42 protein-coding genes, 5 pseudogenes and 1 riboswitch (1 of these 48 running past the window's edge) are annotated in these 57,671 nt (G+C 45.6%); of the genes and pseudogenes, 30 read left to right on the forward strand and 17 right to left on the reverse strand.

Translation table 11 applies throughout. The annotated features are described in order from the left end of the window. From QUB06_RS04425 to QUB06_RS04485, 14 genes and pseudogenes are all read left to right on the forward strand, one after another. A pseudogene (locus QUB06_RS04425) lies at window positions 1-307 on the forward strand (ABC transporter permease subunit); the annotation flags it as partial. A gap of 294 nt (window positions 308-601) precedes the next feature. Continuing rightward, window positions 602-1,423: pseudogene (locus QUB06_RS34650) on the forward strand (leucine-rich repeat protein); the annotation flags it as partial. 501 nt (window positions 1,424-1,924) lie between these two features. Beyond that, window positions 1,925-2,494: pseudogene (locus QUB06_RS34655) on the forward strand (DUF6745 domain-containing protein); the annotation flags it as partial. 572 nt (window positions 2,495-3,066) lie between these two features. Then, complete coding sequence (locus QUB06_RS04435) at window positions 3,067-4,020, forward strand: ABC transporter ATP-binding protein (protein ID WP_333434271.1); 954 nt, start codon at window positions 3,067-3,069, stop codon at window positions 4,018-4,020. Window positions 4,021-4,098: 78 nt separating this feature from the next. Next, window positions 4,099-5,796, forward strand: a complete 1,698-nt coding sequence (locus tag QUB06_RS04440) for a hypothetical protein (protein WP_333434272.1) — start codon at window positions 4,099-4,101, stop codon at window positions 5,794-5,796. Window positions 5,797-5,853: 57 nt separating this feature from the next. Beyond that, window positions 5,854-6,039 (forward strand): hypothetical protein, encoded by a 186-nt coding sequence (locus tag QUB06_RS04445; protein ID WP_333434273.1) that lies wholly within the window; start codon window positions 5,854-5,856, stop codon window positions 6,037-6,039. A gap of 77 nt (window positions 6,040-6,116) precedes the next feature. Further along, window positions 6,117-7,787: a hypothetical protein gene (locus tag QUB06_RS04450; protein WP_333434274.1), complete on the forward strand. Its 1,671-nt coding sequence runs from the start codon at window positions 6,117-6,119 to the stop codon at window positions 7,785-7,787. 575 nt (window positions 7,788-8,362) lie between these two features. Continuing rightward, window positions 8,363-10,525, forward strand: a complete 2,163-nt coding sequence (locus tag QUB06_RS04455; protein WP_333434275.1) for a DUF4394 domain-containing protein — start codon at window positions 8,363-8,365, stop codon at window positions 10,523-10,525. 189 nt (window positions 10,526-10,714) lie between these two features. Further along, window positions 10,715-10,999: a hypothetical protein gene (locus QUB06_RS04460; RefSeq protein WP_333434276.1), complete on the forward strand. Its 285-nt coding sequence runs from the start codon at window positions 10,715-10,717 to the stop codon at window positions 10,997-10,999. 30 nt (window positions 11,000-11,029) lie between these two features. Then, entirely contained in the window at window positions 11,030-11,722 is a 693-nt protein-coding gene (locus QUB06_RS04465) for a hypothetical protein (RefSeq protein WP_333434277.1), read from the forward strand. A gap of 405 nt (window positions 11,723-12,127) precedes the next feature. Further along, a complete protein-coding gene (locus QUB06_RS04470) occupies window positions 12,128-12,529 on the forward strand; it encodes a hypothetical protein (RefSeq protein WP_333434278.1) in 402 nt (133 codons plus the stop codon). Window positions 12,530-13,173: 644 nt separating this feature from the next. Next, complete coding sequence (gene ltrA / locus QUB06_RS04475; RefSeq protein ID WP_333434279.1) at window positions 13,174-15,003, forward strand: group II intron reverse transcriptase/maturase; 1,830 nt, start codon at window positions 13,174-13,176, stop codon at window positions 15,001-15,003. A 21-nt stretch (window positions 15,004-15,024) separates the two neighbouring features. Further along, window positions 15,025-17,913, forward strand: coding sequence for a ribonucleoside-triphosphate reductase, adenosylcobalamin-dependent (gene nrdJ, locus QUB06_RS04480; protein WP_333434280.1), 2,889 nt, complete (start codon window positions 15,025-15,027; stop codon window positions 17,911-17,913). 164 nt (window positions 17,914-18,077) lie between these two features. After that, on the forward strand, window positions 18,078-19,577 hold the full coding sequence (locus QUB06_RS04485; protein ID WP_333434281.1) for a hypothetical protein: 1,500 nt from the start codon (window positions 18,078-18,080) through the stop codon (window positions 19,575-19,577). 224 nt (window positions 19,578-19,801) lie between these two features. Here QUB06_RS04485 and QUB06_RS04490 read toward each other — a convergent pair whose 3' ends face one another. Next, on the reverse strand, window positions 19,802-21,088 hold the full coding sequence (locus tag QUB06_RS04490) for a Glu/Leu/Phe/Val dehydrogenase (protein WP_333434282.1): 1,287 nt from the start codon (window positions 21,086-21,088) through the stop codon (window positions 19,802-19,804). A gap of 426 nt (window positions 21,089-21,514) precedes the next feature. On the opposite strand from QUB06_RS04490, the gene QUB06_RS04495 reads away from it, so the two are divergent. After that, the gene (locus QUB06_RS04495) at window positions 21,515-22,126 is read left to right on the forward strand and encodes a DUF4126 domain-containing protein (RefSeq protein WP_333434283.1); all 612 of its coding nucleotides are present in this window, start codon (window positions 21,515-21,517) and stop codon (window positions 22,124-22,126) included. Between the two features lie 218 nt (window positions 22,127-22,344). Here the strand turns inward: QUB06_RS04495 and hemH are convergent, their stop codons facing one another. Then, window positions 22,345-23,508: a ferrochelatase gene (gene hemH / locus QUB06_RS04500; RefSeq protein WP_333434284.1), complete on the reverse strand. Its 1,164-nt coding sequence runs from the start codon at window positions 23,506-23,508 to the stop codon at window positions 22,345-22,347. 254 nt (window positions 23,509-23,762) lie between these two features. Here hemH and QUB06_RS04505 point away from each other — a divergent pair, with 254 nt between their 5' ends. Continuing rightward, window positions 23,763-24,098, forward strand: a complete 336-nt coding sequence (locus tag QUB06_RS04505) for a methyltransferase domain-containing protein (protein ID WP_333434285.1) — start codon at window positions 23,763-23,765, stop codon at window positions 24,096-24,098. A gap of 184 nt (window positions 24,099-24,282) precedes the next feature. Here the strand turns inward: QUB06_RS04505 and QUB06_RS04510 are convergent, their stop codons facing one another. Then, window positions 24,283-25,404 (reverse strand): hypothetical protein, encoded by a 1,122-nt coding sequence (locus tag QUB06_RS04510; RefSeq protein ID WP_333288855.1) that lies wholly within the window; start codon window positions 25,402-25,404, stop codon window positions 24,283-24,285. A gap of 694 nt (window positions 25,405-26,098) precedes the next feature. On the opposite strand from QUB06_RS04510, the gene QUB06_RS04515 reads away from it, so the two are divergent. From QUB06_RS04515 to QUB06_RS04525, 3 genes are all read left to right on the forward strand, one after another. Next, entirely contained in the window at window positions 26,099-26,518 is a 420-nt protein-coding gene (locus QUB06_RS04515) for a cupin domain-containing protein (protein WP_333075032.1), read from the forward strand. 144 nt (window positions 26,519-26,662) lie between these two features. Next, entirely contained in the window at window positions 26,663-26,992 is a 330-nt protein-coding gene (locus QUB06_RS04520) for a HesB/IscA family protein (protein ID WP_006630924.1), read from the forward strand. Between the two features lie 8 nt (window positions 26,993-27,000). Further along, a complete protein-coding gene (locus tag QUB06_RS04525) occupies window positions 27,001-27,573 on the forward strand; it encodes a Uma2 family endonuclease (RefSeq protein WP_333288921.1) in 573 nt (190 codons plus the stop codon). A gap of 136 nt (window positions 27,574-27,709) precedes the next feature. On the opposite strand, the gene QUB06_RS04530 is transcribed toward QUB06_RS04525, so the two are convergent. From QUB06_RS04530 to atzF, 6 genes are all read right to left on the reverse strand, one after another. Continuing rightward, window positions 27,710-28,708 carry a glycosyltransferase gene (locus QUB06_RS04530; RefSeq protein ID WP_333434286.1) on the reverse strand — a complete coding sequence of 333 codons (999 nt, stop codon included), beginning with the start codon at window positions 28,706-28,708 and terminating at the stop codon, window positions 27,710-27,712. 105 nt (window positions 28,709-28,813) lie between these two features. Further along, window positions 28,814-30,028: a response regulator gene (locus QUB06_RS04535; protein ID WP_333434287.1), complete on the reverse strand. Its 1,215-nt coding sequence runs from the start codon at window positions 30,026-30,028 to the stop codon at window positions 28,814-28,816. 216 nt (window positions 30,029-30,244) lie between these two features. After that, entirely contained in the window at window positions 30,245-30,475 is a 231-nt protein-coding gene (gene yidD, locus QUB06_RS04540) for a membrane protein insertion efficiency factor YidD (RefSeq protein ID WP_333434288.1), read from the reverse strand. Window positions 30,476-30,624: 149 nt separating this feature from the next. Beyond that, window positions 30,625-31,569, reverse strand: a complete 945-nt coding sequence (gene truB, locus QUB06_RS04545; protein ID WP_333434289.1) for a tRNA pseudouridine(55) synthase TruB — start codon at window positions 31,567-31,569, stop codon at window positions 30,625-30,627. Between the two features lie 265 nt (window positions 31,570-31,834). Beyond that, entirely contained in the window at window positions 31,835-32,605 is a 771-nt protein-coding gene (locus tag QUB06_RS04550; RefSeq protein WP_333434290.1) for a calcium-binding protein, read from the reverse strand. 40 nt (window positions 32,606-32,645) lie between these two features. Then, the gene (gene atzF / locus QUB06_RS04555) at window positions 32,646-34,460 is read right to left on the reverse strand and encodes an allophanate hydrolase (protein ID WP_333434291.1); all 1,815 of its coding nucleotides are present in this window, start codon (window positions 34,458-34,460) and stop codon (window positions 32,646-32,648) included. A 444-nt stretch (window positions 34,461-34,904) separates the two neighbouring features. Further along, a riboswitch (guanidine-I (ykkC/yxkD leader) is annotated at window positions 34,905-35,056 on the forward strand. A gap of 144 nt (window positions 35,057-35,200) precedes the next feature. Here atzF and QUB06_RS04560 point away from each other — a divergent pair. The 7 genes and pseudogenes from QUB06_RS04560 to QUB06_RS34660 form a co-directional block, all read left to right on the forward strand. After that, on the forward strand, window positions 35,201-36,268 hold the full coding sequence (locus tag QUB06_RS04560) for an ABC transporter substrate-binding protein (protein ID WP_333434292.1): 1,068 nt from the start codon (window positions 35,201-35,203) through the stop codon (window positions 36,266-36,268). 106 nt (window positions 36,269-36,374) lie between these two features. Next, on the forward strand, window positions 36,375-37,226 hold the full coding sequence (locus tag QUB06_RS04565; protein WP_333434293.1) for an ABC transporter permease: 852 nt from the start codon (window positions 36,375-36,377) through the stop codon (window positions 37,224-37,226). Between the two features lie 59 nt (window positions 37,227-37,285). Then, window positions 37,286-38,062, forward strand: coding sequence for an ABC transporter ATP-binding protein (locus QUB06_RS04570; RefSeq protein ID WP_333041363.1), 777 nt, complete (start codon window positions 37,286-37,288; stop codon window positions 38,060-38,062). Between the two features lie 441 nt (window positions 38,063-38,503). Continuing rightward, complete coding sequence (locus QUB06_RS04575) at window positions 38,504-39,235, forward strand: urea amidolyase associated protein UAAP1 (RefSeq protein WP_333434294.1); 732 nt, start codon at window positions 38,504-38,506, stop codon at window positions 39,233-39,235. 193 nt (window positions 39,236-39,428) lie between these two features. Beyond that, window positions 39,429-40,070: an urea amidolyase associated protein UAAP2 gene (locus QUB06_RS04580; protein WP_332952432.1), complete on the forward strand. Its 642-nt coding sequence runs from the start codon at window positions 39,429-39,431 to the stop codon at window positions 40,068-40,070. A 200-nt stretch (window positions 40,071-40,270) separates the two neighbouring features. Continuing rightward, window positions 40,271-43,888, forward strand: a complete 3,618-nt coding sequence (uca, locus tag QUB06_RS04585; RefSeq protein WP_333434295.1) for an urea carboxylase — start codon at window positions 40,271-40,273, stop codon at window positions 43,886-43,888. 251 nt (window positions 43,889-44,139) lie between these two features. Then, window positions 44,140-44,226: pseudogene (locus QUB06_RS34660) on the forward strand (WG repeat-containing protein); the annotation flags it as partial. Window positions 44,227-44,399: 173 nt separating this feature from the next. Here the strand turns inward: QUB06_RS34660 and QUB06_RS04590 are convergent. Beyond that, window positions 44,400-45,188 (reverse strand): class II glutamine amidotransferase, encoded by a 789-nt coding sequence (locus QUB06_RS04590; protein ID WP_333434296.1) that lies wholly within the window; start codon window positions 45,186-45,188, stop codon window positions 44,400-44,402. 134 nt (window positions 45,189-45,322) lie between these two features. Here QUB06_RS04590 and QUB06_RS04595 point away from each other — a divergent pair, with 134 nt between their 5' ends. The 3 genes and pseudogenes from QUB06_RS04595 to QUB06_RS04605 all read left to right on the forward strand — a co-directional run bounded on the left by QUB06_RS04595 (window position 45,323) and on the right by QUB06_RS04605 (window position 51,506). Continuing rightward, window positions 45,323-48,082: an ATP-binding protein gene (locus QUB06_RS04595; RefSeq protein ID WP_333434297.1), complete on the forward strand. Its 2,760-nt coding sequence runs from the start codon at window positions 45,323-45,325 to the stop codon at window positions 48,080-48,082. Between the two features lie 101 nt (window positions 48,083-48,183). Next, a complete protein-coding gene (locus tag QUB06_RS04600) occupies window positions 48,184-49,503 on the forward strand; it encodes a response regulator (protein WP_333434298.1) in 1,320 nt (439 codons plus the stop codon). An 83-nt stretch (window positions 49,504-49,586) separates the two neighbouring features. Then, window positions 49,587-51,506, forward strand: a pseudogene (locus tag QUB06_RS04605) (iron uptake porin). Window positions 51,507-52,378: 872 nt separating this feature from the next. On the opposite strand, the gene QUB06_RS04610 reads toward QUB06_RS04605, so the two are convergent. From QUB06_RS04610 to QUB06_RS04625, 4 genes are all read right to left on the reverse strand, one after another. Beyond that, window positions 52,379-53,269 (reverse strand): thermonuclease family protein, encoded by an 891-nt coding sequence (locus QUB06_RS04610; RefSeq protein WP_333434299.1) that lies wholly within the window; start codon window positions 53,267-53,269, stop codon window positions 52,379-52,381. A 96-nt stretch (window positions 53,270-53,365) separates the two neighbouring features. Beyond that, a complete protein-coding gene (locus QUB06_RS04615; RefSeq protein ID WP_333434300.1) occupies window positions 53,366-53,944 on the reverse strand; it encodes an ACP phosphodiesterase in 579 nt (192 codons plus the stop codon). Between the two features lie 3 nt (window positions 53,945-53,947). Next, complete coding sequence (locus tag QUB06_RS04620) at window positions 53,948-54,283, reverse strand: XisI protein (RefSeq protein ID WP_333434302.1); 336 nt, start codon at window positions 54,281-54,283, stop codon at window positions 53,948-53,950. After that, window positions 54,271-54,687 (reverse strand): element excision factor XisH family protein, encoded by a 417-nt coding sequence (locus tag QUB06_RS04625; protein WP_333434303.1) that lies wholly within the window; start codon window positions 54,685-54,687, stop codon window positions 54,271-54,273. Before QUB06_RS04625 ends, QUB06_RS04620 begins: the two co-directional genes overlap by 13 nt. A 91-nt stretch (window positions 54,688-54,778) precedes the next feature. Here QUB06_RS04625 and QUB06_RS04630 point away from each other — a divergent pair, with 91 nt between their 5' ends. Next, window positions 54,779-55,066, forward strand: coding sequence for a hypothetical protein (locus QUB06_RS04630; RefSeq protein WP_333434304.1), 288 nt, complete (start codon window positions 54,779-54,781; stop codon window positions 55,064-55,066). Between the two features lie 137 nt (window positions 55,067-55,203). Here QUB06_RS04630 and QUB06_RS04635 read toward each other — a convergent pair whose 3' ends face one another. The 3 genes from QUB06_RS04635 to acs all read right to left on the reverse strand — a co-directional run. Continuing rightward, window positions 55,204-56,064 (reverse strand): restriction endonuclease, encoded by an 861-nt coding sequence (locus QUB06_RS04635; protein ID WP_333288883.1) that lies wholly within the window; start codon window positions 56,062-56,064, stop codon window positions 55,204-55,206. A 119-nt stretch (window positions 56,065-56,183) separates the two neighbouring features. After that, window positions 56,184-56,762 (reverse strand): Uma2 family endonuclease, encoded by a 579-nt coding sequence (locus QUB06_RS04640; protein WP_333434305.1) that lies wholly within the window; start codon window positions 56,760-56,762, stop codon window positions 56,184-56,186. 134 nt (window positions 56,763-56,896) lie between these two features. Further along, on the reverse strand, window positions 56,897-57,671 hold the final stretch of the coding sequence (acs, locus tag QUB06_RS04645; protein WP_333434306.1) for an acetate--CoA ligase. The gene runs 1,196 nt beyond the window's last position; the window shows 775 of its 1,971 coding nt (coding positions 1,197-1,971); its start codon lies beyond the right edge, outside the window; the stop codon is at window positions 56,897-56,899.

The raw sequence follows: 57,671 nt of genomic DNA on the forward strand, positions 1-57,671 counted from the left end.
GGGCTCGCCGGGAAGCCGGACGATCGAGTAATTTACATTCATGCTTTGCGGAATGCTGTTAATCCGTTGATTACGCTATTGGGTTTTGAGGCAAGCTAGTTTGTTGAGCGGTGCGTTTATTGCGGAATTTTTATTTAATTGGCCGGGTTTGGGAAAGCTTACTTTGGAAGCGGTGAACAATCAAGATTTGTATTTAGTAATGGCCAGTTTGATGATGGGTGCAACCATGTTGATTGTGGGGAATTTGTTGGCGGATTTGCTGCTGAAAGCTGTCGCTCCTCGGATTAAGCTGGAAGATTTGAAATAGAAGACTTAATTCAGTAATATGAGGTACGCAAGGGCGATTTGTAATAGTCAATAGTCAACAGTCAACAGTCAACAGTATTCCCATTACCCATCCCCTATGCCCCATGCCCCCTGACCAATCTCGGAGTGTTTTATGTCAGAAAAACAACCAAACGATCTAATGAGTTTTAGCCGCTTTGCCGACTGGTGCAGGCATATTGACAGTCTTTCAGAAGAGGCAAGGCACACAGTTAAAGTGTTGTTAAAAAAAGCTGGCACTGATGACCCTGAAGCAGCGGAGCAGATACTTTCAAGCATGACAGAACTCGATCTCAACAGAAATCGAATTACCGACATCAGCTTCCTCGGCTCGCTCACCAATCTGACCACACTGGATCTCAGCTACAATCAAATTAGCGACATCAGCTCTCTCGGTTCGCTCACCAATCTGAGCACACTGTCTCTCCGCGGCAATCAAATTACCGACATCAGCTCCCTCGGCTCGCTCACCAATCTGAGCACACTGGATTTCGGCGACAATAAAATTACCGACTTCAGCTTTCTCGGCTCGCTCACCAATCTGACCACACTGAATCTCTACAACAATCAAATTACCGACATCAGCTTCCTCGGCTCGCTCACCAATCTGACCACACTCGATCTCTGGCGCAACCAAATTACCGACATCAGCTTCCTCGGCTCGCTCACCAATCTGACAACACTTTCTCTCGAAAACAATAAAATTACCGACATCAGCTTCCTCGGCTCGCTCACCAATCTGACAACACTGGATCTGTGCAGCAATAAAATTACCGACATCAGCTTCCTCGGCTTGCTCACCAATCTAACCACACTCAATCTCGACAGCAATGGAATTACCGACATCAGCTTTCTCGGCTCGCTCACCAATCTAACCGCACTGCATCTCAACTACAATCAAATTACCGACATCAGCGCCTTGCGATCGCTCACGAATCTGACAACACTGCATCTCTACCACAATCAAATTACCGACATCAGCGCCTTGCGATCGCTCACCAATCTGACAACACTGCATCTCAAGTACAATCAAATTACCGACATCAGCGCCTTGCGTGAGCTCACGAATCTGACAACACTGGATCTCGGCGGCAATCAAATTACCGCTCTGTGCGTGTTAGGCCTCCTCGCACAAAAACATCTTACTCTCTCGACTACGCCAATTGATGCTCAAAAAGCCACAGAAGCAGTCAAAGTTGCCTATGCCGCTATTGGCTTAGAAGAACCCTCCGTTATTGTTTGCAGCAGTCCCCGCGATGCTTTTCTCCAACTCTTCAACTTGCCCAAAGGCGACCATTCACCAAACTGGTCAAAGGAAGAGCATTGGGATAGATTGGGGAAAAAGCTAGAGTGGAAATGGATGTCCCCATCGATTGTGAGAGAATTTACAAATCCGGCGGTGTGGGAGTATGAGCTCCGTAGCATGACGATCGAGTCCGAAGCAGACAGCACACTGAGTTCGCTAATGTACGAAGTTGTTGAGGAATATGCTCGCTCGGAACGAACGATGGGGAATTTTTTTCCCGCTCATTTGTTAGACCTGAAATTCCCTGAAACCCCCACGACTTTGTTTAAAGAAATCTATTTGACTCAATGGTATATCTCTTCATTAGGCATCAATATTTCCCAAAAGGCACAAGAAATACATCAGTGCCAAAAGCAGCTTTTCGAGCATTGCGGTTGGATATTTCCCTTTGAAAAAAATTGCGCGGTGTGCGATCGCCCCCGCCACCTGCGCTTTGACAGTCAAAACCGCCTGCACGCGGAAGGAGAACCTGCGATCGAGTTTGCGGACGGATGGAATTTTTACTATTATCACGGCGTCGAATTGCCTGAAGAATACGGCGAAGTCCACCCAAATCAATGGCAATCGCAATGGCTCTTAACAGAAGACAATGCCGAGCTGAGGCGAGTGTTAATTGAAGGAATTGGTTACGATCGCATTTGTCAAGAGTTGTCAGCAAAACAAATAGATAGTTGGCAGGAATATGCACTATTACAAATAGATGAAGCCGATGATGTCGAGCCGATTTGTTTGTTAAAAATGACTTGTCCAAGTACGGGATTCATTCACGCTTTGAGAGTGCCGCCTTACCTGATATCAGCTAGGGAGGCAATTCGCTGGGTAAATTGGGATATCGATCCAGAGGAATTTTCCGTGCAGACTTGATATAGCAGAAGGAAGAAGGAAGAGGGAAGAAGGAAGAAGGAAGAGTTAATATTAGCAAGGATTTCAGCGATCGAGAATGTCCTTGTTTTAATTTCAGAAACGAGATGACAATTCCTGGAAGAACGAGCTAGGCTAGCTGTAGGCATCTATTTCAATCGGGACTTACGCACTGGCGATCGGAAACGGTTTTTTTTTGGGAATACTTAGTTATAGCACCCAAAAGCGACAAAAACCCGGTTTCTTTGGTGTTGATGCGGAATATCCTTTCCGGTAGATTAGCGATTTGTCGTCGAGTGGGGGCAGGTTTATGAGATTGTCGGTTTTCGGCAATTATTGTCGGTGAACCTGCCCCTACAAGACATGGCGTTTGTAATAACGGATCGGATCTATCTGAGATATTGCAGCATTCTCCATTAGCTGTAGGGGCGGGTTCGCCAGTAGGCTTAAACGTTTGCAGACAGGTTAAATAAACCCGCCCTCCCCCACGAATAATCCCCTCAAATCAATCGGACTCGATATAACTCCTATTATTCCCAGAAATGCACCGATAAAATTTCATTCACCCTCCAAACATGGCAAAACAACTAGCAATAGAAACTCGCGGACTCACGAAACAATTCGATCGCCATATAGCCGTCAATGACATCGATTTGCAAGTAGCAGCAGGCGAAGTATGCGGACTGATCGGCCCCAACGGTGCCGGCAAAACTACTTTGCTGCGAATGCTGGCGGCGGCTGAGGAACCGACTATAGGGGAAATTTACATCAACGGGGATAGGTTATTGCGCGATCGATCGCACCCAATTCTCAAACAGCGCATCGGCTTTCTTCCCGACGACTTTCCCCTCTACGACGACTTGACTGTTTGGGATTATTTAGACTATTTTGCCCGACTCTACAACCTCCAGCAACCGCGCCGCCGAGAGCGAATCAACTCCGTGTTAGAACTCGTGCAACTAACCAACAAGCGCAACAGCTTAATTTCCACCCTGTCGCGGGGGATGAAACAGCGCCTGAGTTTGGGGAGAACTATTATCCACGAACCGCTGTTGCTGTTGTTAGACGAACCCGTTTCTGGCTTAGATCCGATCGCCCGAATGCAGTTCCGCGAAATTATCAAAGTTTTGCAAGAAGCCGGCATGACCGTAGTCATATCATCTCACGTTCTCAGCGACTTAGCCGAACTTTGTACCTGGGTCGGCATCATGGAACTCGGATATCTGGTCGAAAGCGCACCTTTACAAGAACTTTACAAACGCCTCAGCCGCCAGCAAATTTTCATGTCGGTTTTAGGAAATCAATTAGAAGCGCTAACATCGGCCTTAAAAAACTTTCCTTGGGTGGAAAATTGGGCAATAATCGCGGAAACTCAACAGGTGTGCGTTGATTTTTCAGGAAGCCCGGAAGATGCCGCAAATTTATTACGGGAACTCGTCGCCGCCAACATTCCCCTAACCGAATTCCACTGCACTCAAGAAGACTTAGAAACCATTTTCCTCAAAATGGGACACCAGCAAGCATCCTAAGAAAGCTTTTTCCCCCGTTACCAAGATGAACCGTGAGTTATAACTAACTCATCACCCATTCCTCATAACCAATAACCAATGACACTCAACTTACTAGACAAAATAGGCAACTGGAATCCCCAGTTATTTCGAGAAATCAAAGGCCGCTTGAAGATTGGCAATATGGCGATCGCATCTGCCCTTTCCCTCTGCGGTCAACTGCTGCTGTTCATGTATTTCAGCGGCCAGATACCTGTTGCTCCTCCTGATGGGAAGTACATTAACCAAATCAGTCACAAATTTTGCACTTTCCAGGTTAATGTCAATGCCTATTCCTATCGGACAATCTGCGTCAGAGATGCCTTGGGCAACTTTGCCATTAACTGGCCGAAGTGGTGGCTAGAGATATTCACTTGGCTGAGCATATTGAGCGTGTTAGCTCTGTTAGTAGCAGGGACTTATATGCTGGTCAGCGACTTAGACAAGGAGGAACGCCGCGGGACACTCAACTTTATTCGCCTCAGTCCCCAGTCTGCCAAAACAATTTTTCTGGGCAAAATTCTTGGCGTACCAATTTTACTTTATTTAGCAACAATTCTGACAGTACCCCTGCATCTGTACGCTGGATTAGCTGCTCAAATACCCCTGAATGAAATTTTATGTTTCTACATAGCGGTTGCAGCTAGCTGTGCTTTGTTTTACAGCAGTGCGATGCTATTTGGATTGACAACCAGTTGGTTGGGAGGATTTCAACCTTGGTTGGCTAGCGCTACGGTTTTTGTTGTGTTTGGGATGTCTGCGATCCAGTTATCGCGAACTGCTTGGGATTTGCTAACATTTTTGTCTCCCATTCCTATCCTGAGATATCTGATTTTTGGAGTTGGTGTTAATAACAATCATGCTTTCCATTGGTTAGCTGCAGACTTAGACAAGTTGCAATGGTTTTACTCGCCAGTGGGTACAAATATTGCGAGTTTTCTTGCTTTGTCTCTCTTGGTTTGTGGTACAGCAACCTACTGGTTGTGGCAGGGATGGCAGCGCCGCTTTCCCAATCCCAGTGCTACAGTTTTGAGCAAGCGGCAAAGTTATTTGGTAGTTATCTGCTGTCAGGTAATAATTTTAGGGTTTGCACTCCAATCAAACCCCATAGCAGGCTGTAATATCAGCGCTTTACTTATCTTTAATTTGCTGATCTTCTTAGCTTTAATTGCAGCTTTAACATCTGAGAGACAATCTTTGTACGATTGGGCGAGGTATCGGAAACAAATCGTTCCCAGCAATCAGAAGTTGTGGCGACGCTACCCACTACTCGATTTAATTTGGAGCGATAAAAGTCCGGCTGTAGTTGCGATCGCGATCAATTTCCTCAGCTCAGTAATAATTTTAACACCTTGGGCGCTGTTGGAAAAACCTGAGATAAACGGGTTTTGTGGTGTAATTGGCTGTCTGAATCTCATCCTAATTTACGCAGGGATCGCCCAAATATTCCTATTTACAAAAACCCGAAATCATGAAATTTGGGCCGTCGGGGCAGTCGGCAGCGCTATCTTGTTGCCACCTCTGATTTTATCTATGCTCTTATCTATGCCCTTGCTCACCCTAGTAGAAGCTCCTATTTTCTGGCTGTCTTCAGTATTTGGCGTTGGGTTTTCGTCGTCTCTGACAGCCGTGTCAGGAAATACGATTTTGCTATCCATACTCAGTCAGTGGACTGTCTTGGTGTTGTTGAATCTCAAATTGCGATCGCAACTGAGACTCGCAGGGGAATCAGCTTCTAAAGCACTGCTGAAAGCTTGAAAAAGCAGGGGAAGAAAAAGGGGAAGGAATCATTCGGAATTAAAAAACTTTCCTTGGGTGGAAAATTGGGCAATAATCCCGGAAACTCAACAGGTGTGCGTTGATTTTTCAGGAAGCCCGGAAGATGCCGCAAATTTATTACGCGAACTCGTCGCGGCGAAGATTCCCCTAACCGAATTCCACTGCACTCAAGAAGACTTAGAAACCATCTTCCTCAAGATGGGACACCAGCAAGCATCCTAAAGTGCTAGTTTCCTGTTTACCAGAATAAACAGTGAGTTATAACTGAGTCGTCACCCATTCCTAATCACCAATAACCAATGACACTCCACTTACTAGACAAAATAGGCAACTGGAATCCCCAGTTATTTCGAGAAATCAAAGGTCGCTTGAATACTGGCAATATGGCGATCGTCTCTGCCCTTTCCCTAAGCGCTCAACTGCTGCTATTCATGTATTACAGCGCCCAGATTCCCGTTCCCCCTGCTAATGGGGAGTACACTTACCCCATCTATAACAGATTTTGCATTTTCAAAAATGCCAGTTCCTATGAGAAACAGTGCGTCAGAGATGCCTTGGGCAACTTTGCCATTGACTGGTCGATGTGGTGGCTAGAGATATTCATTTGGCTGAGCATATTGAGCGTGTTAGCTTTATTAGTAGCAGGGACTTATATGCTGGTCAGTGACTTAGACAAGGAAGAACGCCGCGGGACGCTCAACTTTATTCGCCTCAGTCCCCAGTCAGCCAAAACAATTTTTCTGGGCAAAATTCTTGGCGTACCAATTTTACTTTATTTAGCAACAATTCTGGCCGTACCCCTGCACCTGTACGCTGGATTAGCTGCTCAAATACCCCTGAATGAAATTTTATGTTTCTACACAGCGGTTGCAGCTAGCTGTGCTTTGTTTTACAGCAGTGCCATGCTATTTGGATTGACAACCAGTTGGTTGGGAGGATTTCAACCTTGGTTGGCTAGCGCTACGGTTTTTGTTGTGTTTGGGATTTCTGGGCTCCCGCTCACGCGAGCTGCTGGGGATGTGTTACATTTTTTGTCTCCCCTTGCTATCCTGAGATATCAGCTTTTTCTAGTTGATAAAACTGATTTCGATTCGTTAGTTGAAAACTTAGACAAGTTGCAATGGTTTTACTCGCCAGTGGGTACAAATATTGCGAGTGGCCTTGCTTTGTCTCTCTTGGTTTGTGCTACAGGAACCTACTGGATGTGGCAGGGATGGCAGCGCCGCTTTCCAAATCCCAGTGCTACAGTTTTGAGCAAGCGGCAAAGTTATTTGGTAGTTATCTGCTGTCAGGTAATATTTTTAGGGTTTGCACTCCAATCAGACCCCCCTGGAGGCAACGGTAATCTCATCTGTTTACTTATCTTGAATTTGGTGATGTTCTTAGCTTTAATTGCAGCTTTAACATCTGACAGACAATCATTGTACGATTGGGCGAGGTATCGGCAACAAATCCTTCCCAGCAATCAGAAGCTGTGGCGACGCTACCCACTACTCGATTTAATTTGGAGCGATAAAAGTCCGGCTGTAGTTGCGATCGCGATCAATTTCCTCAGCTCAGTAATAATTTTAACACCTTGGGGGCTGGTGGAAAAAAATGAGATAAACGGATTTTGGGGTGTAATTTGCTGCCTGAATCTCATCCTAATTTACGCAGCCATCACCCAACTATTCCTATTTACAAAAACCAGAAATCAGGAAATGTGGGCCGTCGGGACAGTCGGCAGCGCTATCTTGTTGCCGCCTGTGATTTTATCTATGCTTTTACTCACCCCAGAAAAAGCTCCTATTTTGTGGTTGTCTTCAACATTCTTTGGTGGCTTTGTGTCGTCGTCTTTCGCCGCGTCAGGAAATACCATTTTGCTATCCATACTCAGTCAGTGGACTGTCTTGGTGTTGTTGAACCTCAAATTGCGATCGCAACTGAGACTCGCAGGGCAATCAGCTTCTAAAGCACTGCTGAAAGCTTGAAAAAGCTGGGGAAGGGATTAAACGTGAAACTCCGATTCAGGCAGGGATTTAAACCCCTGCCTGAAAGCTTAAGTCGTCTGAGAACGAATGTTTAACTAACTTATTATGCCAATTCCGCATTTATAATCCACTTTATATTGAGCGATGGTGGTCGCCGCCACACACACAAAGCCCACCTTCGCAGGCTTTAAGATTAAAGTTTAAAAATAATTTCTGACTGGACAGATCCAAAATTATAGAGGCAGCGTATATTACTAATGAATGCAGTACAAAATTTCATGGGTTCGCACCGCTAACAATTTCAGCTTGCCTGTTTGCAGTTGAGCTGCGATCGCTCTTGGCTACACACCCAACTATAAAATACGGCTAAGCGATCGGTATTTAGGAGTGGGTTTATTTGAATCGGGGGGCGGGTTTATATATCATTTTAGCTGCGTGTAATACTTTTATGCCAACCCACCCCTACAGCCGAAAATAAGAAAAACTATCCTAAAAGTGCGAATTTGTGATATTTTGACTGAGAATACCACCGCCGTTAGGCAACAGAAGTATTAAATTTAGAGGGTAATTAGAACATGGCAGAAATTAGAGACACCGCCCAAGCAAACTTGCTAGCAGGAACTCCAGAAGATGACCTGATTTTTGGTTTGATGGGCAATGACACCATTGCCGGAAATTCAGGTAATGACAGCATTTATGGCGGGAAACAAAGCGATTTAATTGAGGGCAATTTAGGTCAAGATTCGCTCTTTGGAGATTTAGAGAACGATACTATTAACGGCGGAGAAGGTAACGATTTTTTAGTGGGCGGAAAAGGCAGCGATTCCATATCGGGAAACTCCGGCAATGATGTTTTGTCGGGCGATCGAGATACTGATGTCCTGATAGGCGGAGACGGGGCAGACCTATTTGTTTTGAGGCGCTACGCGGAGGCTGATCCTTCCCGTACCAGCGGCGGTGTTAGTTTGGCAAATGCCGACCTGATCGCCGATTTTGTACCAGGTACAGATTTAATCGGTTTGGGGGAAGGTATCAGTTTTAGCGACTTGAATATTCTGGAAGCTGGAAACAATACTGTTATTCAAGACAGGGTAACAGGAGAATTTCTCGCTACTCTCCAAGGGGTGAGACAAAGTGCGATTAACCAGGCAAGTTTTACTAATAATATTGGCAGCGTTGTTCCCAATCCCCCGCCTCCAGCGCGGACAACGGCTTATGCTTTAACTCCTGCTAATCGGATTGTCGGTTTTAGTCTTTCCAATCCGGGAAGTGTCATCACAGATTTGCCCGTGACTGGATTGCAAGCGGGAGAAAGTTTGCTGGGAATTGATTATCGGCCGGCTAACGGTGTGCTATACGGTGTGGGTTCTAGCAATCGCTTGTATACTGTCAATCCGATGACTGGGGAAGCAAGTCCAGTCGGTAACGGGCAGTTTGCTGTTCCCCTAACTCCGGGGGCTGCGGGTTTTGATTTCAATCCGACAGTCGATCGAATTCGGTTTGTCAATCAAGCCGATCAAAACGCCCGCCTCAACCCGGATAACGGGGCACTTGTGGATTTTGACACGCTGGCGGGGGGAATTCAACTCGACGGGAATTTGGCTTATGTTGCGGGCGATCGCAATTTTGGGTCAAATCCAGCGGCTGCTGGGGCTGCGTATGTGAATAACTTTGCCGGGGGAACTTCGACAACGCTGTTTGTAATTGACAGCGATTTGGATGTTTTGGTGCGACAAGATCCGCCGAATAATGGAGGGTTGAATACGATCGGATCTTTGGGAGTTGATGCTACTAGCGTTCTCGGCTTTGATATCAGGAGTATTGGCGGCCGCGAGGTGGCAGTGGCGGCGCTGGAAGTCGGTGGCATTTCCGGCTTGTACAATATCAATTTAAGTAGCGGTCAAGCTTCCTTTGTCGGTCAAATTGCCGACGGGAGACAGATTAACGGTTTGGCTTTGCCTTTGCCTACAGCTTACGCTTTAACTGTTAGAAATGGCGCTGAAACAATTGTCGGTTTTAACGAGGCGGCACCGCGGGCGATTCTCAGCGACGTTGCAGTTACAGGGTTGCAGCCGGGAGAAAGTTTGCTGGGAATTGATTTTCGCCCCGCTAACGGTGTGCTATACGGTGTGGGTTCTAGCAATCGCTTGTACGCGATTAATCCAGTTACTGGGCAAGCAAGTGCAGTCGGTAGCGGCCAGTTTGCTGTTCCCCTAACTCCGGGGGCTGCGGGTTTTGATTTCAATCCGACAGTCGATCGAATTCGCTTTGTCAATCAAGCCGGTCAAAACGCCCGCCTCAACCCGGATACGGGGGCACTTGTCGATTTTGACACGCTGACGGGGGGAGTTCAACTCGACGGGAATTTGGCTTATGCTGCGGGCGATCGCAATTTTGGCAATCCGGGCGCGGGTGTGGGGGCTGCGTATGTGAATAACTTTGCAGGGGCAACTTCGACAACGCTGTTTGTAATTGACACCAATTTAGACATTTTGGTGCGCCAAGATCCGCCGAATAATGGGGTGTTGAATACGATCGGATCTTTGGGAATTGATGCAGGTAACGTTCTCGGCTTTGATATCAGGAGTGTTGGCGGTAACGAGACGGCTTTGGCTGCGATCGAGGTTGGCGGAGTTTCCAGCTTGTACAATATCAATTTGACGACCGGTCAAGCTTCGATCGTCGGTCAAATTGGTGACGGCAGGGGATTTAAAGGTTTGGCGCTAACTTTGATTTAGATTGTCGAGTCCGAGCGACGATCGAGTCCGGTTGAGCAGTTATAATTATCCCAGTGCAATTGCAGTGCGAGCTAGAAGTTCGCACTGCAATTCCCCATTCCCCATTCCCAATTCCCCATTCCCAATTCCCGATTCCCGATTCCCGATTCCCAATTTGAGTTAATCTATTATTTTGACGAAAAAGATAAAATGTTATCCCAAGTTTTTTACTTGCTGCGTTCTCGTGCTGACGGCAAATATATCAGCGCTTGTCCCAATCCAGATTCGGCGGTGAGTTACCTGCTGATGTTCCGCGAAGACTATGACGCTTTGAGTTATCTCAACGCTCACGCTGCTGAGGTTGCCGATCGATTCGGCGTAGAATCGATTTCTGGTTCTTCTGTCAAAAAGCTGCTCGAACGTTGGGGATTTAACGGTGTGGGGGTTGTTCAAGACCCCCTGTTGCCAAATATTGAGTTTTTAACAACTCATTAAAGTTATTTTCCTTAAAATTGAACTCGAATCATGAATCTAAAAAAAAGGTTGCCACACTCTCCCTTGGCGATCGCCGGTTATTGCCTAATTATTGCGATCGGCATCATGTTTTGGGGCGGGCCGATTTCTGTAGCTGGATCAGTTGCAGAATTGAGAATTGGCGAAGGGTCTAGGTCTGAGTTAGCCCTTCGTGAAGGTCATCGAATCACGATCGTGTCCGGACATTCTTTTTCATGCGATTGGAAAGATGCCTCCAATAACATCAATCGATGTAGAACGAACCTGAAAGGTCGATCGCTTGAGATTGAATTTAAGGAAGGATGGGTGGAAGTAGTACCGCAGTGTAATATTAGATACAGCGGACAATCGTTTCAATGCGGCGGTTTTTATGACATGCGCCACAAACCCAATCAAGCCGATCTCTGGGTAGAAAATTCTCTGGGCTTAACAGACTTCGATCGAATTTGGCTTTTTTTAACCAATCCATTAGCCAATCTCTTCGGAAATATTACCGAACTTGATTGGGATAATATAGAACCTATTTTGAGTTGGGTAGTAGCCATTCTAATTGCAGCGGCACTCGGTTTGCACTTTATGCAAACACCCAGGGTTGGGTCGAGATTTGCAGGTTTCATTCTAATCGTGCCGATATCAATATTAATCAGACCGATCGTTTGGTGGTTTATAGGATTAGTCTTGATACTAACCGGACACGTTGATTGATAAAGTAATAATAAGTAATAGACATCTCCCATAATTATTGTGGAACAGGCCGTCCAGCCTGTTCTTCACAGCCTTTTTGGAAGATGTCTAATAAGTGATAAGTGATAAGTGATTAACTCTCGAATTATAATTTCCATTTTCAAGCGCGGAAGCAAAGAGAGTAGTCATGCGATAAAGCCGTTTCCCGAATTCTCGGATGAGATTCAAAATAGCGTTATCGATCGCCTCGCCTTAAACGGAACTTACACCGTGTAATGGCTGTAGCGATCGCCCGATCGACCTTCCCGAGTCCGAAGCCCCATATTTAGTGCAAATTGTCAAATTTATCAAGCTTTCACCCTAAATCTGAATCCTGTTGTATATTCATAGTCTGTTGATATATTCCGACACGTCAGTACACAACCTATGGTTCGAGAATTAGAGCGATCGAGTGCCAGCGAGAAACGCAACCTGTCCGATTTCCCCGAAACAGCACCCGCAGCCAATCCAGTATTTTTTAGGACGTACAGCCGCCGTACCGAGACGGGAAGGGAGACTTGGGCCCAAGTGTGCGATCGAACAGTCAAGGGGCTGCAAAAGCTGGGAAACCTCACCCCCGAAGAAACACAACTGCTGCACCAGATGCAAAACCAGCTCAAAACCCTCGCTTCAGGCCGCTGGCTGTGGGTAGGTGGCAGCAAATGGATCGAGCAACCAGAGAATTTTTCCGGCGCATATAATTGCTCCTCAACAAATATTCTCGACTGGCGTTCCTTTGGTTTGTTAATGGATTTGGCAATGATGGGCTGCGTGCGATTCGTTGGCTAGAAACCAAACCTCGCAAGGGTTTGGGGGATTAGCCGCCAGGTAAGTCTACCAATAACGGTAAGAACCTTGACAACTTGATAGTCATGTTGGTGACATCGAAATAGATAATGCCAGTACAGCAAAAACCATACAAATATCTAATGGTAAATCTGGAAAGCATATAAATATCTGATGAAGTCCAGCCCCCTAAGTGCAAGGGTGAAAGCACTTTCCCCACGGTAGCGACTAGCCATCAATCCGTGAAGCGGGAATGAACGGTGGTAAGAAGTAAGTCCAGACTTCGACTCCAACTAGCAAGAGAGTATGGTTAGCGAAAGCGAATCTACGTCTGAATCATCGTGATCATATAAAACAGCCTAGTGGACTAACAGGCTGTGCCAAAAGGCAAGGATAGAGTGACCCCAATAGCAACCGTTGCGGTCTGCACCACTCGTAATCCCGGTGAACAGTAGAAACCTAAACTCTCAACCAATGACTATCAGGAACGAAGTAACCACATAGTTTCTCTCAGGAGGTCGATGCCTGAGTAGGTGCTAACCGGATGAGCTATGTGGCGAGATAGAGTCAGAAGCTAATGCCTGCGGTAATGCGTAGGATATGCTGACGGACTCACGGAAAACAGATATATGTAGGTACAAGTAGCAATGAAAACGACTAAAACGAGTTTTAAGACTACGGCGGTATGGAACAACATCAACTGGAAGAAAATTCAGAGGATGGTGTTCAAGTTGCAAAAGCGCATACATAAAGCTGCTCAACGTGGGGATGTCAAAGCAATGCGACGACTTCAGAAAACCTTGATGAAGTCCTGGTACGCTAAGCTTCTAGCAACGCGACAAATAACCCAAGACAACCGAGGCAAGAAGACAGCGGGAATAGACGGAGTAAAATCCCTCAATTACGCTCAACGTTTGGAACTAGCAAAAAATCTAAAGATTACCGGGAAGGTCAAACCAACCCGAAGAATCTGGATTCCTAAGCCAGGGACAGATGAAAAGCGACCCCTAGGAATTCCCACAATAACAGATAGGGCTTTACAGGCATTAGCCAAACTAGCCTTAGAACCACAATGGGAAGCCTACTTTGAGCCAAATAGTTATGGGTTTAGACCAGGGCGGGCAACACATGATGCCATCGAAGCCATCTACTTAGCTATCCATTGCAAAGCTAAGTATGTCTTAGATGCAGATATCTCTAAATGCTTTGACAACATTGACCATCAAAAACTGCTGAGCAAAGTAAACACCTATCCCTCCATGAAACAGTTAATCCGTAGCTGGCTAAAAGCTGGATATATGGATGGGCAGAATATATTCCCAACAGAAGCAGGTACACCACAAGGGGGAGTTATCTCTCCGCTACTGGCAAACATTGCTTTACACGGAATGGAAGAGGCTATTAAGGAATATGCGAACACCCTACCTACTCGTAGGAACCACGGGAAAAAGCAAAACCGGAATGCCCTCAGTTTGATTCGCTATGCAGACGAATTCGTGCTTATTCACGAAGACATCAATGTTGTATTAGGGGCCAAAGCCGTCATTGAAGGTTTCTTAAAAGACATCGGCTTGGAACTAAAACCAAGCAAGACTATAATTTGTCACACCTTTGAAGAACATGAAGGGAAACAACCCGGATTTGATTTCCTAGGTTTCAACATACGACAATTTCCAGTCAACGATGGGATGAGCGCTAAAGCACCCAAATCAGGAAAAATCCTGGGATTCCAAACAATCATCCAACCCAGCAAAAAAACGGTACAACGTCACTATAAGGCTATATCTGACATCATCGATTCCCATAAATCCGCACCACAAAAAGTGCTAATTCAGAAACTCAACCCCCTCATTCAAGGATGGGCTAACTATTACTCATCTGCTTGCTCAACAGATGCTTTCAGAGATTTGAATCATCTGATTTATACCAAGCTAACATCGTGGGCGAGATACAGGCATCCTAATAAGGGTGCTGAATGGGTAGTTGAAAAATACTGGACAAAAGTAGGTGGGGATAACTGGGTGTTTGGTTATATCAACCCAGACACAGATGAAAGATATATCTTGTCAAAGCATACATGGACTAAGATTGTTCGCCATATCAAGGTTAAAGGCGATGCTTCACCATTCAACGGTGATTTCGTCTACTGGGGTTCAAGAACTGGGAAGAGTAAAGAAATTCCCTCTTTACTCGCCAAAACCTTGCATAAGCAGAAAGGAAAATGCGCCCAATGCGATCTAACTTTTACAACGGAAGATCAAATTGAGCTTGACCACATTCTACCAATCAGCTTGGGCGGGAAAAAGAAGTTCGAGAACATTCAAGCATTGCATAGACATTGCCATGACCAAAAGACAGCCAGAGATGGCAGTCTGAGCAGTTCCTATAACAAAGGTATGTTTTCTGAGGAGCCGGATGAGGTGAAAGTCTCATGTCCGGTTCTGGAGACGAGTAGCACTCGCGAGGGTGTTGCTTAGTTTAATGGCACTGGAGCAGTCTTGGAACCACAATATATCAACCAACTGCCGCCGATCCGCAACCGTTTAAGCCTAACCATGCAAGGCGAAATCGGCTCTACACCCGCCCTGTCGCGCCGTCAAGAAACTGAAGTAAAAATAGACGAAAAAACCGCAACTATTTATGTCGGAGATTCTCGCCAAGGTTGGGTAAACTCCTATCAAACTTTGCTGGAATTATCCACAGATGAAAGATTTGCAGGAGAAGTTCAAGTTTTTATCGATTTGAGCGATGTTCGCCCCGTGGGAGAACCTTTAAAAGGTTTTGGCGGAGTAGCAAATCCGGTGAAATTGCCCGACCTTTATCAGCGCTGCGCCGCTATTTTGAATAAAGCTTTAGGGCGGCAGTTAAATTCAGTTGAATGCTGCGTGTTGATTGATGAAGCGGCGGTCACGATCGTCGCCGGCAACATTAGAAGATCGGCCGGAATGCGTCAGTTTTATGCTGATGACGAACTGGGGGCAAATGCTAAAAACAATTTGTGGCAACAAGATGAAAGCGGCAACTGGAGAATAGATCCAGAACGCGATGCCCTTCGGATGGCCAACCATACGCGAGTTTTCCATACCAAACCTACACTAGAAGAATGTATTGATGCTGTCCGCAAACAGTATTACAGCGGCGAAGGTGCGATTCAATGGGCAGGGGAAGCTGTAGCTCGCTCTAACGTTGATTTACTTTCAACACCGAGTCTTAGAAGTGAGTTTTTGAAAGCTTACGACGAAGGAAAAGCTAAAGAGTGGTTGCAGGAACGCCATCCTAATATGACTGCTGGCGAGTTAGAGCATCGGTTAGTCCGCGTGGGCTTAAACCCGTGTGGTGAAATCATCGGCTCTAATTTTCATTGTGTCAGTGGCGACACTCTGCTAATTACTAGAGATGGACTGCATAAAATAAAGGACGTTGTTGGAACTGAAATCGAAATTTGGAATGGTAAAAGATGGAGCTGCGTCACACCATTTAAGACAGCGAGTGATACTTGTGGCGGGCGACGCAAACTTTATCGTGTAAAGTTTGGTGATGGTACTTATTTGGATGCCACAGAATATCATCGCTTTTTTGTCAAGGATCGCTTTGGTAAAGTTTACAGAGAAGTTCAAACCAAAGACTTGATGGATACAAGTCGATATAGCATTCATACTGAACCTTTTACAATTCAGTATGAAGATGGCTTGAATATCGATTCAAGTTATGCTTACACTTTGGGGGTGGCTGTAGGAGATGGAACTACAGACACAAATGACAATGCGAAAGTTCGACTTTACGAACACAAAATGGCATTATCAGTAGCAGGAAATAAGTCTCCTGAAAGAAGCTATGACTATTTACCTGCTTTTACCGATGTAACTAACTTGAGCTTTTCTGGAGAGTTGCTGAAAAGTTTGAAAGTTAACCCAGAAGCACTAAATGTAATTGCGAGCTGGAATCGGCAAGCAATTTTACATTTTATTGCTGGATTAGCCGATACTGATGGCTCGAATACCCACAGTAATGGTATCAGAATTTATATTTCTGACCGATCTCGCGCTTTTAGAGTTCAGTTACTTTTGACCAAATGTGGTATTCGTTCGTCGCTAAATCTTTGCGCTCATCAAGGGTCAATTACTAATTACGGTGTCCGAAGTCGAGATTTGTACTACTTGCAAATTACTGAATGTGGTGAAATTCCTTGTCAGCGGTTAGATGTGAGCAAAGGGACGAATGCTAAACACAAAGGTAAATGGCAAGTGGTCAGAAGTGTCGAAGAATTACCAGGATTGCACGATACTTACTGCTTCAACGAACCAGAGTTTCATAAGGGAGTTTTCGGCAATACCCTAGCTGGAAACTGTAATTTGGCGGAGGTTCACCTCAATCAAATTGACCCTTACAACTTCAAAGAACAGGAGGAAGCTTTCAGGGCGGCGGCTCTATCTGTCGCGGTACTTCTCAATCACAAATTTATTGAACCCCGCTATCAATACAGCCGCGAACTAGACCCGATTGTCGGCGTATCTTTCACGGGATTGTTCGATTTCTTCGTTCATGCTTTTGGCGTTGAGTGGCTTCGCTGGTGGGTGGAAGGCCGCCCGCAAACTCCGCAAGGAATCGCTTTTAAACAGCGGGAAGAAGAGTATTTGAGTGGTTGGCGCGAGATTGTGAATCGGGTAGTATGGGATTATTGCGATCGCCATTCCTTAAAACGCCCAAATCGCTGCACAACGGTTCAACCGTCGGGTACTAAATCTCTGCTGACAGGTGCTTCGCCGGGGTGGCATCCGCCGAAAGCCCAGCGTTTCATTCGCCGAATCACTTTCGGCAAAAACGACCCCGTAGCCCTCGCCTGCATCGACTACGGATACAACGTGATTCCGTCTCAATCTGACAAAGATGAAAACGGCAATTTGCTGAACAATCCCTTCGATGAACGCTGTACAGAATGGCTGGTAGAAATACCTGTTGCGGTAAGTTGGGCTGACTTGCCCGGTGCTGATGAAATTGACATTAACAAATTCTCAGCGGCGGCACAAATGGACTTTTATATGCAGGTGCAAAAGTTCTATGTCAGACATAACACTTCGGCTACGATTGAACTGCGCGAAAATGAAGTGGAAAGTTTGGGAACTCGGATTTATGAAGCGATTCGCGATGATGAAGGCTACATTTCCGCAGCGCTTTTGGCTCGGTTTGATGCTCTTGAAACTTTCCCGCGTCTACCCTTTGAACCGGTGAGCAAGGAAACTTACACCAAGATGGTGGAAGAGACTTTAGCGCGTCGCCAAATAGATGTTTTTCATGCGGCACTAAGTCGCTATGACTTAGGTGAAATGATGGATTCGGGGCCGGCGGGCTGCGATTCCGATAAGTGTTTGATGCCAGAGACTAAATAGATTTAGCGCTCGGCTTAATTATGAGAAATCCCCAAAGCCTGGGGATTTCTTTTTTTGAGTTGTACAAAAATGCTAAATAAAAACTGCGCTCTCTATTGACATTAGCTGGCGAACTTGCGAATATTATCTATAGAAATACGTCGCAGCAAATATAGAACAAAAACATGAATGTAGACGAAGATATCCTGCAATTACCCCATATCGGTTTAAAGAACAGAGCTATACTTCCCGAACTCTCAGGAATATATTATGTTATAGACGAAAATTATATAATTTGGTACATAGGAAAAGCAAAGAATCTACGTACCCGCTGGGCAGGTGACAGCCACCACAGACTCGATCAACTACAAAAGCAACGAAAAAAGCTGTTTACCATCTATTACGAGTTAGTGCCTGAATCGCTACTTGATGCTACAGAACAGGAGCGTATTGAGCAGCACAGCCCGCAGTTGAATGGAACTACAGTCAAGGTTAAGAAATTACGTCCAACAGAAACACTTTTACGGGAAACGCTAGCTAACCTTGCCCCTTACAGTTTTATATTAGGTGTAGAATCAGCCCGAAAACAAGACCTGAAGTTCATAGAAGATTCTCTGTATTGGCGAGATAATGTGAGAGTTAAGAAGGCTATTTTGCCTTTGACTGTGATACATATTTGCATAAATGTAAGCGAATTATCGACCGGGACAAGCGGGAACTCAGCGATACGTTTCATCAGAAATATTTTTAGGAAACGCAGTAATTATTCAAAAAACTGGGAGTCGGCTTCTAAATACAAAAACAGGGCTGAATATTCAGTCAAAGTATTATTAGTTAATGGCTTCGTTATAGAAGTATGTGGAATATGGCAAGAAGCATTAAAATACATTCAAGACTATGAGTTAACTCAACTGGCTAATGTAGATATGAGGGCTGTGGATGAAGATTCTTTAGTTATTATAAAAAATAAGTGTTTACTTAACGGCGAAGCAGGGGTATTTTTAGCTCCTGACAACCGAGATTATCCATATCATGAGTTTTGCCGCAAGGCAATAGAACGAATATATCCTTATAAACAAGATTTGGTTAAACTACTATTTAATGAAGAAATCGCTCTAGTAAGTAAGCCGCAAGTATTGCCAACAGATACCAGAACCCTACGCGATAGTAAGACGGGTCTTCTTGTCCGGCTAGCTAACCTTGCTGATAAGAAAGGATATATGACTGCATTGTTAACGGAACGCGGTCTTGACTTAAATCTTTATCGGGTTAACAAGTATTTAGAGTCCCTACCAAAAGATGATAATTACATAGACAACATCGGAGATACAAGAATGACTGTCTTTATCCAGCCATTTCTTTGGAATCTCCCAGAAGTTTATTTGGCAGCGACAGTAGATAGAGTGTTTTGGTTACTGCTAGAAACTTACCTGTCGGATTTTACTAAAGTAAACCTAAACGCAGAAGAAAGATATACAAGCAAAGCCTATGTATCGCCTCGAAGATTTATAGTACCTGCGACACTGACTGTCACCTTAAATGGGAAATGGAAAGCAGGCATCCCATTTGGTTCTAAAGATGATATGTCATATAAAGCAGTTGTAGATATTATCACAAGTCGCTTACAGGCAAGCGGAATACCTAAGCTAAAGTTCTCGTTCACATTAGATAGTATACGCAGCTAGTTACTCACAAATCAATAGTAATATCATTTATCTCTATTTGAAATCTCTATTTGAAAATATCTTTCCGCTTTTGCAGCAGCAAAGTTACGGTTAAATAAACTGCTGCGTGCAGGCCTAAAATTCCCCAATTCAAAGCTAAGTTTTACCAAGTAGGTTCGTAGACTGCACTCTTCTCGAATAAGTGCGGTAAGATTGTGCGATCGGGCAATCTTACCGCACTTTCCTCAACCGTTCACATAATAATCCCGCGTTCCCTTCGCATTCATCGCTTCTCCGAGTCGATTTAACCCGTACACGTAAGCCGCAGTTCTCATGGAAACTGACAATTCCTGAGATTTTTTCCAAATTGCCTCAGTTTCTTCGACCATTTTATGCTTCAACCGCTGGTTGACTTCCTCCAGCGTCCAATAAAGCCCGCTGCGATTTTGCACCCACTCAAAATAACTAACCGTTACGCCTCCCGCATTGACTAAAATATCAGGGATTACTTGAATTCCCCTCGCTTCTAAAACCACATCAGCAGCAGAATCAATCGGGCCGTTAGCTACTTCAAAAATAAACTTAGCCTTAATATCATTAACATTGGCTTCAGTTATTTGATTCTCCAAAGCTGCTGGAACCAGCACGTCTACATCTAAGGCTAAAAGTTGCTCATTTGTCAATATTTCGTGTTCGATAATATTGCAAACCGAATCTTCGCAGTAAACAGCTTTGATACCTTTGTTAGAGTCTTTAAAGCTTCTAATACTGGGGATATCCAGCCCTTGTTTAGCATAAATTCCCCCTTGGGAATCGCTGACAGCAACAACTTTGTAACCTGCTTCCCACAGAAGTTCTGCTATTTCTGCACCCGCATTACCAAAACCTTGTACTGCTACAGTTGTATCTTGAGGATTTAGATCGAATTTGGGTAGAATAGTTTGTACTACAAAAAACGCACCCATTGCTGTGGCCGTATCTCTGCCCAAACTGCCGCCGATTGTCACTGGTTTACCAGTCACAACCGCTGGAGAAAGCTGCCGCTTAATAATATTGTACTGATCCATCATCCAACCCATAATCATGGGGTTGGTGTAGACATCTGGCGCGGGAATATCGACATCGGGGCCGATGAAATCTGCGATCGCATCGACATAGCCCCGGCTCAACCGTTCCAATTCCAGTTTGGACAATTCCTTGGGATTGAGAGTAATTCCGCCCTTGGCTCCTCCAAAAGGCAAGTTCAAAACTGCACATTTAAAAGTCATCCAAAATGCTAAGGATTGCACTTCATCAAGGGTTACTCCCGGATGATAGCGCACTCCTCCTTTAGACGGGCCTCTGGTATTGTCGTAGCGCACCCGATAACCTTGGAAAATTCGCAGGGAACCGTCGTCCATCCGCACGGGTATCGATACAATTAAACTGGATTTGGGGTGTTTCAGCCGTTCGATCGTATCCTCGGAAAGGGACACATATTTTAAGGCTCGTTCTAATCGGCGGCTGGCATCGGCAAATAATGATTCAGACATAATAAGACTAAGGAAGAGGTTCGAGGGAATAAGGAAAGCACGACACGGATTTTGACACGGATACACGGATTAATTATTTAGTGTCCGTCAGATTTTGAAGTCAGAGGGAAGAAGGAAGAATAGCTGACATCTTAATTTTAAGTATCTCGGCTGAGCTACTGGTTTTCCTATACATTTTAATTTAATCACAATCCAGGTTGAATTCTGTCAACTGTCAACGGTCAACTGTTCACAAACTGCCTTGTGTCGATCGACTTTTCGAGCAGTGCCAAGCAGCGATTAAGCGGATACACTTACAATAGAGGGTGATATTTAAGCTCAAGCCGCAATTTGAGTTCGATCGCTCAAATCACTGGCAGCCATCAGGGGAATTAAATTCTGAAATAGATCGAGGCTTTAGCTGACGTTAGAAACTGAATTATTATTATGGTTGGACTCCTAGCCGCCCTATCTGCGTCTGCGGCAGGGGGTATGAGAATTGCCCTGCCCCTGCTGTTAATTGGTTTGTTGCGGATTGACAAACTTTGGTCGGAAATACCTCTATTGTCGGGGGTTCCCCCCCAAGTGGCTATCACCATCTTGGTGAGTTGGTCGCTATTAGAGTTATTTGCTTCTAAAACCTTTGTAGGACAGCGGGTACTGCAAATTGTGCAAATTATTTTCAGCCCCATTGTAGGAGCAATTATGGGAATTTCGATCGCTCAAGTAAGTTCGATCGACGAAATTATTGCTCACCCTTGGATGTTGTGGATAATTGGTATTGTCGGAGGTTTGTTGGCTTTAGTGCTGCAACTGGTACAAGCAGGATGGTTTTACCGGCTGCGGGGTTTGCCGATTTGGGTGATTTTCCTCCAAGATGTTCTGTGCATTTCCTTGGTTTTGTTTGCCTTTGACGCCCCGCGACAGGGAGGGTTAGTTGCGATGATGCTGCTGTGGCTGGCAATTCGCAGTTCTAAAGAGTGGTATCGCTGGTACAGAAGTCAGGGAATACCGGGCGATAGGCGAAATCCCCGCCGCAGCAAGCGCGATCCTGATTAGTTATTGGTAATTAGTTATGGTTTATTAGTCATATCGTTTACGGTTGTTTGGGAATGATTTAACCGCAGAGACCGCAGAGGGCGCTGAGGAAGAGAAGAGAGAGATGAATACTTCCGATACCCACGAATTTTATATCATTAGTCATTTGTAACAACAGTCAACAGTCCACAGTCAACAGTCCACAGTCAACTGTCAACTGCCAACTGTCAACTGTCAATTTAAAGCAATCCGATCGAGTGTAGCGGGCCCTGACCCGTAATTAACTCTAGCAATAGTGCCACAAAACCAATCATCGCCACACGACCGTTCCAGACTTCCGCCCCCGTGGTCAAGCCCCACTCCCACTGCTCTTGAGGGTACATTTTCACTTTTTTGGAAGGGCGTATCACATCAGAGAATTTAACGCTGGGAGATTCGATCGACTCGATGACTAAATCGGCCAAAGCTTCAATAAACACCGGATGAGTATTCAGGGCGGGCACTCGGTAGAAATTTTTAATCCCCGATTCTTCTGCTAATTCTCGATACTCCATGTCAATTTCTTGCAGAGTCTCGATGTGTTCGGAAACAAAACTAATCGGAACTACCAACAAATCTTGGACTCCATTTTCTGCCAATTCGGTAATCGCGTCTTCGGTGTAAGGCTTGAGCCATTCCACCGGGCCAACCCGACTTTGATAAGCTAGAGTGTGTTCGTTCGATCGATCTAAATGTTCCATAATCAGACGAGTGCAATCTTCAATCTCGCGCTGATAGGGGTCTCCAGCCTCTTCTACGTAGCTGAGGGGGACGCCGTGGGCGCTAAAAAAGATGTGAACTCGATCGGGATTCGGATTGTGGTCTAGTTGTTGGGCTATCAATTCCGACATTGCCTGAATGTAACCAGGCCGCTTATACCAAGAAGGAATCGCGGTATATTGTATATCCTTGAGGGCAGGATCTTTGCCCCACATTTCTTCTAGCTGCCGGAAGCTAGAACCGCTGGTGCTGATGGAAAATTGAGGATACAGCGGCAAGATTGTCAAATGTTCGATGCGATCGCGCTTAATTTTGGCTATCGCTTCTTCGGTAAAAGGATGCCAGTAGCGCATCCCCACGTATACTCGAGCATCCTGTCCCTTTTCTTGCAAGAGTTCTTGCAGGGCTAGGGCTTGTTCCTCGGTAATTCGCCGCAAAGGAGAGCCGCCACCGATTTGGCGGTAGTTTTCCTGGGATTTTTGAAAGCGCAGGGTCGAAATCAACCAGGCGAGCGGTTTTTGCATCCACGGAAACGGAATGCGAATGATTTCCGGGTCAGCAAACAAGTTGAACAGGAAAGGACGGACATCCTCGATTTGATCTGGCCCGCCCAAGTTTAATAGCAATACTCCCACACGACCCATAGCGGTTACAGCTCTCCCATCGTCTCAGTTCTGTTACTTATCTTTATCATATAATTTAATAATATCTTAAGTCGATAGCAAGGTATACATAATTTTGACTATAGCAACAATTTTTAGAGATTTAAGTTATCCGTATCAGTGTCTCTAGGATTGCGATCGCGTGTCTAGCTGCTTTGAGCGTAGGCGGCCATCCTCGTTTCGGTCACAACGGCCCACGAAAAATGTACCATCAGCCAATTATTATTTAGAAGATTTTGCCGACTGTCAGTTTGACAGGAGTACACAGCAGCGTTGTGATGCACGAAATGCAATGGGCGCAATGGCGACAAATCTTTCAGGAAGTATACCGCGTGCTTAAGCCCGGTGGTCTATTCATTTTGGTAGATATTCATCGACCCACAAATTCGGTATTTAGGCCAGGGTTGGCTGTATTTTTGTGGTTGTTGGAGACTGAAACTGACTTGGGGAGTTTGTTGATAGAGGGGGGATGGCGATCGTACAATTCCGAAGTAACTCCACAACCCAAACTTTATGCTGGCTGCTGCATTCAAGTAATCCAAGTTCAAAATTCAGCAGTTATTAGTCATTAGTCAGCAGTCATTAGTCATTAGTAATGGACCCGCCAATTAGTGACTAATAACTGCTGAATTCTTACTTTTAAAATCAAGAAGGTCTACTCATCGCTAATCCTTCATGACTAATGACTAATGACTAATGACTAATGACTAATGACTAATGACTACTGACTAATGACTAATGACTACTGACTACTGACTAAACAAACTTTTTCGCTTCGGCCAAAGCCGCCTCAAACTTGAGCAATACATCCTTTTCGGTGTGAATAGCTTTCTCTTGTTCCAGCAGCGGGCGGCCAAAGCGAAAAATGCCGTCCTGTTCTACGTGGTCTACATAAGGTAGCGTTTCTGGATGCGGCAAAAATTTTCTGCCGATTGGGTACGGCGTGTGGAAAGAAAAACTAAAATCGGGAAACTTGTCGCTCTTGATTTCGAGATAGTAAAGCGAGTAATAATCTTTGGTTTCGCAGTACACACATTCGCGGCACTTATTTACAAGTTTGCGGTTCTGATAGAAAAAATCCCACTTATCCCAAAAGTAGCCATCTTTCATCATTTCCTGGTGGTCGTCGCACAGTTCGAGATATAATTTGTCAGAATCCGCCGGACGGTAGAAGTAAAGCATGGCGTAGGGCATTTCAATCAGTAACTTGACTGCTTGATTTTTTCGCTGATACCATTCCTGCTGGTGAGTTTCGTAGACTTCCTTATATTTAATTGCTTTAAAGCTGTTGAGCTGATTTTCTTTGGCCCAGCGCGACGCCCAAACAGTCCAGTAAGCTAGCTGGAAGGTTGCTGAAATTTCCGCCGAACCTTGTTCTTTCCAGTCGGCAATGATTTTTTCCCAAGCTGAACTAAAAGCTACCCGTGATTGTTCGTTTTCTTCAGGCTTTTCTGTATTGATTGGGGTGGGTATTTGGTGATTATTTTTAATCAGCCCTTTGGGTTCTTTGCGCCAATTATTAATATCGGTTGGCGTTAGACTTAAGATGAATCTTCTGTCGTGAACGGGATATTCTAAATGGATTCCTGATTTGCGGAAAGAGCGGTATTCTAAAATAGGGAGTTTGTCTTGTTCAATCCACTGCTGGCGTTCTGCTGGCGAACACTTGAGTATTGTTTCTAATTCAACGGGATCGACGGCTAATTCACTTTTGAAAGTCTCCCAAAATCTTTCTTGTTCGGCTGGATTTTCTTCCAGCAGGGATACAATTCGGTTGACGAGATGATCTGTTTGGTCTTGGCAATTTTCGGGAAGTCCTAAGAAGTCGAGGAGTTTGGTCTTGAGTATTCGTCTGGCTGAGATTAGCTCGGCTAACATGAGAAGCTCCAGTAGAGTCATGACTTGCGCCCTTGAACTGGCAAGATTTGCACAAGTCTTATATATCTTAATAGATTCTCTTGGGTTGTCGGCAATTGAAATGTCTGCGCGAGGGAAGCTATCCCCAACCCGCCTGCGAGCCCGTTGCGGTAGGGAATCGCCCACCAGCAGCCTCCTCCCTAAGCTAAAATACTCAAAACAAGGGCAAAAGACCGATCGACCTTTTGCCCTGATTGGCTCAAACTCATATGTTGCACCATTCTCAATTACTTGTTTGGGAACAGGCTTTCCGGCCTGTTCCACAAAATATAAATTTTCTTGTGGAACAGGCCGAAAAGCCTGTTACTGACAATGGTGGGAGATATCAGCTAAAATCGATAATTGCGATCGGCAGTTAGATGTCAAAGCCGCCGGTACTGTCAACTTTAATCAATATTCAAGAACCAGCCCCCTTTCTATGAAGATTTGATGTAGATTGGGGCGATCGAGCCAATACGGGGTGACAACAGCTATGTTGGTTTTGCTATGGTTGTTAAGGCAAGTCGATCGGGCTGAGCACAACTCTTGCAAAACTCTACAGTCGGCTAACCAGTCCCCGCAGGTGGGCTTCGGTTTTAACTATAGATTAGTTAATCTCAAAAAACAACGTCGTTTACCACAGGATTCCGCAAGCAATCCTCAAGGAGTGAAAATCATGGTTCAGATTCAAGAAATTTCTCAAGTATCTACCCTGCACGCACCTGCAGCACCCAACGCAATAGCCGCTACAGAATTGCGGCCTTGGGGATCATTTACGACTCTAGAAGAAGGCCCAGGATATAAAATTAAGCGGATCGAAGTTAAGTCTGGACACCGCCTCAGCCTGCAAATGCACCACCACCGCAGCGAACACTGGATTGTCGTTTCTGGTACTGCAAAAGTTACTTGTGGCGAAACTGAACAAGTTCTGTTTACAAATCAGTCTACCTACGTTCCTCAGTGCACTTCTCACCGCCTGGAAAATCCGGGAGTTATCCCCCTGGTTTTAATTGAGGTGCAGAATGGCGAATATCTCGGAGAAGATGATATTATCCGCTTTCAAGACGATTATGCTCGTAATGAAAAGGCCAAGTAACTCAAGTTGCTAAAGATATAGCGGTAAGGTGCGCTGCGGCGCACCCTACATTCTCCGGGTAAAGTACAGGCCTAGGCGCACTCTACATTTTCAAAACTCAACATTACTTCCAAATTACCAATTACAAATTACCAATTACTGATAATGATTCATCTGAGCAAAACAGCAGCAACAGAAGTAACGCGCCTCAAGTCGAAGCATCCGAACCCCAATGCTTTATTTCGTCTGGGCGTGGAATCGAGTGGCTGCTCCGGTTTGTCTTATACAATGGCATTTGACGATGCGCCAGCCCCAGAAGACGCTGTATGCGAGTCGGAGGGAATTGAAGTTGCGATCGACCCCCAGCACTTAAAATATCTCAATGAGCTCACCTTGGATTATTCAGAAGACTTGATGGGCGGAGGTTTCCGATTTCACAATCCCAATGCCGCCCAAAGCTGTAGCTGCGGCAACTCCTTTTCGGCTAAGGAATAATCAATATGATGACACTCAAAGACTTAGAAAAAGTCCAAAAAACCTTCAAAGAAGCCGGTCAAGACTATCAAGTTGAACTAGAAAGCGGGAAGATTATCATTGTGGGCCCGTCAGACATTGTATCTAGTGAAATTGGCATTCGCTTGAGTGCCTTTCTCTTCGTTTGGGTGAATCCCCGCCGTTTGGGTCGAGTTTTTGACTCCGCAGGCGGCTTTATTTTACCTGATGCTAACCTTACAGCACCTGATGTTTCTTTTGTCCGAGCCGCACGTCTCAGGCAAAGTCCCCGTTATTTTGGAGAATTAGTCCCCGACTTGGTAGTAGAAATTAAATCACAGAGCGATCGCATTAAACCGCTAGAAAAAAAGATTCATAATTTCCTAGAACTCGGAGCGCAAGTAGGAATTTTGATCGATCCAGATGAAGAAACTGTAACAGTTTATCGTCAGGAAGGTGAACCAATTGTGTTAGGAAATCAAGATATTTTGACTGTCCCCGAACTTTTCCCTGGTTGGGAATTGCCAATTGCTGAACTGTGGCCGCCAATTTTTACTGAAGCAGAAACTCAAACTGAAGCCTAATAAAGTTTATGCAGGTTTTACATAGCCAGAAATGCGAAAAGCCTCTCTTCTCTTCCTCTGTGTCCTCTGCGCTCTCTGCGGTTAAATAATTCCTATGCAACCGTAAACGATATCAGTGCAATGGAAAAGCTTTCAATCAAGCTGGCGTACCGAGAATAATCCACTGCATTAACTGCTGCCACTCAGGAGATTGAGCTAATAAATCTGCATCGAATTCATTTCCCGCATCCTGCGAAAACTCGGCGAAAGCTTCCGCCCAATTAATTACTGTTTCCACAGGCAAATAAGGCGTATAATTCCAAGAACGCTGCAAAAACTCTATCATCTCAACAGAATGACCGGTGCGGTACAAATACCAAGCAATCCAAACTAAGGTACTGTACTTGATTTGCTTTTCCAACAAACGTATTTTATCCGGCAACTCGGGGCGAGCAAAAAAATTGTCCATCACTGCGGCGAGGGATTTAGCCTGCGGTAAACCTTTGTACATGGCGCTTTGTTCGTGCTGGCGGTAGCAAACAGTTACTTGTTGCAGCCACTCTGCTTCGCATCCCATTAAGGCTAAACGCAGCACTAAATCTGTATCTTCCGCCGGGGGAAATCGAGGATCAAATCCGCCGGCGCGCTCTAACCACTGACGGCGAAATACCATCGCGCTGGGTAACACGGGTTTCCACCGCAGCCACATTTCTAAGTCTAATTTAGGTACATTTTGCCAGGGTTTTACATCTTTTAGCGGTTCGCCTATACTATTAACTAGACGCCAGCCGCTGTGAACTATTCCGAGATTTGGTCGCGCTGCAAATACAGCCATTTGTGCTGCTAATTTGTCGGGAAAAAAGTAGTCGTCAGCATCGAGAAAGGCGATAAATTCTCCTCGCGCTAGCTCGATGCCGTGATTTCTGGCAATCGAAACTCCTCGATTTTGTTGGTAAATGTAGCGAATTCGATCGCCATATTTCTCTAAAACTAACTTGGTATCGTCTCGGGAGCCGTCGTCTACGACAATAATTTCCCAGTTAGCATAGGTTTGGTGCAGAACGCTATCGACGGCTTGGCCGACGTAAGCAGCGCAGTTGTAAGCCGGAATTACTACGCTCACCTGCGGGGTGCGATCGATCGTAACATTGCTCATAATTAATTATCTTAAATTCTATTGCGTCTTTATTTTACAATGAGCGTAGGGTGCGTCAGGAACTGACGCACCCAGCAAGGGGTTGTTGTGTTCATTAATTTGGGTTCAAGAATTGGCCAGGGTAAGTTGTCGTGAATGGAGTAAATCTTGGGGGCGAATTGCTGAAGGGTGGCGATCGCCTTTTACCTTCAAATACTTGTCAGCTATTTGTAAAACCTGTTCGGGATTGGCGGGCTTCCTCAAAAAATCGGAAGCACCTGTCAATTTCGCTCGCGTGCGGTCAATTATACTGTCTTGACTGGTCAAAAACACGATCGGAGTTTCCCGAAAAGCAGGTGTTTTTCGCAAAAAATTGCACAAAGCAAAACCGCTTGTCTTCGGCATCACCACGTCCATAAAAATTAAAGCAGGCTTCTGTTTGGAGATGATGCCCACTCCCTGCATCGGGTCTTGAATTTTTAGGACTCGATACCCCGCCGGCAATAAAATTTGCTCTAAAAATTCGCATACTGTCGGACTGTCATCGATACAAGCAATCAAAGGGCGACCCGGCCCTGCGATCGCCGCGGCCAGGCGCCACTGTTCTATAGGCGACGGCAAGTCTGGGACTGTTCGGAAATTTACTAAACCCTGCTTGATGTAATTAACTAAAGCGCGAGTTGCTACTGTCACGCACTGCTTTTTCTTAAATGCAATATCCCAAAGAGTATTCTCGCCGTTGAATACGTTAGCTAATGCGATTAAAGAATTAGAACTAAATCGATTTTCCTGTAAATGGGCCGACGCTTTTAAAAGTGGTGCTTGTTCTGGATCTACCAGCCACAAACCCATTGCTTTCCACTTCTGCCAAATTTCTTCTGTACAACACAGAACTTTCTCTACTTCTGTTAAAGACAGCAGCAAAGAAGAGGTAATTGTAGAAAAATATTTCTGGGACGGACGCCACTCCCGGCGCAAACCCGATTGACCGATCAGAGCAAATAACACTTCCGAAAGGCTGGTGTGGACGATCGCCCTAGCTTGTTCCAGACTCATTTCGCTGGCTGCTATCCCTCGCTGAAGCAGTTGATATTCCCACAGTTCTCCAGCATCGAGGTCTCTGAGATCCACTTGAAAGTTTCGACAGTGTTGCCCGATCGCCCTGTACCAGCGCCTCGCTCTGTGCGCTCCTCCCGTGGCATACACCAAACTACCCTGAAAAAAGTAAAGTTGCCACTGTTGTTCCCCTTGCTCTAACACCAGTTTCCCCGTTGCTTGTTTCTGGCTGAGTACAGCCAGAGTATGGGACAACATTTTGTATCCGATTGCGGTAGCAGACATATCAACTCGCATCCCCTGTACTCTGTTTGTACCATTATAGAGCTGCTGAGTTTTGAAAGATAACAGTAATATTACTGAATTTGGGTTAAGAAACACCACTAATTGTGCGAATTTAACCCTCTTAGGGAGTGATTCCCCTCGGTAGTTTTAGCCATGAGGATGCAACGCCTATTTGCACTATTAACTAATAACTAAAATACTGTTTGTGACTAATAACTAATTGCCCTCGCTATCTTTGGGAGGTACTGGATCGTAACCGCCTGGATGAAAAGGATGACAGCGCAAAATTCGCTTAACTGCCATCGAACCGCCGCGGGCAGCCCCAAATCTTTCTATTGCTTCGATCGCGTATTGCGAACAAGTTGGCTGAAATCTACAGGCGTTAGGCAGGTAAGGAGAAATCCCCATTTTGTAGCCTCGGATTAATCCGAGCAGCAATATTTTCACAATTTTTACCTCAGCGATTGATTAGATTAATAGGCAAATCTCGTCCGATACCGCTGTAAGCTAGGTGAATCTAGGGGATTCCCAGCGGTTAGAGTTCCGCCAATTTTTCCTGTACCAATTATACCTATTTTCAGTTTTATTTTAGATACTTAAAGCACAATTTGAGGAGATAATATGGTACTTGTCTCTGAGTTCGCTACTTGACCGATACCTAAAAAATTACCGTCTCGATCGTAAACCTGCAAGGGATAGGGAGGTTGGGGTATTGGGTTGTGGGGGGGATGGTTGCTACTTTCTTCCTCTGGCCCGATGATCGGCGTTTCGGGAATCGGGAGGCGCTGTCCTTGAAACCAGCGTTTGGTATATTCAGGGGAAAGGACGATCGCCCCTAAATGTCCCAAAACCGCCGATGGCAAAATCGGGGAGAATTTATCCTCCTGCAATTGCAGTTCTAATTGTTCAAAACTGAGACTTTCCTCGATCGAAAAACCGCTACTTTCGGTGCGAGTCAAACAAGCCAAAGTACCGCCTGTATTCAACACCGCACCCAAATCCCGCGCGATCGCCCGAATGTAAGTACCCGCCCCGCAGGCGATCGACAAATCCAATTCAGGAAAATCCCCCGGCCGCCAATCCAAGATTTCCAGCCGAAAAACCTCGACCTTCCTAGCAGCAACTTCGACAGTTTCGCCTTTTCTAGCTAACTCATAAAGGCGTTTTCCTCCCACCTGTACCGCACTAAAACTCGGCGGAAATTGCTCGATTTTTCCTATAAATTTTGGCAGTGCGGCTTGCACTTTTTCCAAACTCAACTCTGGCACCGGTCGAGAATGGATAATTTCTCCTTCTAAATCGTCCGTAGCAGTAGTTAAGCCAAACCGAATCGTGCCTCGGTAAGCTTTATTGTGTTCGAGAAATTGCAGCAGTCTGGTTGCTTTGCCCAAGGCGATCGGCAAAACGCCAGTCACAGCAGGATCGAGGGTTCCTCCGTGTCCGACTCGCTTGAGTTTCAATAGCCGGCGCACTCGCCCCACGCAGTCGTGAGATGTCATGCCCGCAGGTTTGTTGAGATTGAGAAAACCGTCATTAGTCATTAGTCAGTAGTCAGTAGTCAGTAGTCAGTAGTCAGTAATCCGTAATCATTAGTCAGTTGTTATTGGTTATTTGTTATTTGTTATTTGTCATACCCAATCCTGCTTAAATAACTTTCTCTATCTTAGTTTGCGGAGGCAGACTTCGTTTGTGTAGTTTGAGGTCAAAAGCGGTTTCAAGCACCGAGTCTCATAAAATGGTTAGCCAACCCGGATTTTGTATCAGTCAACAGTCAACAGTCAACAGTCAACAGTCCACAATTCCCAATTAAAGAATAAAGTCTGCCTGACTGATAGAAGCGCGGGCAACTCCGAATAAAGTAGCGAGAGTTTCCTTGGTGGTTGTAAGCTGAATAATTGTACTCGGCGAAGTTCCGGCCCCAGCGGAAATGGTGAGTTCGCCAAAAGTAAGGTCGGCATTCAAGCGAATTCGATCAATACCATCAGTAAAATCTGTAATCACATCCCCGTCTGCCAAACGCCCGATCGCAAAAGTATCGTTTCCGGCGCCGCCAGTTAAAGTATCTAGGCCGCGATCGCCCGATAAACAGTCATCGCCGATGCCACCAAACAGCGAGTCATCGCCGGCACCCCCAAAAAACGTGTCATTACCCGCGCCGCCCAACAAAGTATCGGTGTCTTGGTTGCCAAATAGCAAATCATTACCCTCGTCGCCCAGCATTGAGTCAGAACCTTTGCCGCCGTAGAAAGTATCGTCGCCGGCGCCGCCCAAAACGCTGTCACGGCCGGCACCGCCGAACAGTCTGTCATTGCCAACGTCGCCCAGCAGTGAGTCATCGCCGTCGCCGCCGTAGAGGCTATCGTCGGCGGCTAAGCCCAAAATGCTGTCAGGGCCACCCAAACCAAATATCAAGTTAGCCCCCGCAGTACCTCTGAGGGAGTCGGGGCCGCTGGTGCCGCGAGTGCCGCCAGGTGCCCCTCCGGGACTGGTACCGCCAGGTGCCCCTCCGGGACTGGTACCGCCGCTGGGGGTTGGGGTTGTGACGGGAATTGGTCGAATTGGCACTGCTGATGGCATGATTCTGAAGATGGGTAGAAATTTGCAATTCTAACTTAACTTAAAAGCGGAAGTTATAAGCACGCCAACCGCCCAGATCAGAAATATCGATCGCACCCGCCACAGCATAAGATTCGCACAAAAAGCCCTGCACCGTGGAGCCGTCCTCCAACACCAGGGTACCAATTCCCAGCGGCGGGGGAATTTTTGCGACAAATCCGCCGAAAGCCGCGATCGACAACTCCCAAACTTCCACCTCGATCGCGCTACCGCCCTCTATCTGACGCACCAATCCCGGCTTGCCCAGAGCTGTACCCGTCAAAGCGTACAGCTTGTAAATCGGGCTGGTACGGCAGGCGCGAACCAAAATGCCTCCCCCCTCGATTAGTTGATAATTCAGCGGCTCACCGCTCAAATGAGCGCCAACCACGGCTATTTTGACTCGTTCTTCAGAGGTCGGTTTGGCTGCGATGGTGGGTTCCGGGAGGGTTGGCAGCGGCAGGTTGGTTGCGCCCATAGTTCCCCCCAAGCGATCGTGGAAAGCAGATCCCAGGCTGCAGAGCGATAAATCGTGCCACGCAGGAGCCATCAGTGTTAATCCTGCGGGCAATCCGCTGCTTTGAAACCCGCTGGGAACTGCGATCGCACACAAATCGAGCAAATTCGCAAAATTCGTGTAGCGCCCCAGATTGGTGTTGAGCGCGATCGGCTCGGCTGCAACTTCTGCGACAGTATAAATCGTACCTGTCGTCGGCACCGCCAACACATCCATTGACTGCCACTGAATTTCAGCAAGCTTGCGGAGTTCGGCCAACCGGTACGACGCGCGGTAGGCAGAGACAGCATCGTAGCGTTTGCCACCGCTGATAATTTTGTAGACGATCGGATCGATATCCTCTGGGTGCGCGTCGAGGAAATCGCCGATCGCGGCCAACCTTTCTGCTACCCAAGGCCCGCCGTAAAGCAGTTCGGCAGCATCCGCAAAGGGTTTGAAGTCAATAGGTGCGATCGTGCAGCCCAAAGATTGCAAGCGCGCGATCGCATCCCGGTAGCGCTGTTCGGCTTCTGCATTCCCGAAAAATTCGAGTTCGCCGTCTCCGGGAACTCCCACCCGCAAGCGGGATAAATCCGGCAAAACTTTCGTTTCAGGGTGGCGAGAAAACGCATCCTCAGCGTCAAAACCGCTGGCTACTTGCAGCACTGAGGCCGCATCCGCACAGGTGAGAGCGAACACAGAAACGCAATCGAGCGATCGCACCGCCGGTAGTAGGCCGCGAGTGCCGATCGAGCCGCAACTTGGCTTTAGCCCGACAATGTTGGTAAAAGCAGCGGGAACCCGCCCCGATCCTGCGGTATCGGTACCCAGAGCAAAACTCACCAATCCGGCCGAGACTGCTGCTGCGGAACCGGAACTCGATCCGCCAGGGATGTAGCGCCGATCGAAGGGATTGCGGCAAACTCCATAGGGCGTGCGGGTTCCGACTAATCCTGTGGCAAACTGATCCATGTTTGTTTTGCCAAGCGCGATCGCACCTGCCGCGCACAGGCGCTCTACGACTGCGGACGATCGCGCTGGAGTGCGAGCAAACTGCGGACATCCCGCTGTAGTCGGAACGCCCGCCCAATCGAGATTATCTTTGATCGCAAAAGGTATCCCGTAAAGCGGCAATTGTTCGCGATCTAGGTTTTCCAAAGCTTTAGCGCGTTCGAGGGTTTCCGCCAGCGGTGCTAAATAAATCCATACCGCCGGATCTGCATAGCGCTCGATCCGATCGTACACGCTGGCGATTACATCTGCAGGCGCGATCGAGCCGGTGCGGTAGCGATCGAGCAGCGAATGAATGTCGAGACTGTTGCTGTAGTTAAATTTTTCCATAATTCACCCTCAATTTCACCGAACTCGATCGAATTTTGTCGATTTTAGATTGAAGAATTGACTTCATATCATTTCCGTTTGATTCGGACTTGTATGATATTAAATTTTGTAGGGGCGGGTTCACCAACAATAATTGCCCATAATCGATAATCTCATAAACCCGCCCCCGCCCATAGTGTACGCAGGTAAACTTCGCGATTTCCAAGCGCCCGGTTTAATCTTCCAAAAACTTTAATTTTACAAATTCGAGAAAAACCGTTTTTTGTAACATTTTACACATTTTCGCATCAAGTTTGCTGTTACCGTTTGAAACGTAGCAATCTAGTAAGATTGCAAACTACAGTATGCTTACCTTTCAAAAAGCTAAGTGCATTGCTGTTACTGACTGTCTTGAATAACTCCTTGGGTTGCAAACAGGACTTATACAGACAAAAACCGAAAAAATTTAACCGCTTCTAGGGTTCCGATTTGAATCAGTTTCTAACTCAGCTTAGAAAATTCAAGTGCTGGTCCGAGAGAAGCAGACTGGTTCTCCCAAGATTTTAATTTTAGGGAAAGACTAGCCAGTTACACGGCGGGATAAAAGCCCGGGAGAAACGCGATCGGTCATCAAGACTCGGTTCGTTAGCTCTCGGGCTTTATCCTTATATATCAGGGGGGTTTGCGGAAGCTAAGGAAGCCAAAGAAGGTGCAAAAGCTCGATCGACATATTCACCTCTAACCAGCAACCATAATATGCTATGAATATCCGATATTGCTCCCCAAAAATAACGCGATCGCCCTTATCCTACTGCGCCCTATTTTTCATCACCTTGTTTTTCGCTGTCGCCTGCGTCAACCCGGCAATTTATATCAAAACCACGACAGAAACCGAAGCAACTTCATCAGTAAGTGCTAACGCAGTTCGCCTCGGATTCAGCGCGTGGCCCGGCTGGTTTCCTTGGCAAATTGCCAAAGAACAAAAGATATTTGAAGCCAACAATGTTGCTGTAGACTTAAAATGGTTTGACGGCTACCTAGAATCGATCAGCACCCTCACAGCAGGACAGATAGATGCTAACAGCCAAACCCTCGGCGATACAGTAAACTCTATATCCGGCGGTGCCGACCAAGTAATTGTTTTAGTCAACGACAACTCGACGGGAAATGATAAAGTGATTGTCGCCGAAGGCATCAATTCCGTTGCCGATTTAAAAGGTAAAAAAGTTGCAGCAGAAGAAGGTACAGTCGATCACTTTCTATTGCTGTTAGGGCTGAAAAGAGCAGGTTTATCAGTGCAAGATATTCAATTTGTACCGCTGGAAACCGGCAAAGCTGCGGCGGCTTTCGTCGGAGGGCAAGTTGATGCGGTGGCAGTATTTGCGCCGTTTACCACCCAGGCATTAAAACGCTCAAATAGCAAGGAACTGTTTAGTTCAAAAGATTTTCCGGGGGCGATTTCCGACCATTTAGTATTCACGCGAAAGTTTATCGGCGAACACCCAGATCGAGTCCAAGCCCTGGTCAATTCATGGTTTGCAACATTGGAATACATGAAATCAAATAAAGAGAAATCTTACGAAATTCTAGCCAACCGCGCCGGAGTTAGCGTTGAGGAATACAAAGAATATGAAAATGGCACTAAGATATTTACGATCGAGGAAAACTTGAAAGCCTTTCAACCGGGAAATGACATGACTTCATTGCAGTTTGCGGCGGCAGAAATGACTAAATTTCTCGTCGATGTAAATTTAGCCAAAACCCAACCAGATATCAGCACATTATTTGACGATCGCTTTATCAAAGCTTATGCAGAAGGTAAAAGCTAGGAGGCAGAATTTACGATTTGGCAGACACAACAAAGTTTCAACCTTATTATTTATTTATACCAAAAAGCTACTAAAATTACTCGCTCAACCATTCTGCAATTAAATCATGCCACCAAATCCCGAATCCCGATCGATCCAATCCCACCTCAAGCAAAAAAGCCTAAATCCCACCGTTTTCTGGCGGATTGCGGAAGAGATACCACAACCCCTCAATATTGGGTTAACGGTAACATCGATCGCACTGCCGCTGCTGCTGTGGTGGCTAGTAACAACCTTCGCCAACGTAGACCCCAAATTTTTGCCTTCCCCCGGCAAAGTTTTAGAGGCATTTGGTCGGCTGTGGAACACTCGCGAACTTTTAAAAGACACGGTAGCGAGTTTGTGGCGGGTGGGAGTGGGCTTTCTGTTCGCCTTGGTTTTTTCCATACCAATTGGCGTGCTGATGGGCAGTTTTGCCAGTATTCGCGCCTTGCTGGAGCCCATGTTCGGCTTGATGCGATATATGCCCGCACCAGCATTCATTCCCTTGCTAATTCTCTACTTGGGAATCGGCGAAGAACCCAAAATTACCCTGATTTTCATCGGCGTCTTTTTCTTCAATTCGCTGATGGTGATGGATACAGTCAAGTTTGTTCCAAAAGACTTGATCGAATCTACTTATATGTTGGGCGGCAATCGCTGGGAAATCCTAACTCAAGTTATTTTTCCCCACGTTTTGCCGGGAATTCTTGATGCTAGCCGCATCAACCTAGCTGCGGCTTGGCAATTGGTAATCGTCTCGGAATTGATTGCGGCAACCGAAGGCTTAGGCCGCCGGATCAGCGTCGCCGGTCGATTTCTCCGAACCGATGAAATATTTGTGGGGCTGATTGTCATTGGGGCGATCGGACTGGCTTTTGACTTGCTTTTTCAATATCTGCTGCGGGTTTCTTGTAAATGGTCAAGTCAGAAACAGTAAGCAGATGTTAAAAGCCAAAATGGTGTCATTTTTTTACTTACAATCCAGAGGATAAACTCATGTTTCTACAAATCAACAATCTGCACAAAAATTTTGAAACGAAAAAAGGTAAATTAGTTGTCCTCAAGGACATCAATATGAGCATCAAGCAAGGCGAGTTTATCTGCGCGGTAGGCGCATCCGGTTCGGGCAAATCTACTCTGTTGAGGCAGATTGCGGGATTGGACAAGCCGACAACAGGGGAAGTGAAAATAGATGGCAAAGAAGTTGTTTCGCCTGGGCCGGATCGAGGTATGGTATTTCAGCATTACACTCTTTATCCTTGGATGAACGTGCAGGAAAATGCCGAGTTTGGCCTCAAACTTCAAGGTGTATCCAAGAAAAAGCGGCGCGAACAAGCGAGCTATTATTTGAATGTGGTAGGATTGACGCAGTTTGCTTCGTCGCTGCCGAAGGAATTGTCGGGCGGGATGAAACAGCGGGTGGCGATCGCCCGCGCCCTCGCTTCTGAACCTAAAGTGTTATTAATGGATGAACCTTTCGGCGCCTTGGATATCCACACTAAAGAATCGATGCACGAATTTATGCTCGATTTGTGGCGCCGCACTCAGATTACAATCTTTATGATTACCCACGATGTCGAAGAAGCGGTTTTTCTTTCCAATCGGATTTATGCTTTGGGCGCTCGTCCCGGTACAGTGAGAAAGGAAATGTCGATTAATTTGCCCGATCGCACTCCCAGCGTTAAACGCCACGCCAAATTCCACGATTACCGCGACGAACTCATGGATTTGATGCGGAAACACGGACAGGAAGCAGTTGCAATGGCTGCTTAAATAGAAATAGGTTTGTATTTGCACTTTTTGGGCGGGCAGGATGCCCAACCCACAAGAAAACTCACTCTTTGTGGGACGGGCATCTTGCCCGTTCTTGAGAATGGTGCAAGATGTAAACGGACAGGAAGCAGTTGCAATGGCTGCTTAAATAGAAATAGGTTTGTATTTGCACTTTTTGCACCCCCGCCAACAGTACAACGGTCAACCTAAGTAAGTGGAAACTTAACATCTTGCACCCTTGTCAATTACCTATTTAGGAACGGGCAAGATGCCCGTTCCACAAAACTCAATTTTATTGTGGAACGGGCATCTTGCCCGTTCTTGAGAATGGTGCAAGATATCAGTGGAGATAAATATTACTTTGGGAGAGGGTGAGTTTTGCCACTACAAAATACTATTGTTTTGTTTCCCTGACCCCCCCAAATACATCAAGAGGAACTTATGGTGCAACTATCATCGATCGACACAAACTCAGAAATTGATTCAAGCCTCGTATTAATGCAAGAAACCGTACCGGGCGGCGCGTACTGGTCGGGAGTCATCAAGCGGGGAAACACCCTGCGAATCACCGATTTAGAAGGCTCTCGCGGCGTTTCCATGCTGTGCTACAACGCCGACAATGCGATCGAACGTTTCAACGCAGCAGACACAGCCAAAATTCAATTCAACGCCTTTCTCAAACAAGGCATGGTGCTTTACACAGACATGGGACGCATCCTATTTTCCATCACCCAAGACACATCCGGCTGTCACGATTTGTTAGGAGGATGCAGCAACGCCATTAGCAATGCCAAAAAATACGGCGAAGGAGACTGGAAAAACTCCCGCGACAACTTCCTCAAAGCCCTAACTCGCTGGGGATTGAGCAAAAAAGATATCATGCCCAACATCAACTTATTTACTCGCATTGCCGTCAAACCAGACGGCACGATGGAGTTTCGCGAAGGCTGCGAAAAACCGGGTAGTTTTATCGATTTGCGAGCAGAAATGAACGTATTGACCGTTATATCTAACTGCCCCCACATCCTGCATCCGGCTTCAATTTACGATCCAAAACCCATCCAAATTCAGATTGTGAAAACCCCCGCACCCGCACCAGACGACTTGTGCCGCACCGCCAACCCAGAAGCCGTGCGCGGCTTCATCAACACCGATGCTTTGTTCCTGCAATAGACAGCACTGCATTTAATCGCCTCCAATTCCCGCCATCATCTGCGTTTATCAGTGTTTATCTGCATAACATCTGCGGTTAAAAGAGCCATCAAAAACTGAGGCAAAACACCTAATAAACCAGATTTGAAAACTATATCTAATCCGCACCGGCCTGCGGCAAAAAATGCTGTAAATTAATCAACCCAAGTGAACCATGACTGCAACCACCCAACAAATCCTCGATCCAAAAACTGCAATTTATAACGAAGTTTTACCCGCCAGACATCCCTGGGCTCGCGTCATCAAAAAAGGACAGATTCTCCGCATTGTAGATTTAGGCGGAAATCAAGCAGTAGATTTTTTAGTTTACAATGCCGATGACCCTTCCGAACGCTACAGCGCCCCCGATACGATCGTCAATCAAGGCAACATCTTTGTCACTACAAACAGCCAACTCATTTCCAACGAAGGGCGAGCCATGATGACCATAATTGCTGACTCCTGCGGGCGGCACGATACCTCCGGCGGCGCCTGTAGCTGCGAGAGCAATTCAGTGCGGTTTGGACTAGATAAAAAATACCAGCACGCCTGCGTTGAAAATTTCCTCGCCGCAATTCTTCCCTACGGTTTGGGCAAACGAGATTTAGTCAGCAATATCAACTTCTTTATGAATGTTCCGGTTAGCGAAGATGGCACGCTTGAAATTGTTGACGGCATCTCCGATCCGGGAAGTACAGTTGATTTGCGAGCCGAAATGAACGCGCTGGTTGCTATTTCTAACTGCCCGCAAATGAACAATCCTTGCAATGCTTACAATCCTACCCCGATTCAGTTGATTGTTTGGGATTCCGTGTAATCTAATATACCCGCCACGAGCTATTAGAATCCGCAGTGAGGGGGACGCTGGCACTATTGTTAGCGCCCTTCCCTATTGCCCCAAGAGACTTGCATAGCATTCCCAACCTTTCCTATCTAGAAATTATCTGCGTTTATCTGCGTTCATCTCCCTTACATCTGCGGTTGACTTATCAATCAAAGATTCATACAAATACCCAAATGTTTAACAAAGTTTTGATTGCCAATCGCGGTGAAATTGCCTGCCGAATTATCCGCACCCTCGATCGCCTCGGAATTGCTTCGGTAGCAGTATATTCGGAAGCCGATGCCCACGCCAAACACGTTTTCGCCGCCAGCGAAGCCGTTTGTATCGGTGCAGCCGCCGCAGCCGAGAGTTATTTGCGGTTCGATCGCATTCTCGAAGTTGCGCGCCAAACAAAAGCTCAAGCCATCCATCCGGGTTACGGCTTTTTGAGCGAAAATGCTGAATTTGCCGAAGCTTGTGCAAGCGAAAATATTGCATTTATCGGCCCGACTCCGAGTCAGTTGCGCTGCTTTGGATTGAAGCACACCGCGCGGGAAATAGCCGCTGCAAATCAAGTGCCGCTAACTCCCGGAAGCGAACTTTTAGCAAGTTTGGAGGATGCCCAAAAAGCGGCTGGGGCGATCGGCTATCCGGTGATGCTCAAAAGTACCGCAGGCGGCGGCGGCATCGGTTTGCAGGCTTGTTTTGGCGATCGAGATTTGGCCGAAGCATTTGAAAAAGTACAGCGTTTGAGTCAAAGCAATTTTAAACAAAGCGGCGTTTTTTTAGAGAAATACATTCAAACAGCTAGGCACATTGAAGTCCAAATTTTTGGAGATGGCAAAGGAAATGTCATAGCCTTGGGCGAGCGAGATTGTTCGGTGCAGCGGCGCAATCAAAAAGTAATTGAAGAAACCCCCGCCCCTGCTATTAGCGACGAACAGCGAAATCAGTTGTACGGTGCAGCCGTGCGGTTGGGAAAAGCGGTAAATTACCAGTCCGCCGGTACTGTTGAATTTGTCTTTGATGTCGATGCCAAACAGTTTTATTTTTTGGAAGTCAACACGCGCTTGCAAGTTGAACACGGCGTTACTGAAGCTGTCAACAACATCGACCTCGTTGAGTGGATGGTAAAACAGGCTTCTGGGGATTTGTTCCCCCTGGAAGAGTACCGCTCTCGGCCGCAGGGACACTCAATTGAGGTGCGAATTTATGCCGAAGATGCCGGCAAAAATTTTCAGCCGAGTTCGGGGTTGCTGAATCAAGTTGCGTTTCCCGAAAACGTCCGCTGCGACAGTTGGATAGAAACCGGCACGGAGGTTACTCCTTTTTACGATCCGCTGCTAGCCAAAGTAATCGTTTGCGGGGATAATCGAGAAGAAGCGATCGCTCAACTTAAAGCTGCTTTAGATGCCAGTGAAATAGCGGGAATTGAAACTAATTTAGATTACCTCCGCCAGATTTTGGACGATTCCCGATTCAGCCGGGGGGAACTGAGCACGCGCTTTTTAAACTCTTTTGAATACGCACCTTTAACGATCGATGTATTGGATGGGGGAACCTACAGCAGCATTCAAGATTATCCGGGGCGGATTGGCTATTGGGATGTGGGCGTGCCGCCTTCTGGGCCGATGGATCATCTGGCATTTCGATCGGCAAATCGTTTAGTAGGAAATCCCGAATCGACAGCAGGATTGGAATTCACAGCGACAGGCCCAACTCTGCGCTTTAATGCCGATACAGTTATTAGTTTGACTGGTGCAACTATGAAGGGAACGCTAAACGGCGAATCTGTGCCGTTTTGGACGGCAATTCCCGTAAAAGCTGGCAGCATTCTCAAGTTAAAAGGCATTCAAGGCGGCGGCTACCGCACTTATTTAGCGGTAAAGCACGGCTTTAATGTCCCCGATTATTTGGGCAGCAAATCAACTTTTGTACTGGGCAAATTTGGCGGACACGCGGGCCGCACGCTGCGTCCGGGAGATGTGTTAAAACTCAACCAAACTGCAAGTCTGGAAGCGGAAATATCTTTGCCTCCCGAACTAATTCCCACCTACAGCAATAATTGGGAAATCGGCGTTTTGTACGGGCCTCACGGCGCGCCGGATTTCTTTACTGAGTCAGACATCGAAATGTTTTTCTCTACAGAATGGCAGGTGCATTACAACTCGACGCGGACGGGCATTCGGCTGATCGGCCCGAAGCCAACCTGGGCGCGTCAAGACGGCGGGGAAGCGGGTTTGCACCCGTCTAACATTCACGATAATGCTTACGCGATCGGCACGATCGATTTTACGGGCGATATGCCTGTAATTCTCGGTCTTGACGGCCCGAGTTTGGGAGGTTTTGTGTGTCCTGCTACTATTGTGCAGTCGGAATTGTGGAAAATCGGGCAACTGAAACCGGGGGACAGCATTCGCTTTCACTGTTTGAGTTTTGCTGAAGCTTTGCAGCGGGAATTAGCACAAGATAAGCAAATTGCTACTTTTTGTTTGCCTGTTTTTGGGAAAAATGCGGAGGAATTGCCCGCAGTTCCCGCCTCTCCAATTTTGCACGAAATTCCCGACTCTCCGGCACAGGTTGCTGTTACTTACCGTCAAGCTGGGGATAAATATATTCTAGTTGAATACGGCCCGTTGGTGCTGGATTTAAATTTGCGTTTTCGGGCGCACGCATTGATGGAACAGTTGAAAGCAAATCCGTTGCCTGGTGTTATCGAATTAGTGCCTGGAATGCGATCGCTCCAAATTCATTTTGACAGCCGCCAGATTTCGCAACAGCAGCTAATGCAGGCGCTGATTAAGGCTGAGGCGGAACTTCCGGCGATCGAGGATTTGGAAGTGCCGGCGCGAATTGTGCATTTGCCTTTATCTTGGGAAGATGAATCGACGCTGTTGGCCATTGAAAAATATATGCAGTCTGTGCGATCGGATGCACCTTGGTGTCCCAGCAATATTGAGTTTATTCGCCGCATAAACGGGCTTGACAGCATCGAACAAGTCAGAGAAATTGTATTTAATGCTAGCTATTTAGTGATGGGTTTGGGAGACGTTTATTTAGGCGCGCCCGTCGCAACTCCCCTCGATCCGCGCCACCGTTTGGTTACTACTAAATACAATCCCGCCCGCACTTGGACTCCTGAAAATGCAGTTGGCATTGGCGGCGCGTATTTGTGCGTTTACGGGATGGAAGGGCCGGGAGGTTATCAATTTGTCGGCCGCACGGTGCAAATGTGGAATCGGTTCAAACAAACGGCGGATTTCCAGTCTGGTAAACCTTGGCTTTTGCGCTTTTTTGACCAAATCCGATTTTATCCGGTTTCTCATGAGGAATTGCACCGCTGTCGGGAAGCATTTATCGAAGGGAAGTTTAAATTAAAGGTTGAGGAAATCAGTTTTAATTTGAGAGAATACAATGAGTTTTTGCATTCTATTGCTAACAGTGCCGCTGAGTTTAAAGCGCAGCAGCAGGCCGCATTTAATGCAGAGCGCGATCGCTGGGCCGCCTCCGGGGAATTTGAAGCTGAATCTGCCGCAGAATCCTCGGCGGATGTGGCTTCTGAAACGGTGGCGGAGGTTACTTTGCCGATCGGCTGTGAGGCAGTTGTCGCTCACGTTTCGGCCAATGTTTGGCAGGTGCTGGTTAATGTTGGAGATGCGGTTGCTGAGGGCGATCGCCTGTTAATTTTGGAAGCGATGAAAATGGAAATTGCTATTACTGCTGATGTTGCGGGCACTGTTGCCGAGTTGTTTTGTGAAAAGGGACAAACGGTGACAGCCGGACAAATTTTAGCGGCAGTTCAACCGAATTAATCCCTCTGTTGTGACTGCGGGGACAGTAGAAGCCGTTGGATAATTGGGGGATGATTTTAATTGTTTTGTGGGATGGGATATCGTAGCCAGTCAGGTGTATTTTCACTGAAGCCGGGACACGCCACAAGAATCATCCTCTAATTGTGCAATACCCGCTCATTTAATCAAGGTTTAGCAGCAGTTACCCCTCCAAAAGGGTGGGGATATATCAATCAAGCAGGCTAGTGGGCGATCGCCCCTAAGTTTCCGCTGTAGGCAGTTTTTCCGAAGGCTTAGCCGCTGTCAAGCGCAATGACAAATCTGGCTTCATCAATCAAGCTGGAAAGCTGGTAATTTAGCTGGTTCGAGGTTCTGTTTAGGCTTTAAATTTGTTTAAAATCACATCTTGCACCATTCTCAATAACAGGCAAGATGCCCGTTCCACAAAGAGTAGATTTTCTTGTGGAACAGGCATCTTGCCTGTTCCTAAAAAGCTTATTGACAATGGTGCAACATCTCAGTTTAAATCTAGTTAACTTAACTCCAGCAGCCCAGAATTGACCGGCAAACCATCCTGAAATACCAGCAATTCTCCCGGCTGAATTTGCGTCCAAACTTCGTTATCTGTCAGCGGAAAAGTGGCAATCACAGCCACGCGATCGTCCTCGTTGGTCAATTCCCGAAAATCGACTGTTACATCTTCGTCGATCGAGTGAGCGCTAGCAAAAGGTGCTTGTCGCACAATATAATGCAGATTAGTAGAACAGTGGGTGAATAAGTGTTCTCCATCGGAAAGTAAATAATTAAAAATTCCGTGTTGTGCCAAAGTTTTAGTAATTTCCTCCAGTACCGGGTAAATTTCCGCTAAAGCAGGCTTACTTTGAGGAAAAGTGGAGCGCAGCTTTTCTAATATCAAACACAATGCTTTTTCGCTGTCAGTTTGACCAACCGGCTTGTAAACTCCGGCACATTCTGGATAAAAATTTTCGAGATTTCCGTTGTGAGCAAATACCCAATAACGTCCCCAAAGTTCCCGAATAAAAGGGTGGCAGTTTTCCAGAGCAATTTCGCCTTGCGTAGCTTTGCGGATGTGAGCAATAACGTTAGTTGAATGAATGGGATAGCGGCGCACTACTTCTGCCACCGGAGAAGCAATCGCAGGTTTAGAATCTATAAAAAGGCGACATCCCAAACCCTCAAAGAAAGCAATTCCCCAACCGTCTTGATGAACGTCCGTTTTGCCCCCCCTTGCAGAAAAACCCTCAAAAGAAAAGCAAATATCTGTCGGAACATTGCAGTTCATTCCCAGTAATTGGCACATGACTGTTGATTGTATGAAGTTTGGACTACTCATGCCGCAGCTATTGGCAGCTACAGACTGGCGATGATACTATTATAGTAGTAAGGGATTTAGCATTATTAAAAAAATCTAACATTTAGGGATTGTAAAGCGTAATGCTACTGAAATTGAAAAAATCTGCCCTCGCCAAAAGCTTCAGTCATGTTCCCATACGCACGATTCTAATTGTTCCGTTTGTTTTGCAAATCTTCGCTGCTGTGGGGCTTACGGGCTATCTGTCGCTGCAAAACGGTCAAAAAGCTGTAAACGATTTAGCTTTCCGGCTGCAAAATGAAGTGAGTTTACGCATTGACCAACACCTGAACAGCTACCTGGATACTGCACGCTATCTCGCTCAAATTAACGGAGATGCAATTGAGTTAGGGTTGCTAAATCCGCAATCCCAAGAACAACTCGGACACTTTTTTTGGAAGCAAATGCAGTTGTACAATGTTGGCTACATCAGCTTGGGTACTAAAACAGGTGAATTTACTGGTGCTGGATACTACACGGGGAATAGCATCGTTGTTAATGAAATTTCTGTTAAGAAAAACGGCAACCGCGACAACTACATTTACGAAACAGATAGCGGCGGCAACCGGAGCAAGCTTTTTGAGGTTTATAAGAATTACAAGTTTGATAAAGAAGCTTGGTACGCACAGACAGTGCAAGCTGGAAAACCGATGTGGAGCGATATTTATCAGTGGGAAATCCCGCCATTTCCACTAGCTGTTTCTGCAAACCGTCCTGTTTTCGACAAAAACAAAAATTTGATAGGTGTCATCGGTATTGACCAGCGACTTTCACAAATTAGCGACTTCTTGCGGCAGCTAAAAGTTAGTCGCTCAGGAAAAACTTTTATCTTGGAACGCAGCGGTTTAATAGTTGCCAGTTCCAGTACCGAATTACCCTACACGCTAGTCAACGACAAACCGCGGCGGTTGAAAGCAATAGAAAGTCGCGATCGCTTAATTCAATCTGCCGCTCAATATTTGCAGCAAAAATTTGGCAACTTTCGAGAAATTAAAGAAAGTCAACAGTTACAATTTAGCATCAAGGGCGATCGGCAATTTTTGCACGTAACTCCCTGGCAAGACAAATGGGGTTTGGATTGGCTGGTAGTGGTTGCCGTACCAGAATCCGATTTTATGGAACAAATAAATGCTAACACTCGCACTACAATTTTACTGTGTTTGGCAGCTTTAGGAGTCGCGATCGCCCTGGGAATTTACACCTCTCGCTGGATTTCCCAACCAATTCTACGATTGGGCCAAGCATCAGAGGCGATCGCCTCTGGAGAATTAGACCAACAAGTCGAAGCATCACCAGTTAACGAATTGGGAGTTTTAAGCAATTCATTTAACCGGATGGCACAGCAATTGCGCGAATCATTCGCCGCCCTAGAAAAGACCAATCAAGAACTAGAAATTCGAGTAGAATCACGCACGAGAGAACTCAAAGAAGCCAAACTCGTCGCCGATGCAGCCAATCGCGCTAAAAGCGACTTTCTCGCCAACATGAGCCACGAATTGAGAACGCCGCTCAACGGTATTTTAGGCTACGCTCAAATCCTAGAACGCTCTCAAACCATGACCGAACCAGAACAGCACGGCATCAGCATCATCCACCAGTGCGGCAGTCATTTATTAACCTTAATTAACGACATTCTCGACCTCTCCAAAATTGAAGCTAGAAAAATGGAACTGCATCCAACTGCATTTCATCTCCCTTCATTTCTGCAAGGAGTAGTCGAAATCAGTCGCATCAAAGCCGAACAAAAAGACATAGAGTTTCATTATCAACCCACCGCAAATTTGCCCGATGGGATCGCCGCTGACGAGAAACGATTGCGGCAAGTATTGCTCAATTTACTCGGAAATGCTATCAAATTTACTGATAATGGCAGCGTCAGCTTAGAAATTAATTTCAGTAGCCACCCATCAAACTCCTCCATAATTAAACTTCATTTTCGAGTACGAGACACAGGAGTAGGAATGAGTTCCGAACAATTAGAAAAGATATTTTTACCCTTCGAGCAAGTCGGAGATAATTCCCGGAAAGCAGAAGGAACTGGACTCGGACTCGCCATTACTCAAAAAATCCTAGAAATGATGGATAGCAGCATAAGCGTGCAAAGCGAATTAGGTGTGGGCAGCGTGTTTGAATTTGAGATATCTTGCCCCCTTGCTGCGGACTGGATGCACAGCAGCAGTCTCACTAAAACCGGGAAAATTATTGGCTATTCTGGCAGGAAAAAACAAATTTTAATAGTGGACGATAGGTGGGAAAATCGCTCGGTAATTGTCAACATTCTCCAACCTCTTGGCTTCGTCATAATGGAAGCAGAAAACGGGCGAGAAGGATTAGAAAAAATTGCTGAATTGCCACCGGATTTAATTATTACCGATTTGTCAATGCCAGTCGTGGACGGGTGGGAGTTGCTGTCAGAAGTGCGGCAATCGGAAAATTTAAAAAATATCCCAGTCATTGTCTCGTCCGCTAGCGTTTACGAGATGGACAAACAACAGAGTTTAGCAGCGGGTGGAGATGATTTCTTGTCAAAACCCGTGCAAGCTGAAGAGCTTTACGTTTTGTTAGCCAAACATTTAGAATTGTCATGGGTGTACGCACAAACATTGACAGTGCCGCTCGCAAATTTACAAGAGCAAGCAGAAGTAGAAATGGTTGTGCCGCCTGCTTCTGAGTTGGCAAACTTGAGAGAGTATGCTAGAAAGGGACAAATGAAAGGAATCGAGCAGGAGTTAGAAAAGCTCACTGAAAGCGATGCAAAGTATCAGCCGTTTGTTAACCAGTTAAATCAATTAGTCAAAGAATTTAACATTCAGAAGATTAGACAATTTCTGCAACAGGGTTAGGAATTGTGCGACATATTTAATAGCGCAACTACAAACCTTTAGAGATGGCGCATAAGGGCAACTACAACTCTATAAATTTTTGCAATAAATAGGGTAAGAAAATGTTAAATGTTGAAGAAATAGGGACTATCTTAGTCATAGATGACAATCCGACTAACTTACAAGTTTTGTACAAAGCTTTGTCCGATCGCGGATATGACGTTTTAGTAGAAATGGACGGCCAAAGCGGGATCGAGCTAGTTAAAAACTCTCCTCCCGATTTGATTTTATTGGATGTGATGATGCCGGGAATTGACGGATTTGAAACTTGCAGCAGGTTGCAGGCAGATCCGTTAACAAAAGAGATTCCGATTATATTTATGACGGCTCTTTCGGATACAGTCGATAAAGTTAAAGGGCTGAGTTTAGGCGCAGTAGATTACATCAGCAAACCGTTTCAGCAAGAAGAAGTATTAGCCCGAATTAAAGTCCACTTAAAACTACGGCGACTGAGTTTACAACTGGCAGAACAAAACCAGCAGCTAGAGCAGCGAGTGGAGACACGAACTGCAAAACTTTACCAGACTATAGAAGAATTAAAGCAAACGCAATTGCAGCTAGTTAAAAGCGAAAAAATGTCCGCAATCGGGCAATTAATCGCCGGTGTCGCCCACGAAATTAACAACCCAGTCGGCTGTATAGTCGGTAATATTGAGGAAGCGACTAACGCTATTAAAGATTTGACAGAATATTTGCAGCTTTGCATGGAAAAATGCCAAACTCCCGGTTCGGAAATCGAGAAAAAAGCATCAGAGATAGAGCTAGAATTTATCATAGAAGATTTACCCAAAATGCTGTTTTCTATGAAAACCGGAATCGAGCGCATCCGCAACATCAGCAACTCGCTCCGCACTTTTTCCCGTGCTGACAGCGAGTATAAAGTGTTAGCCGATATCCGGGAAGGAATTGATAGCACTTTGATGATTTTGCAGCACCGTTTGAAGGCAAATAATAACCGTCCGGCAATTAAAATTGTCAAAAATTATGGAGAGATTCCTTTGCTTAAATGCTATTTGGGACAAATGAATCAGGTGTTTATGAATGTACTGGCAAATGCGATCGATGCTTTAGAAGAAGCTAACCAAGGGCGTAGTTTTGCATCTATTACATCCGCACCCAACATCATTACTATTACCACTCAATTATCCGAGGGAGAGCGAGAGATTTTGATTAAAATCAAAGACAATGGCAAAGGAATGTCTGAGGAAATAATATCGCAAATTTTTGATTATTCATTTACTACAAAAGCTGTTGGGAAAGGAACGGGAATCGGATTGTCAATCAGCCGTCAAATAGTGGAAGAAACCCAAGGCGGCAGTTTGACTTGTTCGTCAGTTTTGGGAGAAGGAACGGAATTTACGATCGCACTCAATCTCGAATAAACCGTGAAGCGTAGCTATCCCGTAGGGAATCGCCCTTTTTCTCACTTGTTTTGACAACCTCTAACAAAGTAGAATAATATAAAATGAAAAATCACAAGTGCGATCGACCAATTTGGAAAATCCTTAGCAGCTTAATACTAGGATTCGGATTGCAGGCATTATTCAGCATTCCAGCCTTAGCAGAAACGACTGATCCTGAAACAACAGCAAATAGTGCAAATTCGGAAGATCCAGTTAATGAATGGTATCAATTACCCGCACCGACAAATAATCTACCGGAGAATTTCGATCGTAATCTCGATCGCAAATTAGTCGAAAAATCTGACAATGTAGATGTAAATTCACCGATAAACCCCACATCGCAGCCGCCCGTACCTATCGCGAGTGAGATAGAAACTCACGTATCCGAAGCCAGCGAAACGCAGCCCGCCCCAATACCCGCATTAGTTGAAGAAAATAAATTAGAAAATCCCCCATTAGTTTACCCTGCTGAAAACTCACTAGAACAAGTTACATCAGTTTCCCAACTCAGCGACGTACAGCCCACAGACTGGGCATTTCAAGCACTGCAATCCTTAGTAGAAAGATACGGCTGCATAGCTGGATACCCCGACGGAACATATCGCGGAAACCGCGCTATAACGCGCTATGAATTTGCAGCCGGAGTCAATGCTTGTTTAGATACAATCCGCGAGTCGATCGCCAAATCAACTGAAAGTCTAGGTAAGCGAGACGACTTAATAAAACTGCAAAAATTGCAAGAAGAATTTGCCGCCGAAATTGCCACAATGCGAGGCAGAGTGGATGTGCTAGAAGCGCGAACTAGCGAACTAGAAGCCAATCAATTTTCGACCACAACTAAGCTGTCGGGATTCACAATTTTTGGAATACAAGGGCGCACGCCGAACCGTGCGGATCGCACTCCCAGAGACGGCAAAAGAGATACCAAAGACCCCGGTACAAATGTCAACATCATTAACCTAAATCAATTTTACTTAACTACTCAATTTAGTCCTCGCAGTAACTTATTAATCGGTTTTTACAACCAGAACGGAAGCAATTCACCACAATTAACCGAAGACGTAAACCTTGCTTATAATTTAGCCGAAACTTCTGGATTAACTGTCAGCGACCTCAACTACCGCTTTCTGGTCGGCGACAAATTGGCAGTGTTTGCAGGAACAGCAGGAGTTAACATGATTACCGCTTTTCGAGGGCCGAATCGGGCAGAAAGTGCAGCTTCCGGCCCCCTTTCTGCCTTCGCCCAAAGAAACCCAATTTTGAACACTGGTTTGGGTTTAGGCGGCATCGGCATTGACTGGCAATTTGCGAAGCGAGCCAGTTTGCAAGCAGTTTATTCAACTAACATTCCTGGATTTTTTGTCAGTTCTAATGGGTCGAGAGGACACAATACATTGGGTGTACAACTAACTCTGACACCAGCCGCTCCCGTGGATTTTACTATCTATTACGTTAACGATTATTCACCGAACGGTAATCTGATTAGTTTGGCAGGGGATAGTCAATTAACTGCTATCAATCCTAACACAAATAAGTCCGCGTCTCTGCAAACAAATGCAGTTGGAGCAAGTTTAAATTGGCGCCTTTCATCGCGAGTTTCTCTGGGAGGTTGAACTGGTTATACGAATTCTCGCATTCCCGGTAAATCGGGTACGGTAGCCACTACAAATTATATGGTTTTCGTGAATTTCCCCGATTTGTTTAAAGCAGGAAATTTAGGAGGAATTTATATCGGGCAACCGCCTAAAATTGTCAGCAGCAATTTACCTACAGGCAATAACGTTCCTGATTTTTTAGATACGGGTTTAGGGCGATCTGGCGGGCAACCCGGAACGACTACTCATGTAGAGGTATTCTACCGCTGGCAGGTGAATGATAATATCAGCGTCACCCCTGGATTGATCTTGATTTTTCAACCCGGTCACACTCCCGATAGCGACCCGATCTCAGTTGGTGTATTGAGAACTTCATTCTCCTTTTAAGAGTTTAACCCTGTGGGGCCGGGTTTAGTAGAGCGATCGCGAATTGCAAACAATTTTGGTGAACTCGCCCCCGAGGAAGGGCCCACAAGAAAATTTTATTTTGTGGAACAGGCATCCTGCCTGTTAAGCGAGAAAGGTGTTCTTCCGTCAGCAGACAGTGATTAAAACCCCAGCGGGATTTCCTAAAATTTTTTGTCAGTAAAAACCCGCTATCTTTACTGCAACTTTACATTTAGTAGTAATTTCCCCGTTTTTCTCTTTTTTTCCTACATACAAATACTTAATTATTAAGTTTAAAAAAATACGCATAAACACGCTTGAAACATAAGTTTTCCTAACTTAATCTATTATTAGGAGCATTACTAATAGTTCTTTAAGTTTACGTTTAGATAAATATGATTAAATCAACGGGCTGTCTTGGGTTTCTGAGCTTTGCTGTAATTTCTGCTATGACTGCCTATCCGTGTCAGGCACAAACCACTGTCACATCGCAGACAAATGTAAATGCAACACAGGAGATTACAATTACCGAGTCACCAAATCTTGCTAACACTTCTGCCAGCAATCTCGGGAAAAATTCTAACATTTCTAAATCTTTTACCGTCTCAGAATTGAAGAGCACACTTCCTAACTCTACTCCTCCTATAACAACTCCTCAAAATCAATCTGCACGCACAAATCCATTAGGATGCCGATTTTTTGATACTCCTTCAATGCAGCAATAAATGTTCCTGCATCTCTTGATAAATAGAATATCATGGCTGAAGAGAGGGCGATCGTTTTTTAGGATCGCCCTCTATTTGCGCGATCGTACTTCCTAAGAAAATTATATGTAGTAAAAAGGATTGATAAAATTAACTGTAGTTTAAATATTATCGGGGAAAGTCTGAAAGTTGTTTGATATCCTTCAAAACTATTTGAGGCTTCCCTTTGTACTGTTCTACCTTCCCACTGACATACACATATCCCCGTCCCAGACCCGCATAACGCTTCTCGATAAGTCGCTTCAAGGGAGCCATTTCATCAGTTTCAGCATCTGGTATCCACAAATCTAATTTATGATACACCGAACCAGCATAAATTAGAGCGCTGCCGCCGATCCATTTATTAATCCCAGCCTGCAAATCGCAGAAAATAGTAAGAGATTTAGCTTTTTCAGAAGCAGCTAATATTTTCGGGTAGTGCAACCTCAAAGAAAGCGCTCCTGCCGTTGCTTCTGACAACCGAAACTCTTCAACAATCGAGCCTCGCATCGACCACCAAGGCAGTAAATTAGCATAGTTGCGAGAGGGGATTTTGGCATTGATAATCGGATTCCAAATCATCAGATTGTAAGCTTTTGCTGCCGATTCTGCCTCAGTCATTTGTCGGTGATACAATCGGGAGCGCCCGTATTTGACGAAGTAGGGACTCCAGCCTTCTTCAATCAGTTTAAGATTGTAATTTTCTCCGTCTTTATGTACGTAACAGAGGAGACGCCCGTAGTTGTCGCGGTGTTTTTGTAGAGCCACTTCAACCGAATCGTCTGTATCAAATTCTATGTCAATTTGAGCAAGTCCGCCATCTGCTGTGGCGAAGTATTTTTTAGCCATTTCCGTACCTGCTTTCCCCGCCGCAGTTACAGGTTTGGAGCCTCCCGGATGACTTTCTTCTGTATCGACGCAAATCAGCCGCAGAGACTCGGTTTTGCCGTTGAGAGAAATTTTGATGCTGTCGCCATCAACTACTTTAGTTATTTGCAGGTTCGGAATTCTGGTTGCCATATTTTGAACCCTGTTGCACTTGAGATTTCATGCAGGTATCGGTTGAATCATACACGAGTTCGTTATCAATAGCAACTGTAATTTTTGTTGTTTGTATTAATATTTGTCAAGTGTGGCGTATTTTATCAAGTCGGGGAAAAAATCTCGAAAATCTGATTCTAATCGCTGATAGTTAGCTGTCAAATCTTCTATGCCGCTTGCCAAATTATTTGTGCGCTTGATTCGGGCCGACATTCTTGTAAGAGTGATGCCGATTTCGGCGATGTCCTGATAAGATGAAAGCAAGTCGCGGGCAATTATTGTTGGCAGCACCCGCTGGAGAGATTCAGGCAATATATCGCGGTTGTCTTGCAGGATTTTATAGACATGGCGAGAAAAATCTGGAAGCGGAATTTCTGAATATTCCCGCCAATTTTTAGCCAAGAAGTGATCGTAAAACACGTCAATCAAAACTCCAGCAAACCTGCGTCTCTCGGCGCAAACAAGGCTTTTACTCGATCGCACTATTGGGTGAGAGTCGGTGTAGCTATCTACTTTGCGGTGCAAATCGATGCCTTTTCTAATTTCATCGGGATAAAGGTTGACAGCCGTTCCTTTGACAAAATCTCCTAAGAGGTTGCCAATCAGGGATTCTGGCGTGCCTTTTGATAAGAATAGATGAGCCAAATAATTCATTAACTACACAACTGCATAACCTGTATGAGGTCTGACATCAGCGGGATGAAAACCTAAAACAATGGAATCCTTGGAAATTCCAGCAGCTACAAGTTCTTTCGTCACGCCGTATTCTGTCTCATCTCGCTGTACCCAAATCTTATCATCAATAATATCTATATGAACCAAACAGCCGTGAATTCGTTTGGCTTTATCCCAGCCTAAAGTAACTAGCAGGTAACAATCAGATTTTTCATCAAACACGGCTTTACAAATTATATCGCCATGAGAGTAAGGAATTTTAGTGTAAGGTTCTAGAACTCTTTTAATGGTGGTTCTAAAGTTAGCTAAAGTATCCATTTTACGATCGCCTCTTGATTTGGGTCGAATACAATCAGCTTGAGCTTTTCATCTTCAATCATTAATTGACCGATCGGTTCTTCAAATAGAGATTCATAGGTAATATCGCGAACAGCCAGATAAAGCGTATGTTCTGGATAAGTTCTCTGAAGCACTGATCGATAAATAGTAAATTGTCCGATCGCCTCTCTCAAGTCCTGCATTTCTGAATCGCTGACAAAGCTTTTGACTTCCACAGCAATTTTTTGTTTTCCTCGTTCTGCTGCGAGCACCTGTTTTGCTCCCAGATCCACATACATATCTTTTTTTCCCCATTTCAGATGGAGAGGATCGTGAGTAATTATCCACCCATCATTGAGGAGAGATTTTTTAACTGTATTGTGGTACAGGTCTAAAGCAGGCATAGAACAACACGAGTAATATTAGACTTCATGGTTATATAATAGCAAATTATGATGCAATTATCTTAAACCGCAACTACAAGGAGAAAGAATAATGGCTGTTCTGGAATGTGTAAAACCGGGTGCTAAACTCGGTCAAATTATTCTTGCCGTCGATCTTACTGTTGCCGGTGCTGTCGATCGCATTTTAGCAAAAATTCAAGACTTGGGATATGACCCAGAAATTCGTCATATCAACTATCCGTCAGGAGTGCACGTCTTAGCAATTCTCAAAGACGAACAGCATTCTGAAGTAGTTGATGATGATTACTTGTTAGAGGATTGGCTACAGGTAAGGTCGCAAATTAACCCAGATGCGGTTCATCTGTGGCGCGGCAAATAAGCTGTTTTTAGTATATCCGTGAATCTGGGATAACAAAAGAGCGATCGCCTAACTGTAGTATGCAGGCATCGCTGCACCCACGCTCAAATATTGCTTGCGATCGATTGACTGATGCTCGATCCTTTCACAATAGAAGCTTAAATCTTTGTAAACCAATTAGCATCCACTTCCACAGACTCAATCATTTTTATCTTGACACCAAGCCCCAACTCTTTTAGTCGTTGAACTAACTGCTCACCATCAATCAAATCTATTGGGGGTGCGCCATCTCGTGTTGCTTCTTTGACAGCATCTCTGGTAAATGTCCCAGTTGTAATGAATAAACCTTTGTCGGTTCGTCCCTGCATTGCCCCACGGAAGTCTCTAATTTGACTCGCCGTAACCGAACCCTGATAGCGCTTGCACTGAAACAGAACATGAAAGCTCAAGAAACCACTAATACGGGCAATACCTACACCATCAATTCCACCATCGGCGGACTTACCTGTAACCTGTACTTGTATAAAGCCTGATTCACGTAGTAGGCGCTGTGCCAAACGCTCAAATGCAGAAGGTTCTAGTGATAGCAATATTTGATGAATTTGTTGATGCCATGCAAGTTCTTCTAAAGTTTCAACAGCTTCAACATTTTCGTTTAAATTGTCTGGCGGCATCACCTTTTTCTTGTCTGTATCCCGAACCACCTTGACAATTTCTTTTGCATCCAGAATATCAAAATCTATAGATGTTGAAACTAAAGACCACACGCCACGTGAGGAATTTTGTAAAAGCCCGTATTTCTTCAAGTAAGTACGACTCCAACCAAGTCGATACTCAACAGCACTCTGGGATTTGTTTCCATGTGGGATATCCAGCACCTCGTTAGGTAAGTTGAGAATCTGGGCTACTCGGTCATAAATCTCTTCAGTAGTTCCCGATCCACCCAGCATTTGTAGAGCCTGAATTGTCGGCAAGAGCATTGAGTCAAATGTAGGGATTGAATGGGTAGCTCTGTTCATCTAAAAACTGTTGATATAATTTGCCAAGGACTGCTTTTTTAATGAGAAACTGATGGCATCAAAATACTGACCGTCTATTGGCTGCTACTGTCATCGATAATTTGCTAAAGTGCGATCGGCTACATCTCTCTACGGAACAATCTAATAGCTTCCCCAGCATCAGTTTCCGCCATCAAAATACAGCGTTTCATCAAATCGAGATCGAGGTTATTGAGTCCGGGTAGCTGACTGCGATCGCTATTTTCATAGCTACCATCTTGGAGATGATATATCTTCAGTAATCCATCTTCCCAAAACCACACCTCTGGAACACCCAAAGCTTTATAGCGATCTAACTTACTGATTCCTCCACTGGTAAAGACAACTTCGATCGACAAATCGGGAATTGGCTTTACACTCCCGATGCAATAAGATTCATCTGCTTGCACAGAGACAACTCCCGATCTTTCCTGCGTCATTGCCCCTGTGGGCTTGAAGAAAATTCCCTGTTCGACGAGAAAGGTAGTCACTAAGTAACCGATAACATGAGCAAAAGTTTCGTGGTCTTCTCCCGGCATCAGAATCTCGATCGTCCCATCATAGTAAAATAGTCGCACTCTAGGGGAGCCTTCAAAGCCTTTTTGGATAAATTTAAACCGTTCCCACATTGCATGATGAACAATTCGCTGATCTGTGGTTTTGCTAAGTAGTGGAGGCATCGCGCTCAGCTCCAGTCCAGAAGTTGTCTTGATTGTAGCTCATATTTAACCATTAGACCGCAGATGAACGCAGATGTAATCTTATCTGCGTTCATCTGCGTTCATCTGCCTACATCTGGGGTTAAAAAATCCCCCTACGCACCTCCCCGCAACTTATCCAAAACAGTCCGATCTTCCAAAGTCGAAGTATCCCCAGAAACCTCTTGTCCCGCAGCCAAAGAACGCAGCAAACGCCGCATAATCTTCCCGCTTCGAGTCTTCGGCAAAGCATCGGTAAATCGAATTTCGCCGGGACGGGCGATCGCCCCAATTTCCTTAACAACGTGCTGCTTCAATTCCTTAGCCAATTCATCACTAGGTTGCTGCGAGTTGTCCAGCGTGACAAAAGCCACAATTTCCTCACCTTTAATCTCATCAGGTTTACCAACAACCGCAGCTTCCGCCACGGCTGGATGCGATACCAAAGCTGACTCGACTTCCATTGTGCCGAGTCGGTGTCCGGCGACATTAATTACATCGTCAACGCGGCCCATTACCCAGAAATAACCGTCTTTGTCCTTGTGCGCGCCGTCTCCAGCAAAGTACACGAATTCCCCATCTTTCGGGTGCAAATATTCCCAATAAGTGCGGCGAAAACGGTCTGGATCGTTGTAAAGTGTACGCATCATTCCCGGCCAAGGATGTTTCACCACTAAATAACCGCCGCTTTCGTTAGTTACTGGTTCGCCATCTTGGTCAACAACATCGACCACAATTCCGGGGAACGGTAGGGTTGCAGAACCGGGTTTTGTAGGAATTGCACCGGGCAAAGCGGTAATCATAATTCCCCCGGTTTCTGTTTGCCACCAAGTATCGACGATCGGACAATTCGACTTCCCAATTACTCGTTGATACCACATCCAAGCTTCG

Origin of the sequence: Microcoleus sp. D2_18a_D3 (assembly GCF_036702455.1) — a bacterium.
GTDB lineage: Bacteria > Cyanobacteriota > Cyanobacteriia > Cyanobacteriales > Microcoleaceae > Microcoleus.

Bases quoted from the DNA above. Each gene is read 5' to 3' on its own strand.
- QUB06_RS04435 (WP_333434271.1), top strand. From the start codon at position 3,067: ATGGCAAAACAACTAGCAATAGAAACTCGCGGACTCACGAAACAATTC.
- QUB06_RS04440 (WP_333434272.1), top strand. From the start codon at position 4,099: ATGACACTCAACTTACTAGACAAAATAGGCAACTGGAATCCCCAGTTA.
- QUB06_RS04450 (WP_333434274.1), top strand. From the start codon at position 6,117: ATGACACTCCACTTACTAGACAAAATAGGCAACTGGAATCCCCAGTTA.
- QUB06_RS04455 (WP_333434275.1), top strand. From the start codon at position 8,363: ATGGCAGAAATTAGAGACACCGCCCAAGCAAACTTGCTAGCAGGAACT.
- QUB06_RS04460 (WP_333434276.1), top strand. From the start codon at position 10,715: ATGTTATCCCAAGTTTTTTACTTGCTGCGTTCTCGTGCTGACGGCAAA.
- QUB06_RS04465 (WP_333434277.1), top strand. From the start codon at position 11,030: ATGAATCTAAAAAAAAGGTTGCCACACTCTCCCTTGGCGATCGCCGGT.
- QUB06_RS04470 (WP_333434278.1), top strand. From the start codon at position 12,128: ATGGTTCGAGAATTAGAGCGATCGAGTGCCAGCGAGAAACGCAACCTG.
- ltrA (WP_333434279.1), top strand. From the start codon at position 13,174: ATGAAAACGACTAAAACGAGTTTTAAGACTACGGCGGTATGGAACAAC.
- QUB06_RS04485 (WP_333434281.1), top strand. From the start codon at position 18,078: ATGAATGTAGACGAAGATATCCTGCAATTACCCCATATCGGTTTAAAG.
- QUB06_RS04490 (WP_333434282.1), bottom strand. From the start codon at position 21,088: ATGTCTGAATCATTATTTGCCGATGCCAGCCGCCGATTAGAACGAGCC.
- QUB06_RS04495 (WP_333434283.1), top strand. From the start codon at position 21,515: ATGGTTGGACTCCTAGCCGCCCTATCTGCGTCTGCGGCAGGGGGTATG.
- hemH (WP_333434284.1), bottom strand. From the start codon at position 23,508: ATGGGTCGTGTGGGAGTATTGCTATTAAACTTGGGCGGGCCAGATCAA.
- QUB06_RS04510 (WP_333288855.1), bottom strand. From the start codon at position 25,404: ATGTTAGCCGAGCTAATCTCAGCCAGACGAATACTCAAGACCAAACTC.
- QUB06_RS04515 (WP_333075032.1), top strand. From the start codon at position 26,099: ATGGTTCAGATTCAAGAAATTTCTCAAGTATCTACCCTGCACGCACCT.
- QUB06_RS04520 (WP_006630924.1), top strand. From the start codon at position 26,663: ATGATTCATCTGAGCAAAACAGCAGCAACAGAAGTAACGCGCCTCAAG.
- QUB06_RS04525 (WP_333288921.1), top strand. From the start codon at position 27,001: ATGACACTCAAAGACTTAGAAAAAGTCCAAAAAACCTTCAAAGAAGCC.
- QUB06_RS04530 (WP_333434286.1), bottom strand. From the start codon at position 28,708: ATGAGCAATGTTACGATCGATCGCACCCCGCAGGTGAGCGTAGTAATT.
- QUB06_RS04535 (WP_333434287.1), bottom strand. From the start codon at position 30,028: ATGTCTGCTACCGCAATCGGATACAAAATGTTGTCCCATACTCTGGCT.
- truB (WP_333434289.1), bottom strand. From the start codon at position 31,569: ATGACTAATGACGGTTTTCTCAATCTCAACAAACCTGCGGGCATGACA.
- QUB06_RS04550 (WP_333434290.1), bottom strand. From the start codon at position 32,605: ATGCCATCAGCAGTGCCAATTCGACCAATTCCCGTCACAACCCCAACC.
- atzF (WP_333434291.1), bottom strand. From the start codon at position 34,460: ATGGAAAAATTTAACTACAGCAACAGTCTCGACATTCATTCGCTGCTC.
- QUB06_RS04560 (WP_333434292.1), top strand. From the start codon at position 35,201: ATGAATATCCGATATTGCTCCCCAAAAATAACGCGATCGCCCTTATCC.
- QUB06_RS04565 (WP_333434293.1), top strand. From the start codon at position 36,375: ATGCCACCAAATCCCGAATCCCGATCGATCCAATCCCACCTCAAGCAA.
- QUB06_RS04570 (WP_333041363.1), top strand. From the start codon at position 37,286: ATGTTTCTACAAATCAACAATCTGCACAAAAATTTTGAAACGAAAAAA.
- QUB06_RS04575 (WP_333434294.1), top strand. From the start codon at position 38,504: ATGGTGCAACTATCATCGATCGACACAAACTCAGAAATTGATTCAAGC.
- QUB06_RS04580 (WP_332952432.1), top strand. From the start codon at position 39,429: ATGACTGCAACCACCCAACAAATCCTCGATCCAAAAACTGCAATTTAT.
- uca (WP_333434295.1), top strand. From the start codon at position 40,271: ATGTTTAACAAAGTTTTGATTGCCAATCGCGGTGAAATTGCCTGCCGA.
- QUB06_RS04590 (WP_333434296.1), bottom strand. From the start codon at position 45,188: ATGTGCCAATTACTGGGAATGAACTGCAATGTTCCGACAGATATTTGC.
- QUB06_RS04595 (WP_333434297.1), top strand. From the start codon at position 45,323: ATGCTACTGAAATTGAAAAAATCTGCCCTCGCCAAAAGCTTCAGTCAT.
- QUB06_RS04600 (WP_333434298.1), top strand. From the start codon at position 48,184: ATGTTAAATGTTGAAGAAATAGGGACTATCTTAGTCATAGATGACAAT.
- QUB06_RS04610 (WP_333434299.1), bottom strand. From the start codon at position 53,269: ATGGCAACCAGAATTCCGAACCTGCAAATAACTAAAGTAGTTGATGGC.
- QUB06_RS04615 (WP_333434300.1), bottom strand. From the start codon at position 53,944: ATGAATTATTTGGCTCATCTATTCTTATCAAAAGGCACGCCAGAATCC.
- QUB06_RS04620 (WP_333434302.1), bottom strand. From the start codon at position 54,283: ATGGATACTTTAGCTAACTTTAGAACCACCATTAAAAGAGTTCTAGAA.
- QUB06_RS04625 (WP_333434303.1), bottom strand. From the start codon at position 54,687: ATGCCTGCTTTAGACCTGTACCACAATACAGTTAAAAAATCTCTCCTC.
- QUB06_RS04630 (WP_333434304.1), top strand. From the start codon at position 54,779: ATGGCTGTTCTGGAATGTGTAAAACCGGGTGCTAAACTCGGTCAAATT.
- QUB06_RS04635 (WP_333288883.1), bottom strand. From the start codon at position 56,064: ATGAACAGAGCTACCCATTCAATCCCTACATTTGACTCAATGCTCTTG.
- QUB06_RS04640 (WP_333434305.1), bottom strand. From the start codon at position 56,762: ATGCCTCCACTACTTAGCAAAACCACAGATCAGCGAATTGTTCATCAT.